This window comes from Rhodococcus sp. IEGM 1406 (assembly GCF_030056745.1).
In the GTDB taxonomy this organism is placed as follows: domain Bacteria; phylum Actinomycetota; class Actinomycetes; order Mycobacteriales; family Mycobacteriaceae; genus Rhodococcus_F; species Rhodococcus_F erythropolis.
The window spans coordinates 57982-115652 of the sequence record NZ_JASHKO010000006.1 but is presented as its reverse complement, the minus strand read 5'-3'; the positions used below and the strand labels follow the sequence as shown (position 1 = coordinate 115652).

Below are 57671 nucleotides of genomic sequence, written 5' to 3'. Positions count from 1 at the left end.
CGTCCTCGGACAGCTGTGGCGGCTCGTCCGCCCGGTGAGCCAGTCCGGCGTAGCTGACCACCAGTGTCGCGACGTCGGCCTTGGCGGTCGCTTCCCGGAGCAGAGTCACGTGCTCACGCGGCGTGCTGGGATCGTCCTCGCCGTACAGCGCCAGCCACGGCGCCTGCAGGGAAGTGGCCGCGTCGACGAGTGCCTGAGCATCCACCGACAAGGCTTCGACGATTCCCCGGGCGGCGACGCTCACCGCGGCACCGACGGGACGGCTGGTGGCCACGAGCATCGCGGCGGTCCCGGCGTCGTCGAATCCGAGCACCCCGACGGTGTCCGCGAGAACTTCGCGTCCGACGAGCCAATCGAGGGTCGCGTCGAAGTCGGCGAAGAGGTTGTCACCGAACACCTCGCCCTGCATGTGTTCGGGTTCGCGGTGGAACAGGTGCGGTGCGACGCTCACCCACCCTTCGCCGGCGAGTGCGCACATCAGATTCAGCAGAGCCGGGCTGAACTGGCGGGCTTCATGCAGGACGACGATCCCGCCCCGCGTCGGGCCGTCCGGCTCCACCACCGTCAGCGGAACAGCCGTGGCGACCTCCCCTTCGGCTCCGCGCAGATACGCGGTGGCCCGGAAGATTTCCGACATCTTCTAACTCTGACACGCAGACGGCCGCTACGCACCAAATCGGTGCGCGCATAATCGACTCGTGACCGCACACATTCGCCCCGACCTCGCCTCCATCCCCGCCTACGTTCCCGGACGCAATTTTCCGGGTGCGATCAAGCTGGCGAGCAACGAAACGACCGTAGGGCCGTTGCCCGGTGTGCGTGACGCCGTCGCCGACGCGGTCGCCAATGCCAACCGCTACCCGGACAATGCCGCGGTCGCACTCATCGAGGCGCTGGCCAGCTTCCTGAAAGTCGAACCGGCCAACGTCGCCGCTGGTTGTGGCTCCGTGACGCTGTGCCAGGAACTCGTGCAGATCACCTGCGATCAGGGTGACGAGGTCATCTACGCGTGGCGTTCGTTCGAGGCGTACCCCGTGGTCACCCAGGTCGGCCATGCCGTCTCGGTCAAGGTTCCGCTGACCGAGGACTTCGGCCACGACCTCGACGCGATGCTGGCCGCGATCACGGATCGCACGCGGTTGATCTTCGTGTGCAACCCCAACAACCCGACCGGCAACGCGCTGTCGAAGGCAGAGCTCGAGAGCTTCCTCGACGCGGTCCCGGCGCACGTCGTCGTCGCACTCGACGAGGCGTACTTCGAATACTCACGCTCGGACGCCGACGGCATCGAACTGTTCCGCAGCCGCCCCAACGTGGTTGTTCTGCGCACCTTCTCGAAGGCGTATGGCCTCGCGGGAATTCGCGTGGGTTACGCGGTCGCGGATTCGGAGATCATCGTGGCCCTCGGCAAGGTGCACACCCCGTTCACCGTGAGCGCTGTCGCGCAGGCCGCCGCAATCGCTTCCCTGGCTGCAGCAGACGAACTGCTTGCCCGCACCGAAGGCGTCATCGCCGAGCGGACGCGAGTGCGCAGTGCACTGATCGAAGCCGGGTACACCGTCCCCGAGTCGTCGGCGAACTTCGTCTATCTCCCCCTCGGAGAGCTCTCCCCCGGTTTCGCCGAGGCGAGTACCGAGGCGGGCATTCTGATCCGTCAGTACGGCGTCGAGGGCGTCCGGATGACCATCGGCGATCCACACGAGAACGACGCGTTCCTCGCTTTCGCGAACACCGACGTCGCGAAGCAGGCTGCGGGCATCGGCGTCACCGCGTGACACTCGATACATAACTGTTACGCCGAGGACTGGAATTCGTTTCGGCGGACGGGCACACTCAGGGAGGTTCGAGGCCGGTCCGAGTGAGGGAGCACGACGCATGACGCGACGCATGACACGAACGTGTGCCGTGCTCGCAACGACCCTTCTCGCCACCTCCGCGACCTCCCTGAGTGCCGTCGCCACCGCCGAGTCCCAGGACACGGTGTCGGTACGTCTGTTGGCCTTCAACGATCTGCACGGCAGCCTCCGCCCGCCGGAAGGCATTCGCAGCGAGATCAGGCAGGCCGACGGCTCGCTCACCCCCGCAGGTGGCGCGGCGTATCTCGCGGCATACGTGACGCAACTTCGCAGCCAAGCCACCAACTCGCTGCTGTATTCGGTCGGTGACAACTGGGGATCGTCGGCATTGGAATCGGCGATGTTCAACGACGAACCGACGGTCGAACTGCTGAATCGGATGAAGATCGACGCTTCCGCGATCGGCAACCACGAACTGGACAAAGGGCTCGCCGAGTTCCGTCGTATGCAGTCCGGCGGTTGCTCCGCCGTCGACGCGTGCACGTTCAGTCCGTCCTTCGGCGGCGCCAACTTCCCACTGATGGCCGCGAACATGACGTACACCAACGGCACTCCGGCCACGCTGCCCTTCACCGTGAACATGGTCGACGGCATTCCGCTCGGAGTCATCGCGATTTCCCCCGCCAACACGTCGCAGATCGTGACACCGGGTGGGATCGCCGATCTGCAGTTCGGCGACGAGGTCGAAGCGATCAACCGCACCGCCGATGTCCTCGACTTCTTCGGCGTCAAAGCCATCACCGTTCTCCTGCACCGTGGGGACGAACCGGCCGTCGAAGGTGGGCCCAACGACTGCAACGTCGAGTCCGGCCCGGCCCGCGACATCGCTCTTCGTGCCTCACCGAAGGTGGACGTCATCTTCACCGCCGACAGCCACCAGCAGTACAACTGCGAATTCCCTGATCCCGCAGGCAATCCCAGAGTCGTCATGCAGGGCGCTTCGCACGGCCGGATCGTGTCCGTCGCCGACGTCACCATCGACCGCAACACACGCGAGGTGGTTCGCGATCAGACGTCCGCTTTCAATCAGATAGTGACACACGATATTTCGCCGGATCCCGATATTCAGGCTCTCGCCGACCGGGCCTGGTCGGAGGCGTCGGAAAGCGCTCAGCGACCGGTGGGGACCATCACCGCCGATCTGACACGGGATCGCGTCCCCAGCGGTGAATCGACACTCGGCAACCTGGTCGCCGACGCTCAACTCGCGGCCGGATCGACACGAGGCGCTCAACTCGCGTTGACGAACCCGGGCGGTATGCGCGAGGACTTGGACTTCGGCACTTCCGGCCAGGTCACCTACCGCCAGGCCTACGGTGTTCAACCGTTCGGCAACAGCCTCGAAGTGCTCTCCGTCACAGGAGCGGTGTTGAAGGACGCTCTCGAACAGCAATTCCAGATCGACCTCGACGGCACCGCTACCGAGCGCATCCTCTCCCCGTCCGCGGGCTTCACCTACGCCATGGACCGGCGAGCAGCGCCGGGCTCGCGAATCTCGGAAATGCGCTTGAACGGGCAGGACATCGCCCCCGACGGCGTCTACAGCGTCGTGGTGAACAAGTTCCTCGCCGAGGGCGGGGACGGTTTCACCGCACTGAAGAACTCCACCCAGATGACCGGCGCGGGCAACGACCTCGACGCCTTGACTGCCCTGTTCGCAGCCGGGTCCCCGGTCTCGCCGCCTGCCACCGATCGCATCCGCACCGTCGGCTGAATAGGCATCCCCCCGCTCGATTGCCTAGTCTCGACGGGTGATCATCGCGACCCATAACGGCAAGTTCCATGCAGACGACGTCTTCGGCGTATCGCTGCTCAAGCAGCTGTACCCCGACGCCACCGTCGTTCGCAGCCGTGACGAGTCCGTCCTCGACAGTGCGGACATCGTGCTCGACGTCGGCGGTCGCTACAACCCGGCCGAGGGTCGCTTCGACCATCACCAGCGCGATGCCGGCGAGCGCAGCAACGGCATCCTGTACTCCGCTTTCGGTCTGCTCTGGCAGGAATACGGCCTGCAGTTCTGCGAAGGCGACGCCTCCGTTTTCCGCCGAATCGACAGTCGTCTGGTCGAGGGCATCGACGCCGTCGACAACGGCCAGGAGATCTACACCCTCAACGACTACGGCACCAAGCCTTTTGATCTGTCGTCGGTGCTGGACCTGTTCAATCCGATCTCGTCCACCGACGAAGAGTTCGACACCCAGTTCGAGCTGGCCGTGGTTCTCGCAACTCAGGTCTTGATTCGCCTGCGCGCCAAGTACGCCGGCGACGCTGCAGCCGAGCGCGAGTTCACCGAGACCTACGAGAAAGCAACGGATCCGCGCTTCGTCGTGCTGGAACGCTTCGTTCCCCACGGCCGCGCCGCGTCGGCCCAGCCAGAACTTCTGTTCACCATCTTCCCGAACACCAACGGCGGCTGGTCGATTCAGACGGTCAAGCCCGCTGACTCCAAGTTCGGTTCACGAAAGCTGTTGCCGGAGCCGTGGCGCGGCCTGAACGGCTCGGACCTTGCCGCCGAGACGGGCGTCGACAGTTCGGTCTTCTGCCACAAAGCTGGGTTCATCGCGGCTGCGCAGACCCGTGACGGCGCCCTCCAGTTGCTCGAACTGGCACTGGCCGAGTAGTTCTCAGCTCACAGCCCAGTTCACATTCCCAGGGCGGTCTTCACTGTCGGCCAGGAATCTTGAAGCGCGTCTTGCCAGTACGGCCATGAATGGGTGCCGACGTTTCGATACGCGAACACTGCGGGAATCGACAACTCCCCTAACCTCGCCTCGAACAGTTGCGTGCACGTGTTTGCCAGTGCCTCGAGCGGCCCGCCTTCGATGGCCGTCTGCAGGCCGCCCGGGGTGAAAATGTTGTCGTATTCTCCGGGTGCGCCCGTGCCCGAGGAAACGTAGATCGTCTTTCCTCGCAGCGTTTCAGCATTGGTGGACGGGTCGTGCTTTTGCCAGTCGGGGTCCGATGACGGGCCCCACATGTTGGTGGCGTCGCCTGCCTTACTGGCCACGGTGAGCCGCACGGAATCCTGCGAAGACGACTCGGAGTTGTCGAGACAGCCACTGTACGAGGCTAATCCGGTATAGAGCTTCGGGTGATGTGTGATGAGGTTGGCCGCGCCGAGCGCACCCATGGACACCCCGCCGACCACATTCATCCCATTTCCGGAAAACGCAGAATCGATCAACGCCGGAAGCTCTTCAGCGAGAAACGATTCCCACTTGTTCACACCGAGGTTCGGATCGTCGTTCTTCCAGTTGGTGTAGAAACTGCCGGTACCGCCAACAGGGAGAACGACGTTGACGTTCTTGTCGGCGAAAAACGCTTCGATGTCGGTCTTTTGAGTCCAGGTGCTTTCGGAGTATCCGGATTCCGAACCGGCACTGACGCCGTCGAGTAGGTAGAAGGACGGACGCGAACCGGCGCTCGACGCTGGATGCAGAACCTGCACTTGCACCTCGCGCCGCATAGCCGGCGAATCGACGAACACGGCGCTACGAGTGGGCGACAATTGCTCGATGCGATTGATGTGAGCCCCGGTCTGACCTGTCAGATCTCCTGGTGGATTTTCGGGCGCCGGTTCGGCATACGCCACTCCGCCCACAACAAGCGCGAGCACGACCAACACAATCCCGACAAACCCAAATCTCCGCATCCGTCAAGCGCCCCCTGAGCATCGCACGACTATCGCTAACCCTCGATTGGACAGGACGAACGTCCCGAGGTCAACCCACTGGTTGGGATTTATTACTCGCGGGTATCCAATGGAGTTGGACAGTTTTCCACCGATGCACACACAGGTGTGGATAACTTCATTCACATCCACTTCCCAGTTGTGCATAACCTGTGGACAAAAGGATGAATTACAACAGAGTTATTCCTTCTACCTGCAACGACCCGTTTCCCCACAGTGTGCATAACTTTGACGAAAAGGCTGGGCAAGACAGCGGTTTCCGGGCGTGTCCACGCAGTTCACACCGTCGAGCCACTCTTTGTTCACAGGGACGACACCACCGACCGAGAACGCTCCCCACCCCGGCTTCATACTTGGTGCATGCTGACCGCTCTCCTCGCCGCCACAGCTGTGCTCGCCCTACTGACCCTGGTCCCGGGGCCCGACATGGCCGTCGTGACACAGGCTGCTCTCGGCGCCGGAAGATCCGCCGGATTCCGGGTAGCGGCCGGCATCGTCTCGGGCCTTCTGGTGTGGGGGCTGCTGACCGTCCTCGGGTTGTCGGCGATCCTGGCCGCGTCAGCCGAGGCGTACACCGTGGTCAAGCTCGCCGGTGCTGCATATCTGATCTATCTCGGTGTGCGAGCACTGTGGGAGAGCCGGACGTCGCGGATGCAACACAATGCCGACGCTCCACGGTCGCAGAAGGCCGGAACGTGGAAGACGGGCTTCACCACCAACCTGCTCAACCCCAAGATCGCCGTCTTCTACACCGGACTGCTGCCGCAGCTGGTTCCGGCCGGGTGGCCGACGGGACCATCGCTTGCGCTGCTGGTGCTCATCCACGCAGCGATCACCATCGTGTGGCTCAGTGGCTACGTGGTCCTTCTCTCGCGAGCGCGTAGCACCTTCGAGAAGCCCCGAGTGCGACAGGCACTCGAGCGCATAACCGGAACAGTTCTTCTAGGATTCGGAGCGAAGATCGCGCTCGAAGCGCGCTGACACGGCAATCGGAAAAGAGTAGACAGTGGGCGCGTGGGGATCGGGACCGTTCGATAACGACGGTGCAGGGGATTTGATCGCGTCCATCGGACACGGTGACTTCACCTTCGAATCGGTGGAGTGGGCATTCGAGGACGACTACCTCGAGGTGGACGGCGGCCAAATCGCCGTCGCCTTGCTCGAATTGGTGTTGATCGTGCGCGCCGATCGCAAACGCGACCCCGCCGCCCAGGACCTCGATCTCGATTCCTTCACCTCAGCCCTGACCAGCGAACGGCTCACCTGGCTGATCGAGATGGTGGAGCGCACCATCTCCTCGACCGATTCGGAACTGTTCGAACTGTGGGACGAGCAGGGACCGGAAGAGCTTGCCTCGTGGCGCGTTCCCGTCGTGGACGGTCTCGAGGATTTGCGTGTTCTGTCGGTTCAGTAGCCCGCCGACGGATCGATTACCGCAGCAAGGTCCTCACCCGCAGCGAATCGAGCGACGTTGGCGGCCACGTGATCTGCCAGCACACGCGTGAGCGTCATAGCCGGGTTGGCGACGTGCGGAGTGATGATCGCGTTGGGCAGCTTCCACAACCGGTGCCCGTCCGGCAGCGGCTCGGGGTCGGTGACGTCCAGTGCCGCCCCGCCGATCGAACCAGCTTCGAGAGCATCGACCAGCGCGTCCGTGTCGACCAGGTTGCCGCGTGCAATGTTCACGATCCAGCTCGACTCCGACATCTGGTCCAATTCAGCCTTGCCGACCAGATGCCGCGTCGCGGACGTCGACGGTGCTGCGATCACGAAGTGATCCGCCTGGGACCAGATTTCACCGGTTCGATCGGCCGAGAGCGTTTCGGAGGCACCTTCGACGGGGGTTCCCGAGCGGGTGACGGCGATGACTCTGACCTTGGACGCGGCGAGGTACGGGATCAGCGCACGGCCGATTCCGCCGCAACCGATGATCGCCACTGTCGAGCCCTGCAAGGTGCCCACCCGTGGATCGAACTCTTCTTTTCGCCACGACTGCGCCGCCAATTGTTCGGGGAGAGAACGCACTCCGGCGAGGAGGAGCATCATCGTATGTTCGGCCACATTGCCCGCGTAAGCCCCGGCAGCGGACGTCCAGACCCGCTTGTCGTCGATCACATCGGCATCGAACCATGGCTCGATCCCGGCGAAGGGCAACTGCACCCAGCGAACCGAGTCAGGTAGCGACGACGGGAACGTGTCCGGACCATGTACCCAGACCACGCCCTCCGCCTCGGCGAGTGGAACGAGAACCCCACCGACTCCGCGAATTCCGTCGGCAATGTGCGGATCCTCGACGGGGCCGAGATGGATGCGAGGGGCGCTGGAGGCTGTCATGTAGGTGCGTTCCTTCGAGAGTGGCGGGGCGATCGGATCAACTCATCGGTGTGCCCCAGCGTACGGGCGCCTCGCCAATTCGGCCCGTCTAGCCGTTCGCCTTTGCGATCGAATCCTTGCCTTCGGCCGCTCCGCCCTCGATGGTGTCGTGCTGGATGGGAACGAACTTCTTCTTCGGCAGCAGGAACAGCCACGTCGCGAAGACGAACGGGCCCGTTCCGGCCGGCAGGCTGATCGGAGCGAACGCAGACACCAGCGTGCCGTGGATGACAACAGTGACCAACACTCCGAAGACGGTGTAGACGAACACACGCCACGACGGGTTGTAGAACACCGATCCGAGAGCAATTGCCGTCAGCACCGAACTGAGCCCGTAGAGACCATTCCCGATGTCGACGGTGTTGGCGCCCAGCGCCAGTACCGAACCCATCGCTATCGCGGAACCGATGAGCGCGAACAACGCCGCCCAACGCGACGCGACCAGCAGCGCGATCACGAAGATAATGCCGGTGACAGTGTTGTTGATCAGAAAGATCTGGGAGACGTTGCGAAACAGCGTGTCCCACAGGAAGCTGAAAGTGATGTCGGCATGAACCGACGCGTCCCCGATGTGCTGGGGAAACTGGCCGGCGCTGAGGTCCGACGTTTCGATCCGCAGGAACTGGAACGCCGCGAGGAGGAAAAACCAGTTGACGAGGTTGAACGGAAAGGTCAGCGCCGGTACGCCCCAGGTCTTGAAGACATTGGCGACAGCCAGGAACGCGATGGTCGACGCGGCAGCTCCCACCACGAGGTAGATCCACAGCATCACGCCCCCGGCAAGGAACGTCGGAAATGCAGCTCCCACAAGAATTCCGTTGTATCCGTACAGGCCGATACGCATCGAATCGTCGTCGGAGTGCAGCATCATGCCGGTGACGGTGGATACCACCAGACCCACCACGGCACCGATCGCGACGGTGATCGTGTCCGCGGCTATCGCGCCCCAGAAGATACCGACCAGAAACAGCAGGCCCGTCAGCGCATTGCCCTGGAACATCACCTGCCCGGAGCCTTTGAGATTGGTGTCGATGAATCTGAGCACGACGTTCTTGTCCGCGACGTCGTCCCAGGGTTTGGTGATGGTGGTCATCGCACGTCCCTCGATCCATATCCGACGATCCGCGTCATCCCCAGAGCGGGACGGGCGGAATGGTGGTGTCCAGAACTGCCTTTCGCACCAGAGCCCAGAAATCACGAACCTTCGCCTTGACGGGTTCGCTCTCCGGACCGAGGACTTTGAAGATGAGACCGGCGTCGTTCGGTAGCCGACTCGCTCCGGAAACGACCTTGCCGTCACGGCCCGGAACTACCTCTTCGAGAATCGCGTCGGCGTGCTCCTTCGGTGTCAGCAAGATGACATTGCCGAACACGTCGTGGTCACCCATGATTCCGCCGTATCGCACAGGGAAGCGTGCCGGTTCGATCACCAACTTCTCGGTGAAGAGGTTCTTCCCGTCCGGACGCTCCGCCTTGATCATTGTGGAGTACAGGTCGTAGACGAACATCTCTCCGCCGTCGTGGTACTTGCGACCCGACATCACGATCTCCGAGAACAACAGCGTTGCAGTCGGATCCACCGTGATGTCGGTGCGCGCGTAGTACCTCGCGTTGCGGTGTGGGATCGTCACCCCCGGCATCAGTTCGAGATACGAATTCTCCGCGAGCACCACTTTCTGGAGTTGCGACGCGTGATTGGCATCCATCCGGTGAACCTTGGTGGCCGACTGAGTGGTCACGTGCGCGAGAGAACCCGGCTCCATCTCGATGGTCAGGAACAGTCGATCACCTTGCAACACACTGCCGGACGTCGAGATCATGTAGACGCACGGCATGGTCGGCAACGCTTCGTCCCAGTACAGCGCCTGCTGAACGAGCAACGGTGTCTTGCGGTACATGTCCCGCAGAATCGTCTTGTCGCCACGGTCGACAAATCGCATCTCGAGAACGCCGGTCTTCCCGACCTTGCCGGCCGGAGCCTGCTTCGGCTGGTCCTGGTACTGGTCGAGTTCCGGGATGGTCGGGATCGGACCCGGGAGCGCCCGCGATGCTCCCGGGGCGAGCGGTGCGCTCACGGTGCGCTCGCTCCCACTTCCTCTTCGTCGAAGAGGACTCCGTGCACGATGAGGTCCACCACTTCCTTGATGCCTTCCCCGGTCATGCAATTGGTGAAGACAAACGGCTTGTCTCCCCGCATTCCCTTGGAGTCGCGATCCATGACTCCGAGATCGGCGTTGACGTACGGTGCGAGATCGGTCTTGTTGATGACCAGGATGTCGGACTGCGAGATTCCCGGACCGTTCTTACGCGGAATCTTGTCGCCTGCGGCTACGTCGATGACGTAGATGAAGAAGTCGACGAGAGCCGGGCTGAACGTCAGTGTGAGGTTGTCGCCACCACTTTCGATGAAGACCACGTCGGTGTCTGGGAACGTCTTCTCCATGTCCTCGACGGCCGCGAGGTTCATACTCGGGTCTTCGCGAACGGCGGTGTGCGGACAGGCCCCCGTCTCGACGCCGACGATGCGTTCCTCCACGAGAACACCTTTGAGAGCCTTACGCACGTGCTTGGCATCTTCGGTGGTGACCACGTCATTGGTGATGATCAGAACGCTGGTGCCCCGCTTGATGAACTCCGGCGTGATCGCCTCGATGAGTGCGGTCTTACCCGAACCCACGGGTCCGCCGATTCCGATGCGCGTTGTCTTCTTCATCGTTCTCCTTCTAGTTCATGAACATTCGGACGTGCGCCTTGACGTGAACCGCAGCCAGAATGTCGATCATCGGGGCGAAATTGGACATGTCGTCGAGTCCGTAGTCACGCACTGCGGCGTACTCACGGCCGGCGCTCTGATTGACCTCGAACAGAATCTCCTGTGTCGCAAGGTGATCTACTCGGACGATGCGAAGCGCAGCGCCGAGCAACGTCATCGCGACACCGTACTGATTGACCGTGAAAGCGTCCTCCTCCGGAGAACCCATCTCCGCGAAAGCAATTCCGAGGCCGACGGGGTAGGTACCCGGCGTCTCCCCCGATGCGATCGCGGCCAACCACTTGTTGAACAGGGTCTCACCGGCCAAGCGCCCGCCGAGTTCGGCCAACTTCTTACCCATCCGGGTACTCATCGTGCGTGCTTCTTCGTTGAGCTTGCGTTCGATCACTGCATGATCAGCGGCGAGGATCGCCGAGAAGTCACCGGCGGTCGCGCCCCGGTGCGCTGCGAGTACGGCGATACCGTCGCACGTCGCGCCCTGATGGGCGGCCGAGAGCACAAACTCCCGCAGCGACGGACCGCCCGTGACAATTCCTTGCGCCACGGCCGATTCCAAACCGTTGGAGAACGAGAAGGAACCGACCGGGAACATGGAATCGGAAAACTGCATCATCCGCATCGCGCGGTTGATGCTGAGCCCGGATCCCTCAGACGAGAGGGTCATGGGTATGCCCCTCGCCCTCACGCGCGGCCGCACCGAACAAACGGCGTGCCTCGTGTGGAGCGATGTAGGGAATGACCTCGGCGCCCGGGATGAAGGTGTACTCGATGCCCTCGAAAGCATGTGTCCGCATCACCGAGCCCATGACCGCCTTGTCGACTGTCAACGGAACGTAGACCTTCATTCCCTTCACCACCGCAGGCCAGTGCTGGTTACCCACGGCATGTCCCAACTCCAGGCACGTCTGAATCATCTTCTCGGGCGTGACGTCGACCAGCGCGCTCAGGTCGATCTCCAACACGTCCTTGAGGTTGATCCTCGCCACGACGACGGTGTTCGCCGGCTCGTCCCACAGCAGAATGTCGCCGTCCTGCAACTGAATACCCCGATCGAGCGAGACGGCCAATTCACGGCCACCGATCGTGGTGCGTCGTAACCGACTCTTCTGCGCTTCCCACTGATCGAGCGACAAGACGTCGACTACCGCATTGTCGAGTCGACCGGCCCACTCCTCGTCGGTCTCCTTCCCGAGCAGCGCGTCGACTCGCGTCGGCTTTCCGCTCGGCGCGGTCATCTCGCCGTGCGTGTGTGGCGTCGCATCGGCGCCGTGCGTGTGTGTGATTGTTCCCGACACTGGAGACCCCTAACTGAAGAAGTAAAGTTGGTTCAAGCGAATGGTTTCGGCAGGTTCGACGTATGCGTGGACGCCGTCCGCAGTCACCGCGAAGGTCTCCGGGTCCACCTTGATTTCCGGAGTGGCCGAGTTGCGAACCAGATCACGCTTGGTGACTGTTCTGGTCCCCTCGACAGCAACAACCTGACGTTCGAGACCGAGCCGGTCCTTGATGCCGTCGTCGAGTGCCGCTCGCGAGACGAACGAGACCGAACTCTGCGGCAACGCCTTGCCGAATCCACCGAACATCGGCCGGTAGATCACCGGTTGTGGTGTCGGGAGTGAAGCATTCGGATCTCCCATGGCATGCCAACTGATCAGACCGTTCTTGATGATCGTCTTCGGCTTCGCACCGAAGAATGCGGGCTCCCAGAGAACAAGATCCGCCATCTTCCCGACACCGATCGACCCGACCACATGCGAAAGACCGAACGTCAACGCGGGATTGATCGTGACCTTCGCGACGTAGCGCAACACGCGGAAGTTGTCGTGCGTCGGTGAATCCTCTGGCAGCTTTCCGCGGGACCGCTTCATACAGTCCGCTGTTTGGATCGCGCGTAGCCAGTTTTCTCCAACGCGGCCCATCGCCTGTGAGTCACTCGAGAACATCGAGATGACGCCCATGTCCTGCAGTACGTTCTCCGCACCGATCGTCTCGGCGCGAACGCGGGACTCGGCAAACGAAACATCGGAGGGCACTTTGGGATTGAGGTTGTGACAGACCATGATCATGTCGAAGAGTTCGGCCTGAGTATTGATGCCGTACGGCAACGTCGGATTGGTCGACGCCGGAAGTACGTTGTCCTCTCCCGTCACCCGCAGAATGTCGGGTGCGTGACCGCCGCCCGCGCCCTCGCTGTGATAGGTGTGAATGGTACGGCCTTCGAAGGCCGCGATGGTGTCCTCGACGTATCCGGCCTCGTTGAGTGTGTCCGTGTGAATGGCGACCTGAACGTCCATTTCGTCTGCCACCCGCAGAGACTCACGAATTGTGGCCGGGGTTGCGCCCCAGTCCTCGTGGACCTTCAGTCCGGCCGCACCGGCCTTGATCTGTTCGACCAACGACTGATGCCCGGACGAGTTGCCCTTGCCCAGCATGCATACGTTGACCGGCAAACCCTCGTTGGCCTTGAGCATCATCTCCATGTTCCAGATACCGGAAGTGATGGTGGTGCCGTTGGTTCCGTCGGTCGGGCCGATACCACCACCGATCAGCGTCGTCACTCCCCCACTGAGTGCGTGGTACGCCTGTTGTGGTGACACGAGGTGCACGTGCGGATCGATGCCGGCGGCAGTGAGAATCATCTGCTCACCGGAGATCGCGTCGGTCGCCGGACCGGTGGTCAGCCCCGGAGTGACGCCTTCCATCGTGCTGGAGTTTCCCGCCTTGCCCCAGCCGACGATCTTGCCGTCCTTGATTCCCACGTCCGCTTTGACGACCCCGATGGTCGCATCGACGATGACCACGTTGGTGATCACGAGGTCGAGCGCACCGTCGATGCTGCACGACTCCGGATCCTGGCCCATGCCGTCGCGCAGCGTCTTGCCGCCGCCGTAGATCGACTCGTCGCCGATGGTTCGAAGATCTTCCTCGACCTCGATGTACAGGTCGGTGTTGCCGAGCCTGATCTGGTCACCCGTGGTGACCCCGAAAAGGCCCGAATACTCTTGTCTCGAAATGCTTGTCATGGGTGTCGCTCTCCTTCGTCCGCCGTGAACGAGAATCAGTCGGTTTGAGGTTCGGACAGGAAGCCGAGTTCTTCGGCACGCTGGACGGCTCCGGGAAGCCGAGGGCGGTAGGCGGCGTGGGTCGGCGCCCAACCGTCGACAAGTCCGTTGAAGCCTTGAACCCGTTGCTTGCCGCCGAACGGCACCAACGTCACTTCCTTTTCGTCGCCCGGCTCGAATCTGACCGCCGTGCCCGCTGGAATGTCGAGGCGCCAGCCGAAGGACTGTTCACGATCGAAGGACAACGCGCGATTGACTTCCATGAAGTGATAGTGCGAACCCACCTGGATGGGACGGTCACCGGTGTTTCGGACTCGCAACTTCAAACGGGGACGGCCCTCGTTCAGTTCGATCGGCTCGTCCCGCAACACGTATCCGCCGACCGGCACTTTCTTCTCGCCGCCGGAATCCTTCTTCGTCGATTTGCTTGCCATCTTGGAGTGCTCCTGACATCTCGGTCGGGCTACTGGATCGGAGAGTGCACGGTGACGAGCCGGCTACCGTCGAGGAACACCGCCTCGACCTGCACACGCGGAATCATCTCCGCGACACCTTCCATCACGTCGTCGACCGTCAAGGCGTGCGATGCGTCGGCCATGACCTCCTCGAGAGTCTTGCCCTCCCGAGCTCCCTCCAGAGCGGCTGCAGTGATGACTGCGACGGACTCCGGATGGTTGAGTCTGAGCCCCTTTGCCTTTCGCCTCAGTGCGACATCCGCCAACATGAGAATTGTCAGCTTGTCGAGTTCTCGCGGTGTCAGATGCATTCCGAACGCTCCTTGTCGATCATGCGGTAACTCCCTGTCGTCGAATACATGTCAGCTCCCCTGTTCCGTCGCTTCGGTGAGTGGTTCGGCCGCTTGCTGGACAAAACCGCTCCTCCTGCCGCCCGAGTACTCGTTGATCGCGTCCAGTACCGCCTGGGCATGTTCCGAGGCGACCAACACCTCGACACGCAACCGCTCGGTGAACACGACGTCGTTGCGTTGTCCGCGGAACTTGAGCGAGGCCGAGTCACTCGCGGAGACATGCGCTTCCGATACGACTATCGACTCCGCTCCGGCAGCCAGCAGCGCCTCCCGAAGCTTCTCGGACTCGATGGTCTGCAATACCGCGGTGATGAGTTCGTGCTTCGGGGCGGCGAGGTTCGGAACAAGTTTTGTCCCCTGGACCAGGACCCCCGAGTCGAACCCGCTGGTCTGCGGCGCACCACCGGCGTCGACGAACGCGGCGTTGTAGCGGTATGCGTCCATGCCTTGCTGACGACGGTCGATGTCCACCTGGTCTTTCGGGGCCAGCTTGAGACCGATGGTCTTCTCGATGCCCGTGGCGATCAGCCAGGTCACCACGAACGAGAAAGCGATGACGACGATCAACGCCAACGCCTGCTCGCCGAGTAGTCCGGCGCCGCCGCCGAAGAAGAGTCCGTCGCGGCCGATCGAATTGATCGCCTTTTCGCCGAACAAACCGAGAAGGAGTGAACCGAGGATGCCGCCGATGAAGTGGACCGCGATGACGTCGAGCGCGTCGTCGAACTTGAAGATCGACTTGAGCGCGAGCGCGAAGTGGCAGACCAGTCCGGCAAGCGCGCCGATCGCCAACGCGGAGAAGGTGCTGACGAAGCCGGCGCAGGGGGTGACGGTCGCGAGACCGGCTACCGCGCCGGTGATTCCACCGATCGCCGTGGCCTTGCCCTCGGTATACCTTTCGATGACGAGCCAGACGACCATGCCGCCCGCTGCGGCGATGTGAGTGTTCATCAAGGCTTGTGCCGCAACACCATCGGCGGCCAATCCGTCGCCTGCGTTGAATCCGAACCAGCCGAACCACAGGATGCCTGCGCCGATCAACGCCAGAGGCACCGAGTGCGGGACTGCCTCGGCGTTGGGCCATCCCGGACGTTTACCTACCACCAGCAAGATTGCCAGGGCGGCGGCGCCGGCGGATGCGTGGACGACAATTCCGCCGGCCCAGTCCTGAGCTCCGCGGAGCGCCAACCAGCCTTCGGGATTGAAGAGCCAGTGCGCAATCGGGGGGTAGACGATGATCGACCACAGCACGAGCAGAACGGCCCAGCCCAAGGGCTTGAGCCGGTTTGCGGTCGCACCGGTGATCAGCGCGGGCGTGATGATCGCGAACATCATCTGATAGACCACGAACGCCAGAGTCGGTACCGCGACTGCACCTTCGATCAGGTGGAAGCCCGGGGCGGCGGCAGTGTGTATGTCCTGCAAGCCGAACAATTTGAGGTCACCGAGGAAGCCGGAACCCCAGTCTCCACTGAACGCGAAGCTGTATCCGAACACGACCCAGGTAATCGAGACGAGTCCGAGTGGGACGAGGTTCTGCTGCAACATGACGAGCGCACTGCTACCACGCACCAGACCGGCGTAGAAGAAGGCGAGTCCGGGAACCATGAAGAGAACCAGGCCAGCGGAGATCAGCACCCACGCCGTGTCCCCACTGTCTATCACTGCTTCGGCTAACACCATTTCCATCGACATCGACGACCTCCGAGCATTATTCGGACCTGAACAAAGTCATTGGTTAGAGCAGCAATTCGCGATGTTCCAATTCACTGCGACAGTTACGCTACGCCCCATAGTTGCACCTTCTCAGCAAAATCGGGGGAACATCCGGTTTTCACGTTTAGTAGAGCATTGTTCTGGGAAAAGATGGGACTTTGCCTAAACATTGCGGACGCTCCACAACCTACAATTGCGGGACCAATTCTCACCGAAAGTGGTTTAAGTCTTGCAAAATGGGGAACGTAGCCGCAGGTGAGCGACACTTTCGAAGCAGAAATGCCGTTTCCAGCTCGGGACTTAGCTCCCTAACCAAGACAGCCGCGAGCGCCCTGTTTGATTACCAACGTCGGTGACCCGCCTATCCAATCGGGTAGGTAATTTCACCGAACATCTTCTCACCTGTTCAGATGACTAACCTTCACTGCACTGAGGGCAATCCTGTCGTTAATATGTTCTTCATCCGTACTGGATATTTCGACCGGAAAGTCGAAGATCACCTTTCGATAACCTTTGAAGGTGAAAAAACTCTCGCTGTAACTCTTTTGTTATGCAGAACCTAGAAGGGAGGATTGATCCCACCAGGCGAGCACTCGGATGCCGGACACAGTCAGCCACTTCGACGGCTCTCCCGCCTTTGTGTCGACCTCGAACCACACCCGCCCCGGTTGGCGACCGGCCTGGAGCCACGTCCCATCCGAGGCTCGAGCGACCCGGATCATCTCGATCGCGTCCGCCATTCGCGGATCAGGCTCATTTCCATACGACAACGACGCTTCGCGGAAGTAGTCGGCTGCGTTGAGCACGTTGTAACGCCACCGGAACGGGTACGCAAACCGGCCGACCCAGGGCCCCACCGGTTCGCAGGTCGAGAGTCGCCGGAACAGACCGCGCTGCAACAAGTACTCCTCACCGGATCGCCGAGCCGCGCGCGTCTCATCCGTTCCCCCGGTCGCGATCTCGTACGCGAGAAGCCCTTTGAGTGAATTGAGCGTCGAATGAAACGACGATCGCGTCGAACCTTCGGTCCACTCGCAGTTCCACCCACCATCCGGAAGTTGATGCCGCACAAACCAATTAGCGAGTTCATCAACGCAAACATCGAGCCACACACCGTTTGCCACCGTCCAGGCGTTGATGCAGCAATCGACCTCACCGTCCCAGTACGGCCGGCCCTCGTACTCCCAGCGACAGTTTTCCGCGAGCAGTTCTGCGGTTCGACGCTCCCGCAGAACACCGGCGTCGAGGCCCCACTCACGCAAGGAGTTGAGCGTCCAGGTTGTTGCCGTCCAGGGTTGCGAACTTTGTTCTGCTGCTTCGGGTCCCGCGAAGTCGAATTCTGCCGGGAAGAACGCCCCACCCGCCCATTGGCCGTCTCGGTCCTGCAATGAAAGCAGGCGTGCACCAAATCCTTTGGTAGCGATCGACCCGCGCGTCGCCGCCCACACAGTGGGCGCTTCGTTCAACAGATCGCGCTCCACCTGCCACCGAATCGCTGGATCCGAGTCGAGGAGCCACGCGAGCAAGTCGGTTCGGGGTGCCATCTGGCAATACTATCGAAAGGCGAAGCAGGCCATCCGGTTAACGCATTTCTCGACGTCTGATGCAATGGTGAACTCCGGACCCATTGCGTGGCCTACACCGGGTAATCCAACGCCGCCCGCACCGCCACGATGTCGGCGGCAGCGACCTCCATTGGCTTGTCCCCCAACCGAATCAACGTGCCAGTGGACAACTCCTCTACCACCGCAGATTGGGGCAGCGCGCTGCGATCGAACCTAACTCCGGAATGGAAGTATGTTTCCCATCCCACCTCGACCTCACCTTTCGACCGATTCTGAAGATCTATGTAGTCGCCGATGCTCCACCGAGCTCGATCCGGTTTCCAATGCTTGACGATAACTTTCATGATCGCGTCTCCGATGTCAGGGCCGAGCAGCTGCCGGGTGCTGTCGGTGAGCTGCGTCTCCGTCGGCAACGACACCCGGACACTGTTGGGGGCGCTGGTTTCTAAGCCGCCGACCCTGGAGATGATCCGCCGCGCGGTCCCGTCCTCGGGCGACAAACCGATGCTGTACCCCGGTCCGGGGGTGTCCGAGTATCCCACCTCCTTCGAGCGGGAATGCTCGAAGATTTTCACCAACCCGTCCACACTGAGATCCGCGGGGCCTTTGTCCAGTTTTTTTGGTGTACACCCACGGCAACGCCAACTCCGGGTCGATCGTTTCCAGGTCGTCGAGGAAAGCGCGCATCGTCTGCGCCACCTCCTGACTCGACTGCACCCGCGTGCCCCAATATCCGGCTACCGTCGGCCATCGCCCGAAAAAGCTCATCGCCCCGTCCTTTCCAACCACTGCGTAATAGTCTCCGTCCGACTACGTGTCGCGACATGAGCAAGGGTCGGCGGTCACGCGGCGTCTTAGACCGGGTAACCCAGTGCTTCCCGCACCGCCAGGATGTCGTCGAAGTTGACGTCTAACGGTTTCTCGCCCAACCGAATCAGCGTTCCGTTGGGGAGTTCCTCCAGTACGGCGACGACGGGCAGTTTGCTGTGATCGAGATCGATCCCGGACTGGATGTATGTCTCCCACCCGACTTCGATTTCGCTGACCTCATTTCCCTGCGCATTGCGGTACTCCCGCGTCCCCCACCGCGCAGACTCCGGCGACCAATGCTCGATGATCGCTTTCATGATCGCGTCCCCGACGCGTGCAGTCAGCAACTGCGACGCCTCCCCGATTGCTTGTTTCTCCGGGGGGAGGGTGACGTTGACGAGATTCGGAACCCTCGGAACATTCCGGCCGAGAGAGAATTGGATTCTCAAGAACTGATATCTGTCCGGGTGCAACAAACTCACGATGTAGCCAAGGTCGAAGGCAGCAACGGATTGCCCTTCGATATCCTTCGCTGCCCGGAAGATTTTCGCTAGGACTTCCACGCTTAGATCGGTCGACTCGAAGGCAGTCTCGGGCGAAAACACCCAAGCTTCTCCAAGTGCTCGATCAATGTTCCTCAGACTATGAAGAAACGAGAACACCTCCGCTGCAATGCCTTCTACCGGTTGCGTCCGAGGGCCCCAATACCCGATCACTGTCGCGCCACGATCCGAATTCATCGACCTTTCCTTTCCAGCCACTCTGCGATCGTCATAGTCGTTCTCGGCAAATCATTGTCATTGAACAGTTGTGGTCCGGGTTGCTGCGGAGCGCCGGGGGCATCCGGATTCACCGGCACCTGACCGACATCAGGCAGAGTCGGCACACTTGGTTCCTCGGTGCGACCTGGCGAGGGAGCCTCCAGGGTGGAGTTCTCGGGTCTCGGGTTCGACCCCGGATCGCCAATCCCACCGGGCGAGAGTGATTCCCACTCGCCACGATCGGGATCGCCGGGAAAGTGGGTTGCGAGGGTTCCGGAATCGCGGGATCCGGGCGTGCAGGTTCATTCACGGACGGAACAGAGGGTTGATCATGCTCGGCAGGTGGAACTGTGCCGTCGATGGCGGGTATGCCGCGCGGTGGCACTCCACCCGGAGCGTCGATCAGCTGGTGCGTAGCCGGATCGGGACCGCGGCGCGGTAATTGCGGGCAGGCTGGTCGGTCCGCGCCATCCCTACCTGCAGGCAGCCCCGAGTGCGCCCAACGTAGGGCTCACAGCCGTCTGAAACCTTTGGGTAGAGGAATCTCCGGTCGTTCGGTCGGCAGTCCTGCTGCTGCGCGGATGCTTCGGATGTCCTCGACTGTTAACGGCGTGGACAGATTCTTCTGGATGACGATTGTGCCGTCCTGGTAGGGAAATGCCTCCACGCTGGGCGGGAGCTGCGTTTCCTCGATCGGCAACTCAGGACCGAAGTAGGTGCAACTGCCCACGATCGCGTCACCCGGTACGTTGAACTGAGGCGATGATTCGGTTCGGCGGTAGAGCACGGTGACACGCGAGTCCCAGATATCGGCTAGCCCCTGAACGAGCTTCAATGCCAGCGAAATCAGTGATTCGTCGGCAAAGGCACATGCGAATGCGCCGGACCCTGAGGTGCCCCCGAAACTAACAACGACTTTGACGTCTCCAGCGGGTGAATACAGGGTCATATGTCGTCCCAATGAGAGGGGATACATACCGCCGGTGGCATCAGGGGATCGTCTGCGCTCGATCAATGCGGCTTCGATCGATTTTTCCGTCGGAGGTACAAGGATCTGACGGATATTCGACGCCAAGGCTTGCTCGAGTCCGGCACCGTCGGGGAGGGCATCGCCTACTGTTTGGTACAAGTCGACGTCGAAGACAGGATCGATGTCGCGAAGCAATCGTAGCGAACGTGCAACGAGCGCGGCCGTGACGGCCTCGCTTTCAGGCGCACCCTTTCGTGGAATGACCTTCACTGTCAAGCCCACCGTAGGATTGCGGCGCAGTGATGACGTAGGCACTTTCACTCCCCTCCAAATGCGATGATGTTGATGTTCTCCATCCCGATGACCTCGTCGAACGCATCCTCCATTATCTGAGCAGCTTGTTCTTAAGAACACCATCACCTGCGGACGTGAGCTTGGCCGTAACTTCTGGTGTCACAGCCGGCGCGAGCCTTTCGGTAGGCGAACCTCCGGTCGTTCGGTCAGCAGGCCGACTGCTGCACGGATGCTTCGGATATCGTCGGCAACCAACGGGGCGCGTGGATCACGCTGGATGACGATCGCTCCTTCTCTTGTACGGAAAAGCTTCGACAGTGGGTGGGATCTGCGTTTCGTTGATCGGCATCTCAGGGCCGAAGTAGGTGCAACTGCCCACCGTTGCGTCGCCGGGCACGTTGTACTGAGGTGTGAGCTCCGCATCCCGGTAGAGCACGGCCGTGGGAGCGTCCCAGATATCGGCCATACCCTGGACGAGTTTCAATGACAGTGAGATCAGAGATTCATCGGCGAAGCCCCCTGGGTACGGCCAGATGAAGGTGCAAAGTAAGGAACCTGCTCCTGCCGTACTCCCGAATCCGATGAGAATTTCGATGTTTCCGTTGTCGGTGAACAACCTGAGTTGATGCCCGAATGAGAGTGGGTAAATCCCGCCTGCGGCATCAGGAGACTTTCTGCTCTCGATCATTGCGGCCTCGAGGAGGCTTTCTGCCTGAGGCGTGAGGATCCGCCCACCATTCAATGCCAGAGCCTGCTCGACCGTAACGCCGTCGGGAAGGTCATTCCTCACGGAGCGATACATGTCGACGTCAAAGACTGGGTCAAGCTTTCGAAGGAACTGCAGTGACCGCGCTGCCAGCACTGCGGTGACCGATTCGGCTTCCGGCGGCCCCTTCCGCGCCATGACTTTCACGGTCAACCCGGACGCCGGATCGCGACGTAAAGATGAAGCAGACAACGTCACTCCTGCTCGAAGACGATCGACCAATCGGAACAGTCTCTGGCGCTACACCGGGTAACCCAACGCCGCCCGCACCGCCACGATGTCGGCGGCATCGACCTCCATTGGCTTGTCCCCCAACCGAATCAACGTGCCAGTGGGCAGCTCCTCTACCGCCGCAGATTGGGGCAGCGCGCTGCGATCGAACGTAACTCCGGAATGGAAGTACGTTTCCCATCCCACCTGGATCTGACCTCTAACTCGCGGTTGCAGATCGAGGTAGTCGCCGATGCTCCACCGAGCCCGATCCGGTTCCCAATGCTTGACGATCACTTTCATGATCGCGTCCCCGACATCCGGTTCGAGCAACCGTCGCAATTCGGGGGGAACATCCTTCTCCGTCGGCAACGACACCCGGACACTGTTGGGGGCACTGGTTTCCAGCCCGCCGACCCTGGCGATGATCCGCCGCGCGGTCCCGTCTTCGGGTGACAAGTCGACGTCGTAGCCCGGTCCCGGGGTGTCCGAATACCCCATCTCCTTCGAGCGGGAATGCTCGAAGATTCGCACCAACCCGTCCACGCTGAGATCTGCTGGCACTTTGTCGAACTCGGCAGTCGAGACCCACGGCAACGCCAACCCCGGGTCGATCGCTTCCAGATCGTCGAGGAAGGCCCGCATCGTCTGCGCCACCTCCTGACTCGACTGCACCCGCGTGCCCCAATACCCGCCCACTGTCGGCCGCCGCCCGAAAAAGCTCATCGCCCCGTCCTTTCCAACCATTGCGCAATAGTTTCCACCGTGACACCGACGACGTTCTCGTCGTCGAAGCCTCTCAAGGCGAGTTCAGCATATTGTTCGTTGAGCATCACCCACACGAGCTCAGCGTCCATCCCGGCTTGTGCGAGGGCATCGAGCTGCGCCTGAGCGGTCTTGGGCCAATCTTTTTGCCAAACACGGCCCCGGAAGTCCGTTACGTAAGGTTCACCGTTCCGGTCGAAGATGAAGTCGTAGATGTGTTTCGCATCGACGATGACGTTCATGTCCGGGAACCAACCGTCGAACTTGAGCTCACCGTTCTTCCCGGCATCGAATGGCAAGATGAACGCGAACTGCCCGTCCACCAGCGTGACGAGTTCCTGAAATACCCGAGAAGGCCTCAACCTCCGAGCGGCGTCGTACCGGAGACCTTCGCCTGCATCACCCCATACCCCGACATCGGTGCCATCCCGATCACCGATGATCCGGGACTGCAACGTACGCAGATCCAACGGGCCGACTCCTTCGACCTCCACGATGTCCGGCGGTGTTTCGCCGGGTGCGAGTTGCGGTGGTTTTTCTCGTGCGAAAGGCATCCACCACAACGGATCCTGTTCAACCCCTGGTCCCTCCGGGCTGTCAGGCTGTGTGGGAGGCATCGTGACCGCGGGTCGCTGCGTCGGATCCTCGATGACGCCAGGGCTGGGAATGGTGCTCGGATCGGTGGCGAAGGGGTCGAATTCCGGTAGTCCGGGTTGCTGCGGAGCGCCGGGAGCGTCCGGATTCACCGGCACCTGCCCGACATCGGGCAGAGTCGGCGCACTCGGTTCCTCGACCTGACCTGGCGAGGGAACATTCGGGGTAGAAATTCCTGGTGTCAGGTTCGGCCCTGGATCACCGATCTCCCCCGGCGTGGATGGTTCCCACTGGCCGCGGTCGGGATCGCCGGGCGAAGTGGGTTGCGAGGGTTCCGGAATCGTGGGATCCGGGCGTGCAGGTTCATTCACGGAAGGGATCGTGGGGTGGTCATGTTCGGCAGGTGGAACTGTGCCGTCGATGACGGGTATGCCGCGCGGTGGCAGTGTGCCCGGCCGGGGAATGTTTTGAGCAGGGGTCGATGGTGAAGTAACCGGGGGCCGGGTGGGTGTTGTCCGGTTCGAGACGATCAGGTCTTCAGCCCGGATCGCGCCGACGGCCAGACGGGCCCCGCGCAGCGGTGGGACGACGAAGCTCATGATCTCGTCGGTGTAGGGCTGATCGAAAGCGACACCGGGGTCCAGATGCTGCGCGTCGCCTATCCGAACTGGTTCGCCGGTGCTCCAATCGTACAAGGACAGTTCCGAGTTGGAATGGTCGAAAACCTGGTAGGGGCGTCCCTGCTCGTCGTAGGTGACCTGCAGGTCGTGCTCTTCTCCCTGCGCGTCGGTGTACGTCCAGCTCCACACGTTCGGCACCTTCGAAGGTGTGCCGGACCAGTTGGTTCCGTTTTCGTCCGTGAACGAGACGTCGCTGACAGCGGGTTCGGTGGTGTAGTCCTGCCCGCCGATGTTCGAAGTGATCGGCTCCTGGGTTTGATCGGCGAGTATCGCGTCGCCGACAGGGTTTCCGGTTCCTGTTTCGGTGATCGGCGGTTCGGAGACCTCGGAGTTAGGGTCACCGGACATGAGCTGGCCGAGGTCTGAATCTGCCGGGTCCGCAGGTTCGGTGGTGTAGTCCCGCCCGCCGATGTTCGAAGTGATCGGCTCCTGGGTTTGATCGGCGAGTATCGCGTCGCCGACAGGGTTTCCGGTTCCTGTTTCGGTGATCGGCGGTTCGGAGGCCTCGGAGTTAGGGTCACCGAGCATGAGCTGCTCGAGGCCTGAATCTGCCGGCTCCGGGGGGTTGGCGGCGAGGACGTTTTGTGCGTCCCTGCGTGCTTGTTCGCCCTCCGGGGTCATCGGGCCGATGAAGTTCGCCTGCGCTTCGAGCGCAGCACGTTCTTCCGGTGTCAGCTCCGGGTCGGCGAGGATCGGGTAGAGCAGGTTCTCGATACCGGCGGTGTCGACGACCTGAACGAGTTGCCCGTCCCGGATCTCGTAATGCGTCGGAACAGGAGTGCCGTTGGCGTCGTACGCCCACGGGGCATCGATTGTCGAGACCGGATTCCCGTCGGCGTCGAAGACGGTGACCGTGCCATCGGGGTTGACACTCATGTGACCGCCGGGCGGCACCGTCACCGGAATCACGGATTCGTGCGACGACGTTTCGTCGTGGATCAGGAAGAAGAACCGGCTTCCGCCGGTGATCGGATCGAACACCCGCAACGAGGACTGCCCGCCAGGTGCGTACGCAGTCAACGGCGACGCGACAGTCCCGACCGCCTGGGAGAGCACTGATTCGGGCGTGCGGGGGCTGAAAGGTCCCGGCCGCCCGCGCACTCCGATACCCGCAGCGGTGAACGCCGCGGCCCCGACGAGGACCAGTTCGAGATACCTGTCACGGCCCGAGTCCTCCCCGGTTGTGGAAACATCTGCTGCCGGATCCGGAACCGTTTGGGCCGGTGCGATATTCGAATCCGAATCCGAATCCGCGGGGATCGGTCCTGGACCGCGATCGGTGGTGGTTCCCTCACCCGGGGTGGGTGTGGGTGAGGGAACCGCTGATGCCGATGCATTGGGGAATGCACCGACACCAGTTTCCGAGGCCGGGGACTCGGAAGTAATGGGCGGAACCTCGATCGTCGGCACAGGGACGATGGGGGTGCCGTTGTAGGTGGGAAAGTTCGTCGGAGCATTGGCCCCGACATTTGGGCCACCGCCTGGAGCCTGCGCACCGGGGAGCCCGACAGTGGTCGTCGGCGCAGCTGTCGACGTCGTGGACGGCGCACTCAGGCACGGGTTGATGATCTCTAGCGGGATGGGCGCACCAGGTGGCAGCGACGCAATGAGATTCAGGTAGATCTGATGATCACGTGCCCGCACCGCCGCGCAGTCTTCTTCCGGCGTCGCGTTCGCCGGAGCGGCGGAGAGTGCGATTCCCGCACCGATCACTCCGGCCGCTCCGGTCAACAGCGCCCCGGCGGCAAGCACTCCCGCGAGAGTCCGGCGAAGTCGTCTACCGGACTTCACCGGTGCGCACCACGATTGTCACTCTTCTTCGTTCGGAGTAGCGCGATGAGTTTGTCTGCGCCCCACCAGAACAACCGTCCGGAGATCGACATCCACAAGAAGAATGCCAGGTAAACCAGGATCGTCCCGTAGTCGTTCGCCCAGCCGGCGAGCTTCCCGATCACCGCGAATGCCGCGATCAGCAACCCCAGTCCAACTGCCGTAGCGATCACAGCCTTGGAAAGTGGACTGAGTTCGCTGTCCGGATCCCAGTCATCAACGTCTGCAACGTCTTTGCTGTCGACGGCAGCGGGTTCCGGTTGGACACTGCGACGTTCGGCGTTGTTGACGGTCATGGCTGAAACTCCAAATAGGAAGGGAGAGCGGGGACAACGAGTCGCCGGCGTTCGGCCTGGTATCAGTTCCAGTACTGCTCCGTCAGCACTATGTGCCCCTCACTGGCGGGGTGATTCGGTTCGGAGACAAAGACATTGGCATGCCCACCACGCGCGGCTGCTTCACCGAGCACAGCTCCTTCGAGGGCGTCGACCTTGCCATCGGTAACAGTTATCGCGGAACCAGGCGCCAACCAGACCCCCCTCAGCGAACCTGGAACGATGTTCGCAATCGCATCAGGAATCGGGCTCGCCGCCAGCGCCGCCGTTTCGGCGTTCGAAAGTGAAAGTCCGATCCGGCCATGTTCCGGTTGCACGATCGGAGTTGCAGCAGATGCCACGCCGGCGCCGAGAACACCGATCAGGGCGATACCTGCGGTGAGGGTTCCGGCAGTGGCCAAGGTACGAATCTTCATGATTTCTCCTTTGTGAGCGTGATGAGTAACCACCCCGGGACGGGACGGATCAGAAATTGCTCGCCAGCATCGCCGGCGAAGTCTGCGTGAGTTAGAGCCAGGTGGGATCGGAGTACACGAACAACGTGTTATCCGACGTTGCCGTCGACACCGAGAGTTGTGCGTAGGAGCGAATCGTCACCGGCCCCATGCACGCATCAACCTTCACGTGCACGTTCTCTGCCGTGATCGACGCCTTCGACGCCTCGAGATCCTTCTTCCCCAACGGAATCGTCGTGATCGTGCCCGGCGCAATCGTCGACTGAATACTCGGATTCACCGACGCATTCACACCCACGTTCGCCGACGGGACACCCGAAATACTCACACCGACAGACGGGCCGAGCGAAAAGCCAAGCCCCAAGCCAAGTCCGGAGGAGACATCGATCTGGCAGCCGATCTGCAATCCCTGCTCGACATAACCGGTCTTCACTGCCGAATCGCCCGCACCACCGATCGTGCCGGTCACCTTCGCCGACACGAACCCCTCACGGGTGAACGCCGTCGTCGCCAGATTCGGCACCGGGTTCGCCGACAGTTTCGTGGCGGCAAGATCCAACGACCAGCCGTCATCGGTGATCGTGCTCGCGAATTTGTCCGACAACGCCGTTGGCGTTGCCGATGCGCTCCCTGCGAAGACCACACCAGACGACAGCGCGGCAACCGCACACGCCGCGAGCCCTACCGCGGCCCTCGATCGACGATGGGATACGCCGTTTTGCGATTCGATCGACATGAACTGCTCCTCCACGTGACACAGCAACCAGAGCGGTAGCCGACAACTAACTGAATTAGTTACCGGACGGTACCAATCGTCCTGTTTGCCCGCCAGCGCGCCATCTCCCCCATCTTGGATTTAGGGTGAACTTTCGGTAACAGATATATATCGACAGGCTTATCAGCAGCGAAAAGGACCTAGGTCCCACTATGAGCAAGGTCACCGTTTACGGACGAGAAGATCACTCAGAAACAGTGCGGCAAATCGAATTGAATCCGCATTTCGCGGGCCTCAGAGCAGTTGAAGACCGAAAGTGCGGGCATCAAGCCAGTGCGCGTACTTGAATATGAAATTAACAGGCATTACTTGGCAATCAATCGTGAAGTACGGCGCCCGAGCGGGGCCTGGGAGCGCAACTCTGCACAGCTCACGCCGAGATACTCACTTCGTGGTCGGCGCGAACTCGTCGGACCCAACGGCATCGCATCGTTAGCTTGTCAATCACTGATTCGCGCAGGCGACGCACACAAGTAGTACGCAAGTACGAGAAAAGGCTCTGACCAAGACCGGAGTCCTTGATCAGAGCCTTACCAACTCGGGGTCGAAAGTTATGCCGGTTCTCTCATGATGCCGAGATGCCGTGCAGTCCCGGACACCCCAGGAACCTCTTGCACAGGAGACCAGGTGTTCAGCCCGTCCGTGCTGTCGGAGTAGAGATACTTTCCTTCGGTATAGGCGTCGAGATAGATCCGCCAGTCGCCGCTCGGCAACTGAACCACGGCCGGACCTTCGACAAGCGAACCCCAATTCCCGGGCGGGACAAACGAATAAGGTCCCGTCACCGAAGGAGCGACCGCATGCTCGACGACCTTCCTCGTCTCGTTCTTGGTGAACGCATGATAGGTCGATCCGACTTTGACCACGGTGGTGTCGATGTGGTCCGCACCGATCCCGGCGAGCGGAACAGGCGGGCTCCACAACCGGAGCGACGGTTCCAACGCCGTCATCAGATACGGCACAAATCCTCCACCTGTCGACATCGACAGGATGACGTTGACGCGATCGCCGTCCACAAACCATTCAGGCGCCCAGGCCTTGGTGACGAATGGTGACAGCGACGGTCCGTCGCTGAAACCGGCCGAACCCGAGAAGCCCGGCGGACTCGCAGAACCGGTGCCATCTCCCGTGCCAGGCATCAAGGCGCAGCAAAACGGAACCGGATAGTTCCCCAGCGGCGTCCAGTTGATGCGGTCGCTGCTGCGTGCGAACCCGATGTTCGCCCCACCACCCGTCGTGTAGGTGAGGTAGTACAACCCGTCCGTGTTCCGGAAGATGCTCGGATCACGCACGAGCCCAGACGGCGGCCTGTACGCCGACTGCTGGACGAGCTGAAAGCCGGTGCCGTCGACCGACTCGTAGACATCCATGTCACGGTCGCTGGCATTGCTGAACGCCACCATTGTGTATTTCCAGTCAGGCGGCGGCGCGGCGCTGCTGGCAGGGGCTGCGACCAGCAACCCCGCGACGACGAGGATCACCAGCGATACAACAGAAAGGCCGGTCCGTTTTGTCGGAATCACCGATGAAGTATGTATGACAGCAGGCCCACCATGGGTAACTTCGGTCGGAGGCAGAGCAGGATCGTTACCTAAGGCGATTCGTCTTGTAGTGACGGCGGGACGCCGGCAAGGTCGGCCGTTAGCATCACGCCATGGAACTTGGGGTGCATTTCGCGCTGTCAGACAGCGTGGCAGCGGAACTTCTGGACGCGCGCGGCGACGACGACAAACTCGGCGCTGTGGTCGAGGACATCGAGGAGACGGGCCGATCCGAGTTCTCGTGCGACACGGACAAGGCGTGGGATCCGATCCTGTGCGCCCTCTCCAGCACGGGGTACGAGCGCGTGTCCGAGAACTGGCCGGCCTACGGCGTGATCTTGGGGGACGAAGACCTCAACACCGACACCGACGACCAACTCGTCACCTACCTGGCACCCGATCGGGTCGCCGAAGTCTCCTCGTACCTGGCGGAAGTCACCGAATCCGAGTTCGGCGTGCGCTACGACGCGATGCCACTCGACGACCGCAACCCGGAGTACGGCTCCGACGAGCGCGGGTACGCCTGGGGCTGGCTTCAGGAAGTGGCGGACTTTTTCCAGCGCGCGGCCCGCGAGCGTCGCCACGTGGTATTCACCGTGCGGTTCTGACAGTCGAGAGCCCACTGCCGAAGCAGCGCGCCCTCGAAGAATGAAAGACCGCTTTGACAGTGGCGCTCAACTGCGGAGAACCCTCTGCGCGGGTTCTTGCTCTGACAATTCCTCTGCCGCAGCGTTTCTGGGTGACCGCGTACGTGCCCTTCTCGCAGCCAGACTGAGCAGTAACGGAACCGTAACGACAGCCCGCGCGCTTCTCCGGCATTCACGATCTTGACCAGCAGTTTCACTGAAACAGTTTATTCTTCAACGGATTTCCAGTAGTGAGCTGCATCTCAAACCAACCCAATGGATTGCTCATTGTTTGCGACATGTCGTTGACTGTTACCGGAAGAATCAGACAAAGTGGCCCGTGGAGGCGCCAACTCGAGTGGGCCACCGACGAGGGAGAAGCCGAATGACGCACCTACGCAAGATGATTACCGCGGCCGCATTGATACCTGCCGGTATCGCAGCCATCGCACTCAGCGGCGCGGGCGCCGCATCAGCTGTTACTCCGATCGCCGACAACGGGCGCATCGGCGTGCAACTGAACCAAGGTGAGACGGCATTGTTCGGCCAGCTCAATGCCGGCGCTGCGATCGAAAGCATCACTAACTCCAACCAGATCGGCGTGCGCCTCGCACCAGGATCGCGCTTCGAGAGCGGCCCCAACGTCGTCTGGGGACGTCTCGACCAGTTCGCCAACGAAGCAGCCTCCCGTGGTGGAGAAATTTCTCTCGGCGTACTCAACCCGGCGAGGGGTTCACAGCAGTTCTTCTTCATTCAGAACTGGTAATACGCTCCGCCGTCGAATTGATACTTCACTCTTCCTCCGGCGGGGCTGAGCATTTTTCGTTTCCCGTGGCAATGTTCGTCGCCGAATGTTGAACAGGCGACGTTATCCCGGACGACTTTTGCGAGGACTGCAAACGGGCACCGATGCGTGCGGGAAATTCCCTGTGCCGCTGCGTAATAACGCATCCACAACCGACCCCTGAGGCGAACGAATGAGCTGGACTCGAAAAGAGATAGCGATCATCGTGACCGCCACCGCGGTCGGGCTGGTCGTCGTCCTGGTGGTCGGGGTCAATCTCGCCGCCTCCGTGGTGAAACGGGTGCTGCCGTCATATGAAGCGGTCACCGAAACCAGCCAGCGATTGACCGACACGGATATGCAGTTCCCGGATATCGACTGCACGCCAGTCGAATGGCGCGGCGACATCACCCGTCAGAAGAGGTATGCGGAAGTGGTGGTGGCCTGCCTGGACGAGATGTGGAGCCCCGCTGTCGACAGAGAACTCAGAGGCGGCAACCTCCTGACACCTCACGTCGACATGCGCCTCGAAGGCGACGATGCACCCATCCTCTGCGGAGAAGGCGCAGACGTCTACGGGATCAGTTTCTACTGCCCCAGAAACCAGACCATCCGCATCTGGACGTACGACAGTTTCAACGAACTCGACCTCGTCAGAGTCGCCACCCACGAATACGGACATCACCTTCAGGAGGCGATGGGGATCGAATCGCAGCTGTCGTCATTGGCCGCGCAGGAAAACGATCACCGCGAGGTGATGTTGATGACCAAACGCCTGGAAGCTCAAGCTGAATGCCTGTCCGGCGTCAGCGCGAATCACATCCTGCCCTACCTCGCCGAACTGTCCGTACAAGAAGACGACATCAACATCCCTGGCGAAGACCCCGAAGACACCCACCCGAGTCAGGCCAACAACAGAATGTGGTTCAACCGAGGAATGCAGGAGGGACTCAGCTCCTGCGACGCGTGGAACACACCGGAATCAGAGATTCGATGAATGCGTAACGCCGCCTGAGTCCCTTTTTTGAGGGGCGTGGCTAGTCATTCATTGCGGAAGGAGCTGGGGCGGTGGAGTGGTTGCGAGATTGCGGGAAGTCCCCCACAAGAATGATCATGCCGCCGTCAAAGGCTGGATCCAGCTCTCGAAGGAACTGCAGCGACGTCGCTCGACGCCGACGCGGACCTCGTCGACGGCAATCTTGGCACGATCGGACACAAAAAGGCCCCTCACCTGTATGAACAAGTGAGGGGCATCTGCGGAAGCGGAGGGATTTGAACCCCCGGTGGGTTTAACGCCACGCTCGCTTTCAAGGCGAGTGCATTCGGCCGCTCTGCCACGCTTCCGTGGGCGATCCTATCGGGTGTTCCCACGGACCGCGAAAACGGCTCCGACGTCAGCGCTCGCCGATGGCTTTGTCGACCTTCTCGAAGACGTCTGCCAGCACGTCCAGTTCCTGGGGAGTCAGCAGATCGACCAGATTGTTCCGCACGCCTGCCACGTGAGTAGGCGCTGCCTCGGCGAGGCGGCGCCTACCCTCTTCCGTGATCCGAGCGAGCACGCCGCGACCATCCTCGACGCAAGTGTCTCGCACGACGATGCCCTGGGATTCCATCCGCCTGATCTGGTGTGTGAGGCGACTCCGCGAAGACAGCACGCCGTCTGCCAGGTCACTCATCCGCAACGACCCGTCAGCTGACTCCGAGAGCATGACCAAAATGCGGTAATCGGCCAACGACAGGTCGTGTGAATCCTGCAGTTCGCGGTTGAGAACCTCCATGAGGCGCTGATTACCGTCCATGTAACCGCGCCATGCACGCATCTCGCATGGCGTCAGCCACGGTGTCTCACCGTGCGCCGCCTGCGATGTCTCCTCGGTTGTCGCTTCAGCTGTCACAGGTTCCAAGTTTAGACCTGTGTCCGCCCGTCACAGTAAGACTCACCCTAAAGTCACGAATTGGACATCAGGATCGAACGGTCGATTTCGGCGACCGATGCCAACCCCGCCAGTCCCATGGTGAGATCCAGGTCGGCCATGAGACTGCGCAATGCATGACGCACTCCGTCCGCTCCGGCCAATCCCAACCCGTACACCCACGGCCGTCCATACAGCACTGCGTCGGCACCCAAAGCCAGAGCCTTGATTACGTCTGCGCCACAACGAATTCCGGAGTCCATCAGGATGTCCACCTCATGCCCCACCGCATCAGCGACAGGACCGAGAGCGTCGAGCGCCGAAATCGACCCGTCGACCTGACGCCCACCATGGTTGCTCACCACAATGCCGTTGGCGCCGGCCGCGACGGCCTCACGTGCGTCGTCGGGATGGACAATTCCCTTCACCGCGATCGGAAGTGTCGTCCACTGGCGAAGTTTCGCGATATCCGCGATCCGCACCGCGTGATTGCCGAACAACGACACCCACGTGAGAACCGCGATCTGCAGGGCTTCTGCACTCTCCTCGGGAGGCGTCGCCAATTTGGCGCGGAACACCGGATCCGACAGATAGTTGGCAATACCCTTCGCCTGCAGGAACGGCAGGTGACCGAGCTCGAGATCCCTTGGACGCCAACCCATACCGGGAGTGTCGGCAGTCAGGACGATAGCCTTCGCGCCCGCCGTCTCCGCCCGACGGACAAACGACTCGGCAAGCTCGTCGTCGGCCGGCCAGTACAGCTGGTACCACCAGTTATCGCCCGAGGCCGCCGCTACGTCTTCGATGGTCGAAGACGCCGCCGTCGAGAGAATCGATCCGATCCCCAACTCGGCAGTGACCGAACCGACCGCAACCTCGGCGTCGTCGTGGACCAAGCCGAGCACTCCCACCGGAGCCGTCAGAATCGGTGCGGCCAACCGCGTCCCCAACACCTCGACGCTCAGATCGCGCGCGTCGGGCGCCGCAGTCCCCCGCAACATCCGCGGCACGATCGCATGCTTGTCGAACGCCCGCAGATTCGACACCGCGGTCCGTTCGGTCGACGCGCTACCGGCGATGTACCCGAAAGCCTCTGGTGAGAGTTGCTCGCGCGCGGCATCTTCCAAGCCCGCCGCAGTCATCGGCAAAGCCGGCTTCGCGCCGCTCAGTCCCGTCAGATAGATCTCGTTCTGCATGTTCCCGAAGTAAGTCACGTCCGCGACGGTAGCGGCAAAACACCCGTCAGCGGGGAGATTCGCTAGCGTCGTATCCATGTACGCCATAACGATCGATCAGCCCGGCGGTCCCGAGGTCATGAAATGGGCGCAGCAGCCCGATCCTGAACTACCTCGCGGGCACGTACTCGTCGAGGTCGCCGCGACCGCCGTCAACCGCGCCGACCTGCTCCAACGTCAAGGCTTCTACCCGCCGCCGCCCGGCGCGAGTGACATCCTCGGCCTCGAATGCTCGGGCGTGATCGTCGAACTCGGCGAAGACGTCACCGGTTGGTCCGTCGGCGACGAAGTCTGCGCATTGCTGGCCGGCGGTGGCTATGCCGAGAAGGTTGCGGTCCCGGCAACACAACTTCTCCCCGTTCCCGCGGGCGTCGATCTCCGTGTCGCAGCGTCACTGCCGGAAGTTGCGTGCACAGTGTGGTCCAACGTCGTGATGCGCGGCGGCCTACGACGCGGACAGGTACTACTCGTCCATGGCGGTGGCGGCGGAATCGGCACCCACGCCATCCAGGTCGGCAAAGCCCTCGGCGCCCGCGTCGCAGTTACCGCGGGTTCGGAGGACAAATTGAACCGCTGCCGCGAATTGGGCGCGGATATTCTCATCAACTACCGCGACAGCGACTTCGTAGCATCACTCGCCGAAGCCACCGACAACCACGGCGCCGATGTGGTTCTGGACAACATGGGAGCGTCGTACCTCGGGCGCAACGTCGACGCACTCGCCATGGACGGCCACGTCGTGATCATCGGAATGCAGGGTGGCCGCAAGGGCGAAGTCGACATCGCCAAGCTGATGGGAAAGCGCGGAAACATCACGTCGACGGGCCTGCGCGGGCGTCCGCTCACCGGCCCCGGCGGTAAAGCGGACATCGTCGCCGACGTCCGTGCGAAGTTGTGGCCGTTGATCGCCGATGGATCGGTTCAACCGATCGTGTCGACCGAACTTCCGATCACCGAGGCGCCATTAGCCCATCAGTTGCTGGATTCGCCGGAAACCGTAGGCAAGGTCATCCTCACCGTGAAGTGAGCCGAGCGGGATCGATCAGCCCAGGGCGCCGAGTTCGGCGACCAGCTGATTGATCTCGTACCGAGTCGTGTACGGCGCAAGGCCGACGGTGACCGCGCCGCCTTCGTCGTTGACACCGAGGGCGTCGAGCAGCCTGGAACCACCATGCGTACCGCTGACCGTTGCGATGCGCTTGTCGGCCAGGTGCGCGGCGACCTTGTCTGCCGCCATCCCCTCGAGTGTGAAGCTGAGCGTAGGCACCCGCGTGGGTGCGCCGCCGATCACCATCACGTTGGGCAGGGCTGCGAGAGAACGCATGAGGTGATCGAACAGACCGTCCTGGTAGTCCTGCAGCGAGCTGATCGAGGTTTCGAGGCGCTCACGCCTGGTTCCCGTTGCCGATTCGTCCAAGCCCGCCAGGAAATCGATCGACGACGTTAGACCGGACAGCAGCGCGAACTGATGACCGCCCACCTCGAGTCGCTCGGCACCACGCGCGTACGGGTTGAGCGACACGGCCGGAATTCGGTCGAGCAGTCCGGGATCGCGGAAGACGAGTGCGCCCACCTGTGGACCGCCCCACGACGGCGCGCTGACGGCAACGATGTCCGCCCCGAGATCAGCCATGTCCACATGCGCATATGGCGCTGCACCGACGGCGTCGACCACCATCAGTCCGCCGAATTCGTGCAGACGATCAGCTGCGGCGCGGACGTTCGGAGCCGAACCGACGACCGGTGATGCGGCCGTCAAGGCCACCAAGCGAGTCGTCGAGGTGATGAGATCGTTGAACTGCCAACTCGGGAGCTCACACGTTTCGATTTCGACCTCGGCCCATCGAACCTGGGCGCCGTAGCGACTGGCCACACGAAGCCAGGGCGCGACGTTGGCCTCTTCGTCGAGGCGCGAGAGCACGAGACCGGTTCCGAGGCCCAACCGCGAACTCAGCGACTCGGCGAGCCAAGCCAACAACACCGCTCGGTCTGATCCGAGAACGACTCCCGCAGGATCTCCGCCGACCAGATCGGCGACCGCGGTGCGCGCACTCTCGAGAATGGCAGCACTACGACGGTTCGAGACGTGGCGACCGGAGGAAGAAGACGCAGAGGCACGGAACGCGGTGGAGACCGTCCGCGAGACGGCGTCCGGGATCTGCATTCCGGCCTGCGGATCGAGGTGGATCCAGCCGTCACCGAGTGAGGGAATCAACCCCCGTACGCGGGCAACGTCGTAAGCCATGCTCGACACTCTAGGTGCAGACGCCCGCTTAGTCGAAGGCAGTCACCCAATTACCCGTCAGTACAGTTATTCGATAGCTAACTTTTTGGGGGTTACGCGGCGTTTGTCGCCCACACACGACAAGATGGAAGCATGACGAACCCCGACAAAGAGCAGGTACTCGTTATCGGACCCGACGGTCGACCCGTCGCGATGCCGGCGGCCGAGGCAGAAGCCGCCACCTCCGGCACCACCGAAGGCGCGGAAACAGAAGCCGAGTCCGTCGCCGAGATGGTCGAGCAGCCGGCGAAGGTCATGCGAATCGGCACGATGATCAAACAACTCTTGGAAGAAGTTCGCGCCGCGCCGCTCGACGACGCCAGCCGTAAGCGCCTCAAGGACATCCACACCTCGTCCATCCGAGAACTGGAACAAGGCCTGGCACCCGAACTCCGTGAAGAACTCGAGCGACTGAGCCTCCCGTTCACCGACGACTCCATTCCCTCCGACGCCGAACTGCGAATCGCGCAGGCCCAACTCGTCGGCTGGCTCGAAGGACTGTTCCACGGAATTCAAACCGCACTGTTCGCCCAGCAGATGGCAGCGCGCGCTCAGCTCGAACAAATGCGTCAAGGCGCACTGCCTCCCGGCATGAGCATCGGGGCTCCGCATTCGCCTGCACATCCGGACCAACAGAGCCCGGGAACCGGCCAGTATCTGTAACCCGGACCACCACTAGGTCCGAGGGAAATCCGGCGCCGACGCCAGGCCGGTAGGCTCGACCTCCGTGTCAGCATCCGCAATCGAATCCGAGACGCCGGACGCACCTGCGCCCGTGTCCGACTCCCAGACGTTCCGTCGTGCGTTCAAAGACCTTCGCGACGGTCTGAATCAGCGTGAGTTGTGGCTCAGCCTCGGCTGGCAGGACATCAAACAGCGCTACCGCCGGTCGGTGATCGGTCCGTTCTGGATCACGATCGCCACCGGCGTCCAGGCCACCGCCATCGGCATTCTGTACGCGGCCCTGTTGGACATGCCACTCCAGGAGTTCCTGCCGTATGTGACGGTGGGCCTGATCGTCTGGAACCTCATCAATGCCTCGATCATCGAAGGCTCCGAAGTCTTTGTCGCCAACGAAGGCCTGATCAAACAGCTGCCATCAGCCTTGAGCGTGCACATCTATCGACTGGTGTGGCGGCAGATGTTGTTCTTCGCACACAACCTGCTGATCTACGTGATCATGGTGATCGCGTTCGGGGTCTGGCGGAACCTGAGTTGGGCGTCGTTGGCTGCGATCCCGGCGTTGGGACTGATCGTGCTCAACGCACTGTGGGTCTCGATCGTGTTCGGAATCTTCGCCACTCGATACCGTGACATCGCACCGATTCTGTCTTCGCTGACGCTGCTGCTTTTCGTGCTGACACCGATCATGTGGACAACACAAAGCCTCGAGGCTCAGGGCGGCGCGGTCCGAGATCGTGCAAAGATCGCCGAACTCAATCCGCTGTTCCACTACCTGGACATCGTCCGCGCGCCGATGATCGGGCAGCCGCAAGAGCTTTACCACTGGTACATCGTCATCACGATCACGGTGGTCGGCTGGGCCGTCGCATTGCTGGCGCTTCGCAAATACCGGGCCCGCGTGCCCTACTGGGTTTAGGGACATCGCAATGACCGAACATGTGAACATCTCAACGCACAACGCCTGCGTCGACTTCCCGATCTTCGACGCGAAGTCCCGGTCGATGAAGAAGGCATTCCTCGGTAAAGCGGGTGGCGCCATCGGCCGCAACAGTTCCGACGTTGTGGTCGTGGAAGCCCTGAAAGACATCACGATGACGCTCAAAGAGGGCGACCGTGTAGGGCTGGTCGGCCACAACGGCGCCGGAAAGTCCACCCTGCTGCGCTTGCTCTCCGGGATCTACGAACCCACCCGGGGATCCGCCACCATTCGCGGACGCGTCGCACCTGTTTTCGACCTCGGAGTCGGCATGGATCCCGAGATCTCCGGCTACGAGAACATCATCATCCGCGGCCTGTTCCTCGGTCAGACCCGCAAGCAGATGCTCGCGAAGATGGATGAAATCGCCGACTTCACCGAACTCGGCGACTATCTCGACATGCCATTGCGCACGTACTCCACCGGCATGCGCGTGCGCATCGCTATGGGCGTGGTCACCAGTATCGATCCCGAGATCCTGCTACTCGACGAAGGCATCGGTGCCGTCGACGCCGAATTCATGAAGAAGGCCAGAGTTCGGCTGCAAAAGCTGGTGGAACGCTCCGGCATCCTGGTATTCGCCAGCCACTCCAACGAATTCCTCGCTCAGCTGTGCAACAGCGCGATGTGGATCGACCACGGCCAGATCCGCATGCAGGGTGACATCGAGGATGTCGTGCGCGCCTACGAAGGCGACGACGCCGCCGAACACGTGCGCCACGTCATCAAGGAGATGGAACGGGAGAACACCCTGTGAGCGCACCCGAGAAAATCATCGGGGTTGTCGTCACGCACAAGCGTCGTGAACTGCTGGCCGAATCCTTGAAGGTCCTCAGCACCCAGTCGCGGCCGCTCGATCACCTGGTTGTCGTCGACAACGCCGACGAAGCCGATGTGAAAGAGCTCGTCGACAACGCTCCACTGCCGACGAGTTACATCGGTTCTCAGCACAACCTCGGCGGTGCCGGAGGATTTGCTCTGGGCATTCTCTACGCACTTTCGCTCGGCGCCGACCGCGTCTGGCTCGCCGACGACGACGGGCGTCCGGAGGGCCCCGAGGTCCTGGAAACCCTGCTCGACTGTGCAATTCGGAACGACCTGGCCGAGGTCTCCCCCGTCGTCTGCGACATCGACAACCCAGACCGCCTCGCGTTCCCCTTGCGCCGCGGCACGTCGTGGCGCCGGTTGCGTTCCGAACTCGGCGACGAGGATCTCCTGCCAGGCATCGCGTCCCTCTTCAACGGTGCACTGTTCACCGCCGATGCGATCGATGCTGTCGGAGTTCCGGATCTACGCCTGTTCGTCCGCGGCGACGAGGTCGAGGTACATCGTCGCCTCGTGCGCTCCGGCCTGAAGTTCGGTACCTGCCTGCAAACTGCTTACGTCCACCCCAACGGCGCGGACGAGTTCAAGCCGATTCTCGGCGGACGCATGCACACGCAGTACCCCGACAACGACACGAAGCGCTACTTCACGTACCGCAACCGTGGATACATCCTCGCCCAGCCGGGAATGCGGAAACTGCTTCCGCAGGAATGGGTTCGGTTCGGCTGGTACTTCCTGATCACCCGCCGCGATCCGGCAGGACTACGCGAGTGGATGCGACTGCGCAAACTCGGCCGGGAAGAAAAGTTCGAACGCCCGAGTTAAGTCAGTCGTCCTGAGTTGAATCAGTTGCCCTGAGTTGAAGCAGTTGCCCAAACATCTTTTAAATCAGTTGCACAGTCGCGTCTGCGGCTGAGACGATTCTGATCCGACGCATGGTGCGTCCTGAGAATTACGAGGAGTGAGTATTGATGACTGTCGTGTTCCGCAGTTTCAGCGCCGTCAACGTTCACACTTCTTCGTACTCGAGGACACAATCACCATGCCGGAAAACAACACGCTCCTGACCGAATACGGTTGGAACGCAACACTCTCGAACACATTCACTACCCTGGCCCCACCGGACTCCGCACCCGGGCGCGTTCTTCGCGTCGACCGCGGCCGGTGCGACGTGGCCGTCGCCGAAGGCACAGTTCGCGCACTCACCGGCAGTGATCCGCTCGCTACCAGCCAACTGTGCACGGGTGACTGGGTGGCCGTCGCCGAGGTACTGAACTCACGCGAACCCGAGATGCACACGGTCACTTCAATACTCCCCCGATCGAGCAGCATCGTTCGATCCTCGGCGTCCGGAAAATCGGAAGGCCAGATTCTGGCTGCGAACGTCGACACCGTCGTCATCGCCACGGCTTCGGACGGCGACGTCGATCTCGGGCGCATCGAGCGACTACTCGCACTCGCCTGGGAAAGTGGCGCAACACCTGTCGTCGCACTCACCAAATCGGATGCAGCTCAATATATCTCCGACACTCTAGGTGAGGTCTCTGCCATTGCGCCCGGCGCAACAGTGCTGGCCGTCAGTGCCGAGACCAACGAAGGAATGGATGTACTCGATGCAGTTCTGGACGGCACCGTGGCGATACTCGGTCCATCCGGCGCCGGTAAGTCGACGCTCGCGAACGCACTCCTCGCGGACACCACAGGCGCCGATCGACTCGAGACCGGCCGCGTTCGAACCGGCGACGGAAAGGGACGCCACACCACAGTCACGAGAGAACTGATCCCCTTCTCCGGCGCCCGGACGTTGATCGACACACCCGGCCTGCGAGGGGTTGGCATGTGGAATGCGGCGGAGGGGATCGACAAGACGTTCCCCGAGATCGAGGAACTGATTGCAGAGTGCCGGTTCTCGGATTGCGCACACAACTCCGAGCCTGGATGCGCAGTCCTGGGCGCACTCGGGCGTGGTGAGATCGATGAGCGGAGACTCGCGAGCTACCGGAAACTACAGCGAGAGAACGCGTGGAACGCCGCGCGAAGCGATGCTCGTCTGCAGGCAGAGAGGACGCGGGAGATCAAGGTGATCTCCCGACATCTCAAGAGTCACTACCGCGGTCGGAACCGGTAGCGAACAAAGCCTGGCAGCATGGAGGTGATCCCGACGAGAGGTTGCCATGTTCGAGCGGTTACGTTCCAGCGCCAGGACCAAGCTTCAGCGTGCGGTATCCGAGGTGGTCGAGACCGCCGACCGTCGCAACGCCGATTGCACGCAGCAGATCCTCGACGCGCTGGCACTCTCACGTGACGAACTGGCCGAGGCCCGCGGTGACATCGCGGGCCTCCGGTCCAGGATCGACGAGCTGGAATTTCGCCAGCGTCGGGATCTGGCCTACGCCGTGGATCTGGAAGCGACAGCGTCGACTGCCGAGTTCATCCTCGAACACCTTCGAGTCGCGGAGACATTCGGCCACCCGCACGACACGCTGCGCCACGCATTGGGCTTGATCGAAATACCCGGCATGGCACTCGAATTCGGCGTCGCCAGCGGAACCACACTCAGGATCGTCGCGGAGGCTTTCACCGAACGTGAGGGGACCGTCGCAGGTTTCGACGTGTTCTCCGGCCTTCCGGAGACCTGGCGCACCGGGTTCCCGGTCGGCGAGTTCGCACAGGAATCCATCCCCGAAGTGCCTGGAGCGCAACTTGTTCCGGGCCTCTTCGAGAACACCTTGCCCTCGTTCCTGAACGACGAATCCGGCCCCGTTGCGTTCCTGCACCTCGACGCCGACCTTTACTCGTCCACCAAGACCGTGCTCGATCTCCTCGGCGACCGACTGGTCCCCGGGTCGATCGTCGTCTTCGACGAGTTCTTCAACTATCCCGGATGGCAGCAGCACGAATACCGGGCGTGGACGGAGTTCGTCACACGCACCGGCATCTCGTTCGAATACCTCGGGTACACCGTCGACAACGAGCAGGTCATCGTCGAGATCACCAGCTGAGAATCACTTCTCGTACAGACGTGCCCAGTTCTCTCGACTCGTGAGTTCCGGCATCGCAGCACGGTACTTCGCCGACACGGCAGGTGCTTCCTTCTGGAATCGACGCAGTAGCTTCACCGTTCGGATCAAGAGAGCACGCGCCGTAGCCTTGTCTCGCTGCCGGATACGTACCCCCGACTGCGAAGCATCGGTGACGACTACATGGTCGAACTGCGAGATGTGCCACCAGTGCGCATCCTCGCGCGGAATATTGACCAAACCGCCACGGGTGCGCCCCAGCCACTGATTCAACCCACGTTTGGCCAGAATCACTCGCATCAGGCTCGGTTCACCACCGGCACGCTCGGTGTGGAGTTCGTTCGAGGCGATCGGGGCGGTAGCCGCATCGTGTTTGATCGTCTCGGCATACTGCGCTCGGCCGGCACGGATGCTTGCCATGGCCTCGATGCCGCCGTCCCGCAACGCTTCCGGACCGTCGAGATAATCCTCGATGCCCTTCAACGTCGTGAAGGCAAGGCCGTATTGCATTCCGACGAGGAATTCGGAGATCTGGCGGAAGAACTGACGTGAAAGTCCCTTGGTGTCGAGATCGCTGTGCAAAGACCCGACGACGAGGGAGTTACGCGTACTGAAGTAGCGGGCCCAGTCGTCGAAGTCCTTCCAATAGAAATCGGCATGCCACACAGCGGCGTTGGGCAACGTGACGGTGACAAACCCTGCTTTCCGGGCCCTGATTCCGTACTCGACGTCATCCCACTGAAAGAAGATCGGAACGGGTAACCCGATGGCTTCGACAACTTCGGCGGGGATCAGGCACGTCCACCAGGCGTTGTATCCCGCATCGACTCGACGCTCTTGACGCTTCTTGAGCATGCTCGTGTTGATGAGAGCCTTGGGCACTCGTTGCCCGTGATGGAGAGTCTTCAGATCTACGTCTTCGGCACCGACATTGAGGAAATCGGGATTGAGCAGATACATCATCTGCGCACCCACCAATGTCGGTTCCACCGTCATATTCGCAAAAGCGTTGAGGCGCAACACTGTTTCTGGTTCACAGAGAATATCGTCGTCCATCAGGATGACGTCGGCGAGATCTGCCCCCTCGGATGTAGCCTCGAAAAGCCCACGTGAAAAACCGCCCGCTCCGCCGAGATTCGGCTGCTGCAGATATTTCAGCTTCTCACCGAGCTTGTCTGCCGCCTCGACGAAGCGCGCCCGATCTTTCACCAGGTCGTTACCCTGATCGACGACGTACACGGAGCTGACGAGGTCACGCACAGTGGCATCGGAAGCCAGTGCAGCAACAGTCTCGGCACAATCGTCGGCCCGATTGAAGGTGCAGATCGCCACCGAGACCGGGCGAACCGTCTCCGGAGCGGCCACGGTCCATTCCAAGTGGTCGATCGTCATCGGAGCGTCGACAGAATCCACCTCGAGCCAGAGGGCGCCGCCGTCGACGAACTTGTCCAACGATGTGGTCAACGTGACCTCCGAGGACCCCGATCCGTCGCGGGTCTCGAGAATACGGCGATGCCCGGCGATATCCGAAGCAACCATCCGGACGCGGAACCGACCCTCGCTCTCGATCCGCAGCGAAGCCTCGACCTCAGTGACAGTCGTCCACCGCTGCCAGTAGCTGGCAGCGAAACGCCCGAAATAGGTGTTGGTGCTGATACGTGCGCCCTTGTCCAGAGCGACTCGGTGCCGGGTCCGCTCACCGGAGCCCTTCCGGAACTCGACGTACAGGTCGTCGTTGACTATCGGCGACATTCCGACGAACACGCCGCGCTGGACCACCAAACGGCGAGCCATGACCTGCCCGTTCTCCGGCGCCCCCACCTTTACCTGCTCGGGCATATGACTCCTACGTGAATCTTGAAAAAGCTGTACCTGTCACTCGCAGGGTATCCGAGGTGGAATTACCCCCGAAACTCGAAAACACAGCCTCGGCTACTGTCTCTGGTGCATCCACCCGTGCGACCTGGAGATCCCTTGACACTCGAACTACCCGCTCCCACCCGTCGGGAACGCTGGAGCTGGGGCGCTGTGATCCCAGCAGTCGTGTGCCTCGCATTCTTCGCGATCGTCACGGTGGACCCTCGCTACTTCTATGTCGACGACACCGAATCCGGTGCGGTCGGCAACTGGGTTCAGCTGGGCCATCTGATGCGAGAGGGACAATTCCCCTCGCTGGTTCTGGATCAGTGGATGGCTGGAAACTATCCGGTCGAGGGTCAGGGTGGGCTGTGGAACCCGGTCCAGATCTTCATCAACTACATCGCACCGTCCGTCGACAATCTCGCTTTGCTGGCCACGCTGGTGAAGTTGGCATTCGCGATCATCCTCGGATGGGGCGTCTATCGAGTCTGCCTCGAATACGGCGCGCGCCCCTACTGGGCGGCCGTCGCCGGAAGCGCAGTGCCCTTTGCCGGGTTCACTCTGTACTTCGAGTACCCGTCGTGGGTTACGTCGGTGATCGGAATGGCCTGGGTGGTGCAGGCGTGGGCCAGCGGAATTCGCTATGCCCGCGGCCGGTCGGGGCCGATACCCGTCTTCGTCTTCCTCTATCTCGCGATCAGCGTCGGATACGTCCATGCGGCATTGATGGCCGGAGTGACCGTCGGGGCACTGATGGTGGGCGAATACGTCCGCAGTCCGCAGTGGCGGACAACAGTGAAGCTCGGACTGGTCGGCGTCTCGGCCGCAGCCTGCGGCGCGATCACCTTTCTTCCCGGTCTGCTCTCCTCGGCCGTCACATGGCGCACCGGCGAAGAAGGTACGTTCAACGACAATTTCCTGACGGCACCGTGGTCGGAAACACTGACGGCGAGTATTCCGTCGTCCGTCTCGAGCATCGAGTCCTGGACGGGCGAAACCACCTACGCACCGATCACCTACATCGCCTGGTTCGCGATACCGGCACTGGCATTCATCGGCTGGCGGAAAGCACAGGGTTCGCTGCGAGAGTTGGTGACCCCGCTGCTGCTGTTGGCCTTCATTCTGCTGTTCACCGCGGGCCCCAGCGACATCGGCCAGATTCGGTGGCCGGCACGACTACTTCCCTTCGTCGCGGTGTTCTCCCTGGTACTACTCGGTGTGCTGCTGAGCCGATTCGGGACTTTGGACAAACTGCGATCACGCGTCATCGCTGCATCGTTGATCGTGTTCGTCTTGATGATTCGTGCCAGTTCTTCGGGTCCGCAGTACTTCATCCGGCATCTCACCTGGGCTGTCGTGATCATCGCCGTCGGAGCACTCGCCATCTACCTCGGTCGTAGATACGGCGCCCCGGCGATCGCAGGTCTACTGATTCTCACCATCGCTCCGGTGACTCTGTATCAAGTGATCGCGTATCCCCAGGCGCTGAACAAGTGGTACCTGCCGACCAGCCAATCCGAAGCCAAGGCGAACTTTCCGGATTTCCCGGGCACGACCCTTCAGCTCGGCAATCGCGCGCTGATCCGAATCGACGCCGAAACAACAGAACTCCCGTGGACTTCGCAGGTGTACGGAAACTACGCCAAGGTGCTCGATCTCGACTACGTCAACGCGTACACCCCGGTCGGCCACGCGGACTTCGCTTCGCTTCTGTGTATGGGATTCGACGGGTCGACGTGCGACGACGCCTACCGAAACGTGTTCAGGCCGGATGAATACACCGGTCGAACCAGCGCAGACCTGATGCTGCTCGACCGCGTCGTCCTTCAACGGAAGCAGTACCCGGGCGCTGACAACGAACCCGCCCCACCCGGGTGGCACTGGGCAGAAGTGCCCGAGGTCGCCCAGGACCAGATCTACGTCCTCGAACGCGACGCCGGCCCGATCTCCGGTCAACCGGGCCGTGTGTCGGCAACTGTCAATGCCGACGCACAGTCCGAGTACATGAGCGTCAAGAACGAGCGTGTGCGAGTCAGCTCACCGGGCGGTGGCAGCGTGGTATTCGCACGGTTGGCATGGCCGGGCTACACCGCGACCCTCGACGGCGAACCCATCCCGACCAAGGGCCTCGGCGGAACGTACCTCTACGTCGATCTGCCGCCTGGCACCGACAACGCGGAACTGGTGATCAACTTCCGTTCCCCAGGACAGAGGATCGGCTATGTCGGTATGGGCTTCGGGCTCGTTATCCTTGCCGGCCTCTCCGTGATCTACTACCGCGACAGGCGTCAGAGCCGGGACGGGACCTCCGCGATCACCACAGACTCGTTGTAGATGAACGGCTTTCCCATCCACCGCGGAAACGGGAACGACAGCGAGCGCCTGACTACAAGACCGTTGTCCGCACAGATCTTTTCGAGGTCGACGCCGTCGAGGAAGACGGTATGCGTGGGATCGCTGGCGAAGCCACGTTCCTGAGGGCAGATCAGCATGACGGTCGCACCCGGTTCCAGGAATGGAAGGTACTCGGCGACGATGCCGGAAGCTTCTCCCGCCGGCAGGTGCTCGAGGAGATGCGCCATCAGCATTCCGTCGAAGGTTCGCTGATCGCTTTCGGAGTGAAATTCCGCAGAAGAGTACGCCTCGAACCCGAGCGATCGACAGAACTCCACCGAATGTTCGTTGTGGTCCACCCCGACACTGCCAGGGGGAAGATTTCGCAGATTTCGGCCGATCCCGCAGCCGACGTCGAGCACCTTCCGGCCGCCGAGGAAACGTCGGATATTCCACTGATACGGCGCTTGCACGTTCAGAACGCGCTTCCATTTGGCGCCTTGAAGCTCACGCAACCGAGCCGTGTACTCGGTGTCGGTGGTATCACCGCTACCCGTATCGGCTCTCCCAGGAAGGCCTGTGTTCTCGCGATTGTTCTCGCGTCGATCGTTGGTGTGATCTTCGAACTCGGCCACTGGAGACTCACTTTCGTCGAGTGATCCGGATCATAACTTCACGATTCTCCGACATGTACGCCCCCACGCCGAGAAGCCGACCCTCGGCGACGTATACACTCCCCGCCTGTGAAGACCGATGGCACACCCGAGTCGGTGCAACCGCACCGAATTTCCGTCGTCGTGCCGGTTTACCAGGGCGAACACACTCTCAATGCACTCATCGACGAGATACTTCCCCTGACGAAAACCCAGACCACTCCCGGCGGGCGGCCGTTGGTCGTCGAAGAAGTCCTTCTCGTCTTCGACCACGGTCCGGACGGATCAGCTGCGGTCATCCGTGAACTCGCGAGACAACATGACTTCATCCGACCCATCTGGCTCTCGCGCAACTTCGGCCAACATCCGGCAACACTGGCGGGAATGGCGTCGAGTGGTGGCGAATGGGTTGTCACCATGGATGAAGACGGCCAGCACGACCCGGCCGACATCGGTGGACTCCTCGACACTGCACTGGATCAACAGGCCACCCTCGTCTACGCGCAGCCCGTGAACGCGGCACCCCACGGTGCGCTACGCAACGCGGCGTCGAAGTCGTCGAAATGGTTGACCACCAAAATTCTCTCGTCCGAGAACTCCGTGAAGTATCAGAGCTTCCGACTGGTCCTCGGAGAGGTCGGACGGTCGGTCGCCGCATACGCCGGATCCGAGGCTTACCTCGACGTGGCTCTGGGCTGGATCGCGGGAGAGGTCACCACCAGCCCGGTTCAACTGCGTGAGGAACGCGGACGCGCATCCGGATATCACCTCAGAAGCTTGCTGTCGCATTTCTGGCGAATGGTTCTCTCCAGCGGCACCAAGGGCCTGCGAATGGTCAGCTTGATCGGCTTCCTGTTCGCTGTCGGCGGTCTCGTCATCGTCCTCTACGTGTTGGCGTCGTACGCGTTCTTCGACGCCGGCGTCGAGGTACGAGGATGGGCGTCGACGATGATCGTGATGCTGTTCGGTTTCGGGGCAGTGCTCTTCTCGTTGGGTGTGATCGCCGAATACATCGGTGTCGCAGTCAAGACGGCAATGGGAAAGCCGCCGTACCTCATCGTCAGCGACCCCGCGTCAGGCCCGTTGGGGCGCCGGAACGCCACCGAGCCACCCGCGTAACAATGAATGTCCCCACGTGGGTAGTCGGCAGCGGCGGCCTCCTCGGCAGCTCCGTGGCCCGCGAACTCGAGCGCCGTGGGGCCGACATCCGCACCAGCCGCGTCCCGTGGGGCGAACCCGCTCTGGCCAGAGAAATCCTGTTCGCCGATGCCAGGAAACTGGTTACTGACGCCGCCGGCGGCCCGTGGCGAATGGCGTGGTGCGCCGGTGCAGGTGTGAACGGTACGAGCAGTGACGAATTCGCTCGCGAGAACCAACTCATGAAGGACGTTCTCGACGAGCTGGGGACGGCGGACGCAGGCGTCGGGACCGTCTTCCACGCTTCGTCTGCCGGCGGCGTCTACGCCGGAGCTCCCGGAGCACCGCACACCGAAACAAGCGCGACCAATCCACTGGCCGACTACGGGCGAGCAAAGCTCGATGCCGAATCGATTGTTCGCGAATTCGGCTCCAGGAGCGGAACCCGGACTGTCATAGGAAGATTCGCAAATCTCTACGGCCCGGGTCAGAATCTGGCGAAACCCCAAGGCCTGATTTCGCACCTCTGCCGAGGCTATCTGCTGTCGATGCCCATTTCGATCTACGTTCCCATGGACACGCTTCGGGACTACGTTTACGTCTCCGACGCGGCCGAAATGGTGGTCGACAGCTTCACCCGAGCGGAAGCGTCGCAGGAACCGACGGTCACCAAGATCTACGCGTCCGGACGCAGCGTCACCATCGGGGCGATCCTCGGCGCGTGCCACACCGTCTTCAGAAAACGCCCCAACGTTGTGCTCGCCAGTTCTCCACTCGCTTCGGCGCAAGCCCGAGACCTACGGCTGCGATCGATCGTGTGGACTGATCTGGACCAGCGCACACATCGCCCGTTGCCTGCCGGGATAGCGTCGACCCTCGACTCCATCCGCCGCAATCTGGCTGCTCGCTAGGAAGTGGTCTTCTCGCCGGCTGCCACGTATGCCTGCTCGGTCGCGTCCTTCTGCGGACGCCACCACTGTTCGTTGTCGCGGTACCAGTCGATCGTCGCTTCCAGACCACTGCGGAAGTCCTCGTAGCGCGGGGACCAGCCAAGTTCTTTCCGGAGCAGACTCGAGTCGATCGCGTACCTCACGTCGTGCCCCGGGCGGTCGGTGACAAAATCGAACTCGTCGGCGCCACGGCCCAATATCTGCAGAATCGACTCCATGACAGTTCGGTTGTTCACCTCACCGTCAGCGCCGATCAAGTAGGTCTGACCGATCCGGCCACCGTCGATGATCGCCCAGACCGCGCTGTTGTGGTCGTCGACATGAATCCAGTCACGGACGTTCAAACCGTCGCCGTACAACTTGGGACGCAATCCGGCGAGAACATTGGTGATCTGCCGCGGGATGAACTTCTCGACATGTTGATAAGGGCCGTAATTGTTCGAGCAGTTCGACAGGGTGGCCCGGACGCCGAACGAACGGGTCCACGCGCGCACCAACATGTCGCTCGATGCCTTCGTCGACGAGTAGGGGCTCGACGGGTTGTACGCGGTCGACTCCGTGAAACGGTCCGGATCGCCCAGTTCGAGGTCTCCGTACACCTCGTCGGTGGAAATGTGGTGATACCTGACGTCGTGCTTGCGCACAGCCTGCAGGAGCGTGAAGGTTCCCACGATGTTGGTCTGCACGAACGGCCACGGATCAGCGAGCGAATTGTCGTTGTGGGACTCGGCAGCAAAATGAACGACGACGTCGGCAGCGCCCACCAGTTCGTCGACGAGAACTGCGTCGGTGATGTCGCCGTGAACAAACGTGATGCGGTCGGCTATCGAATCGAGCGAAGACTTGTTGCCCGCGTAGGTCAGCGCATCGAGCACCGTGACCTCGGCGTCGGGGCGCTCTGCCACCGTCTGATGGACGAAATTGGCGCCGATGAAGCCTGCACCGCCAGTCACGAGAACTCTCACGTTTGCGCCTCCACGATCACCGAATCGAACCGATCTATCTACCGGCCACGCACGATACCGTGCGCCCGAGATTTGTTTCTCCAGCGAACACTGGAACACTTCGAGGCATGCGCGGAATCATTCTGGCGGGCGGCACGGGGTCGAGGTTGCACCCCATCACGCTCGGCGTGAGCAAACAGCTGGTCCCCGTCTACGACAAACCGATGATCTATTACCCACTCAGCACCCTGATGCTGGCCGGGATTCGCGACATCATGATCATCACCACAGAAGACGACGCACCGCAGTTCCAGCGGTTGCTCGGCGACGGCTCGCAGTTCGGCGTCGACCTGACCTACCAGATCCAGCACGAGCCGAATGGTCTCGCACAAGCCTTCGTACTCGGAGCCGGCCACATCGGTTCGGAATCCGCGGCCCTCGTCCTCGGCGACAACATCTTCTACGGCCCAGGTCTGGGCAGTAAGCTCACGCGTTTCGAGAACATCGACGGTGGCGCCGTATTCGCGTACTGGGTTTCGGACCCCACGGCTTACGGAGTCATCGAGTTCGACCGCGAAGGCAAAGCCGTCTCGCTCGAGGAGAAGCCGGCGAACCCGCGCTCCAACTATTCGGTGCCTGGCCTTTATTTCTACGACAACGACGTTGTCGCCATCGCCAAGGACCTCGAACCATCGGCACGCGGCGAGTACGAGATCACCGACGTCAACCGTGCGTACCTCGAAGCTGGCCGCCTCCAGGTCGAAGTACTTCCTCGCGGCACCGCGTGGCTCGACACCGGAACTTTCGATTCGCTTCTCGACGCATCGAACTACGTGCGCACGATCGAGGAGCGTCAGGGACTCAAGATCGGCGCGCCCGAAGAAGTTGCGTGGCGGCACGGATTCATCACCGACGACGAGCTACGCATTCGTGCTGAGAAGCTCCTCAAATCCGGATACGGAAAATACCTTCTCGAACTTCTCGACCGCGGCAAGGACTGGTGACATGGCAGATACTCACGTGATGAGCCAGTATCGCGAACTGAAAGTGCCAGGGGCCTGGGAATTCACACCCAAACAGTTCGGCGACGACCGTGGAGTCTTCCTCGAGTGGTTCCGTGAACCCGGATTCTCCGAGATCACCGGCCGCACCCTCGACCTTCAGCAGGCCAATTGCTCGGTCTCGGCTGCCGGCGTCCTACGAGGCATCCATTTTGCCGACGTCCCTCCCGGACAGGCCAAGTACGTCACGTGTGTCAAAGGCGCGATACTCGACATCGCCGTCGACCTCCGCGTGGGATCGCCGACCTTCGGCCAGTGGGATTCGGTCCTTCTCGACGACGTCGACCGCCGAGCGATCTTTCTGTCCGAAGGGCTCGGGCACGCCTTCCTGTCCCTCGAGGACAACTCGACAGTGGTTTACCTGTGCTCGACGGGATACGCCCCCGAACGTGAGCACGAAGTTCACCCCCTCGATCCCGACATAGCGATCGACTGGCCCACCGTGGGTCGCAGCGGTGAGCCCCTGAACATCACGCTCTCCGCGAAGGACACAGCGGCACCGTCGCTTCAAGATGCCGTGTCGGCAGGGCTGCTGCCCACGTTCGGCGAAGGCTGATGGCTTCACCGGATTCGACTGCAACACCCCCCGCCGGAATGACCGGCAGGCCGGGTCCGTTGATGCGCGTCGTCAAGAATCAGGCCCTTGCCTTTCTGCTCGTCGGTGGCGTCAACACGGCGCTCGGAACCGCCTGGTTCATTGCCTGGCAGATCGCGCTCGGCGATCAATTCGGCTACCACTTCGCGATCGTTGCCGGGTACGTCTGCAACCTGCTGTGCGCTTTTGCGATGTACCGCTACCTGGTCTTCGAGGTTCGCGGTCACTTCCTCCGTGACTTCTGGCGATTTGTCGTCGTCAATTTCGGCGCCTTCGTGATCAACCTCGCGCTGATGACCGTCGCGGTCTCGGTCCTGCACTTTCCTCCCATCCCGTCACAACTCGTCATCACAGCGGTAACCGCAACAGCAAGCTTCTTCGGTTACCGCGATTTCTCGTTCAGTCGAAACAAGAGAACAGGCAACTCATGACTCCGCGTGTTTCCGTCGTCGTCCCGGCTTACAACAATGCCGACTACATTGCCGAGACGATCGACTCGATCCTGAATCAGACCTACCAGGACTTCGAACTGATCATCTCGGATCATTCGTCAACCGACGACACCGTCAAGGTCCTGGCGCGATACGCCGACGATCCGCGGATCGAGATCCTGTCGACCGAGGCCGGCGGCGGAGCGAAGCGAAACTGGGACCGGGTCAGCGAAGCCGCGAACGGAGAGCTCCTGAAACTGGTGTGCGGTGACGACACCATCTACCCCGAGTGCCTGGCGGAACAGGTCGCGGCTTTCGACGAGCACCCCTCGGTGGTACTCGTGGCCTCGCAACGCAAACTGGTCGATGCAAACGGAAAGACCATCCTCTCCGCGCGCGGACTTGCAGGGCTGAAGGGACTGGTCACCGGGCGCGACGCGGCCCGAAAGACGGTAACGGCGGGAGCGAACATCTTCGGCGAGCCCGGATGTGTACTCATGAAGCGATCCGCCTTGAAGGCCATCGGATGGTGGGACGACACCAACCCGTACGTCATCGACGAAGCCACGTACACCGCCGTCGCACTCCAAGGCGACGTCTATACGATCGCCAAGCCCCTCGCGTCCTTCCGCGTCAACGCCGGACAGTGGAGTGTGCGTCTGGCCAAGGATCAGGCACGCCAGGCAGCGGCATTCCACAAAGATCTCCGGGAATCGGATCCGACTCTCGTCTCCGCAATGGACGTCCGAATCGGCGACGCACGCGCACTCGCCACCTCGTTCATGCGTCGCGGCGTCTACATGCTGTTGCGCCATCGCATGTCTTGATCGTTGCCGGTTGGGTAATCTTCACCTTTCACACTCGATGGGATGACGACCGGCGGGACGGACGGCTGGATGACCAAACGTGCGGGCAGACGCGGTCTGTGGACGGCCGCCGTTCTCGCAGCCGGACTCGGCGCCCTCGCACTGGTCGCACCGCCTCTGACGCCTGGCACGATCGAGTCCGCACCGGTCACGGTTATCACCACCACCCCACCGGCGCCGGTTGTTCCGCTCACCCCGGAGGAGCTCTCGGCCCAGGTGGTCCCCACCATCGTCACCATCACCGCGCCGGCCGGATTCACCACCACCGCCGGAACCGGGATCGTGCTCTCCCCTGACGGAGTTGTGCTCACGAATCACCACGTCATCAGCGGGGCCTCGGATGTCACTGCCGTCAGCATGTCCAACGGACTGATCTACGACGCCGAGATCCTCGGGTACGACAGCGTCAGCGACCTTGCCGTCCTTCGACTCGCGGGCGCCACGGATCTGCCGGTGGCTGTGGTCGGCAAATCAGCAGAAGCCACTCGTGGGGATGCCGTCACCGCAATCGGAAATGCGGAAGGCGGCGGAGTGCCCGTCCCAGCTCCCGGCGTCATCACCAACCTCGGTGTCACCGTCAACACCCGCAACGTGTCCGACGGATCGCGAAACCAGTTGAAGGGCCTCATCGAGGTCGACGCGGACATCCGGCCGGGCGATTCCGGTGGCCCCCTGGTCAATGCCGTTGGCGAGCTGATCGGCGTCAGCAGCGCGGGCAACGCCGTCACCGACCGCAGCGAAACCTCGCCGGCGCCTCAGTCCTACGCGATACCGATCGACACCGCACTACCGATCGTCGAGCAGGTACTCGGCGGCCGCTCCTCCGAGACCGTGCGTGTGGGACCGACACCCGTACTCGGTGTCGCGGTGAAGGATCACGCGGAGATGCCGGCCGGCGCGGAAGTTGTTGCCGTGAGCTTCGATTCGCCGGCCGAGCGGGTGGGGCTGACCAAAGGTGCGGTCATCACCGAGTTCGGTGGCAGCCGGATCGCGTCGTCCGCTGATCTCAACGCGGCGATGAGCTCGCGCCGCCCCGGCGACACCGTCGCGGTGACGTGGGTGGACGCAACCGGGCAACCCGGGACCGGTTCGCTGGTCCTCGACGAGGGGCCACCTCGCTAGTCGTACAAGGCGCCAGCCGTGAAAGCATCGTGGCATGACCACGGTTCTCCTGCTCACCTGTGACGGCGCCGCCCGCGAGGCGGATGTCGAAAGCAAACTCGTCATGGAAGCTCTCACCTCCTACGGCATCGCGTCGACGATGGCGCCGTGGTCGAGCCGGTCCCTCCTCGATATCGACGCCGACCTGGTTCTGATCCGGTCGACCTGGGACTACACCCAGCGCCTCGACGAATTTCTTGCCGTTCTCGATCAGCTGACCGCCCCGATCGCCAACCCGCTCCCGATCGTCGAGTGGAACGCCCACAAGGGATACCTCACCGAACTTGCCGCGGCCGGCGTACCTATCGTTCCAACCGCTGTGATCGCTGCCGGAAAGCGCGAAACACTCACCCTCCCTTCGTTCGAGGGTGCCGAGGTCATCGTCAAGCCTGCAGTGTCCGCCGGCGCTGTCGGAGTGGGAAAGTTTGCCGCCGGGTCCGAACAGGCCCACGCTCACCTCACCTCGATCCTCGAGAGTGGCAACGACGCGTTGGTCCAGCCCTTCATCTCGGACGTCGTCGACGGCGAGCGCTCGATCATCCACCTCGGCGGACGCTACTCCCATGCCGTCCGGAAGATCCCAGCCACCAACGACTTCCGTGTGCAGGAGTTCCACGGCGGAACCAACTACCTCCACGAGCCTTCCGCCGCCGAACTCGCGGTGGCCGACGCGGCACTGGCCGCGACCCCATGCGGCCCCGGCGAATTGCTTTACGCGCGTGTGGACGTCGTGGGTCCGGTGGATCAACCACTGCTCATGGAAGTGGAACTGATCGAGCCCGAACTCTTTCTGCCATTCGCCCCTGGATCTGCCGACGCCCTCGCACGGGCAGTTGTCGCGTCACTGCGCACGTGACTCCTGGGGCGGGACAGCATCTAGCCTGGCGCGAATGAACCTGGCAACGTCACGTAGCGCGGCCCTGCTCTCCGGCAAGCCAGGCCAGACGGCGGGAAACGCGTGAACCTGGCCGTTCCAGATCTGCAGCGAGCACGGCACCCCCGCGGCGGCGAGCCGTTGCGCCATCACCTCCGAATCGACTCTGAGCACCTCGGATTCGGCGGCGATCAGCAACGACGGCGGCAAAGCTGCAAGATCGCCGTCGACGGGCGAGTTCGTCTGTCCGCCAAGCTTTCCGATCGCCATCAATGCCGACACCGGGGCGATCACGTCGCGTCGAGCGTTGGCATGGACCGATTTGGTGGTGCAATCGAGATCGAGGAGCGGCGAGAGGCCGACAAGACCGGCCGGAACCTCGAGCCCCGCGGAAACTGCTGCAAGCGCCGTCGCGAAGACCAGGAAACCTCCGGCCGAATCACCAACGAAGACAACCTTTTCCGGCAAGGCTCCCTGTTCGAGGAGCCACCGGTACGCATCCAGACAGTCGTCGACGGACCCGCTGATGCTCGTGCTCGGCAACTGCCGATACGCGATGTGCAGGACCGGAAGGCCGGTTCGCTTGGCGATGCTGGCAACGACCGGCCGATGCGTGTTGAGCCCGCAGCACATGAACCCGCCGCCGTGCAGGTAGAGAACTACACCCTCGCGCAGATCAGCCGTCGATCCTGCCGTGCGCACGAGTTCGCCGTCGAAACCTGGAAAACGCATCGCTTCCCGATCGATCCCGGACGGAATGCGTACACCCGCGGCCGAGTCCAGAACTGCGGCGCGGCGCATTGCGCCAGGCGTCAGCGGCGCGATCCCGACCACGGGCCGAAGCATCCATCGACACGCGTTGTAGAGGACCTGCGATTCGATACTCGGCCTGCCGTATCGAGTTCCGGTCCTACGACTGACTGTCGGCAACAGAGACATCTGTCCAGATTAGAAGCGATCAGGCACCGAAGAGGTCGACTTCGTCGAGATCGTCGACGATCGTGACCTTTCGTTTCCGCCCGCCGATGACCTTGCCCAGACCACGCAGTCCACCGGACTGAGCTTTCGGGGCGGGCTCGATGCGCTGCGGCGCAACTCTCGTCCGCGCTGCACGCTGTACGGGCTTGGGTGCGGGAGCTGATGCCGGTGCCTCCGGAACGACGGGCGCCGCCGGAACCTCGGGTTCGGGAATCTCTGCTGGAACGACCGCTTCCGGCTCCACGAAGCCCTGAGCAACCGGCGCCTCGGGCGCGACCTCAGCGACCTCAGCCACCTGCTCCACCTGCACCGGTCCGTCGATCACCGGGATGTCCGACGCCCAGCGGACCCGATACTCGAGGCCGCGCGATGCCAGTTCACGCGCGAGATCCGCGTGCCAGACCCCGTCTTCGCCGTCGCCGTATGCCCGTGCGTCGGTACTGACCCAGATGACGTCGACCTCCGGGTTACGGTCGGCGAGATCGAGCACGGTCAGCCAGTTCAGCGTCGCCGGGTAGCCGTCTCGCTTCTTCTTGTCGGTATAGGGCCGACGCAGCGAGATCGCCCTCTCGGCCACCTCGAGATGCGACACGTCGACTGGATCGACCACTTCGACGCCGATCGCCACGAGGTCTTCGATCACGTCGTCGACGTAGCCGTCGGCCTTGTCGTGAGCCGCGTCGACGAACCTGGTGAGGTCGCGCCGCAACCCCAGTCGGTCGTACATGCGCGCCTGGACGCTCAGGGCCGCGATCATCTCCGCCGATTCCTCGCGGTAGCGGCTCGCAACTTCGAGCACGACCAATCGAGGCACGACGACGCGGTGTCCGAGTGCGCGAGCGTCGGCGATGGCGGCGTCGAACCGTGCGCCCCTGGTCAGGGCCGAAGAATCGAGAACGATGATCATGGGCTCGATTCTCTCTCGAGAAACCGGACGAATGCGCTAATCCACCCCGAACCGTTACTTGATCTTGAAGATCACTGCCCGCTGAACGATGAAGTTGATGACCGTCGCGGTGCCCTGCGCGATGACGAAGGCCAGCGGCATGCGCCACCACTCGTCGGCGAGCACATGCACCATCAGCGCGTTGAGCCCGACCTGAACCGCAAAAGTGACCGCGTACAGCACGACAACAGCGATGAAGCGGGCGCGAGAAGGCTCGGCCTTGAACGTCCACCGCCGGTTGATCAGATACGCCGTCGTAGTGCCGGCGATAAAGCTGATCGACTTGGCCACGCTCAGATCGAGGCCGACGACCTTGAACAGGAATGCGTACAGCCCGTAGTCCACGACCGCCGACAGCCCACCCGTCGCGACGAACCGGACGATCTGCGTTTTCAGGTCCATCGCGTCGTCGGCGATGTCCGTCGTGACAGGAATCTCGACGGGCAGCGGGACATGGGGTTCGTGCTGGTGACTTGCAGGTGTTTCGGGCACGACGACGAGAGTAACCACTCGAGTCGGAGCCGTCGGCACTACTCCCAGGTAACCTCTACCTTGATGTCCACGACAGCAGAAGAGACGCCGCAGCCGGCTCTCCACACCCAAGCCCGCACCCTCACCGGTTGGGGACGCACCGCCGCCACCACCGCACAGGTGCTGTCCACCCCCGACGTGGAAGTGATCGCCAACGCGGTCGCCCAGGTTGCGGAACAGAACGATTCCAAGCCATCGCATCTGCGACGCGGTGTCATCGCGCGCGGCCTCGGCCGCTCGTACGGCGACCCGGCGCAGAATGCCGGTGGGCTGGTCATCGACATGAATGCACTCAGCCGCATTCATCGCATCGATCGCGACACCGCCCTGGTGGACGTCGACGCCGGTGTGAATCTGGATCAGCTGATGAAGGCTGCTCTGCCGTTCGGCCTGTGGGTTCCGGTCCTGCCGGGTACTCGCCAGGTCACGATCGGCGGCGCCATCGGCTCGGACATCCACGGCAAGAACCACCACAGCGCAGGTAGCTTCGGCAACCACGTCGTGTCGTTGGATCTACTGACGGCCGACGGCAAGGTTCGCACGCTCACCCCCAAGGGCGGGCGCAACGACCCGAAGGCCGCACTGTTCTGGGCCACAATCGGCGGCATGGGCCTGACGGGCATCATCTTGCGGGCAACCATCAAGATGACACCGACCGAGACGGCGTACTTCATCGCCGACGGCGACGTCACCAACAGCCTCGACGAGACCATCGCGCTGCACAGCGACGGCAGCGAGGCCAACTACGAGTACTCGAGCGCCTGGTTCGACGCGATTTCCGCGCCCCCGAAGCTCGGCCGTGCGGCAGTCTCGCGCGGATCTCTGGCGAAGCTCGACCAGCTTCCGGCCAAGCTGCAGAAGAACCCGCTCGCCTTCGATGCGCCGCAGTTGCTGACGTTCCCCGACGTCTTCCCCAACGGGCTGGCCAACAAGTTCAACTTCACCGCGATCGGTGAGGTCTGGTTCCGCAAGTCCGGCAAGTACCGCGGCAAGGTCCAAAATCTGACGCAGTTCTACCACCCGCTCGACATGTTCGGTGAGTGGAACCGGGCGTACGGATCCAACGGATTCCTGCAGTACCAGTTCGTGGTTCCGCCGGAGGCCGTCGACGAATTCAAGAAGATCATCGTCGACATCCAGCGCAGCGGGCACTACTCGTTCCTCAACGTGTTCAAGCTGTTCGGCGAGGGCAACCAGGCGCCGCTGAGCTTCCCGATCCCGGGCTGGAACATCTGCGTCGACTTCCGCATCAAGCCGGGCCTGAACGAGTTCGTCACCGAACTCGACAAGCGTGTCCTCGAATTCGGTGGGCGCCTGTACACGGCCAAGGATTCGCGGACGTCCGCGGAAACTTTCCACGCCATGTACCCGCG

General features: G+C 62.0%; 57 protein-coding genes and 1 tRNA gene (2 of these 58 only partly in view). 25 read left to right on the top strand and 33 right to left on the bottom strand.

Annotation, left to right across the window (positions count from 1 at the left end; all coding sequences use genetic code 11):
- Positions 1-637 carry the 5' portion of a dienelactone hydrolase family protein gene (locus QM596_RS25680; RefSeq protein WP_113683463.1) on the bottom strand. 83 nt of this gene lie to the left of the window's left edge, so the window shows 637 of its 720 coding nt (coding positions 1-637); its start codon is at positions 635-637; the stop codon falls past the left edge of the window.
- A gap of 61 nt (positions 638-698) precedes the next feature.
- Here QM596_RS25680 and hisC point away from each other — a divergent pair, with 61 nt between their 5' ends.
- From hisC to QM596_RS25665, 3 genes are all read left to right on the top strand, one after another.
- Positions 699-1775: a histidinol-phosphate transaminase gene (hisC, locus tag QM596_RS25675; RefSeq protein WP_166501654.1), complete on the top strand. Its 1077-nt coding sequence runs from the start codon at positions 699-701 to the stop codon at positions 1773-1775.
- 100 nt (positions 1776-1875) lie between these two features.
- On the top strand, positions 1876-3570 hold the full coding sequence (locus QM596_RS25670; RefSeq protein WP_166501653.1) for a bifunctional metallophosphatase/5'-nucleotidase: 1695 nt from the start codon (positions 1876-1878) through the stop codon (positions 3568-3570).
- Between the two features lie 37 nt (positions 3571-3607).
- Positions 3608-4477, top strand: a complete 870-nt coding sequence (locus QM596_RS25665) for an MYG1 family protein (RefSeq protein ID WP_019746470.1) — start codon at positions 3608-3610, stop codon at positions 4475-4477.
- A gap of 20 nt (positions 4478-4497) precedes the next feature.
- On the opposite strand, the gene QM596_RS25660 is transcribed toward QM596_RS25665, so the two are convergent.
- Positions 4498-5508, bottom strand: coding sequence for an alpha/beta hydrolase (locus tag QM596_RS25660; protein WP_435804243.1), 1011 nt, complete (start codon positions 5506-5508; stop codon positions 4498-4500).
- A 399-nt stretch (positions 5509-5907) separates the two neighbouring features.
- On the opposite strand from QM596_RS25660, the gene QM596_RS25655 reads away from it, so the two are divergent.
- Together QM596_RS25655 and QM596_RS25650 are read left to right on the top strand one after the other, a co-directional pair.
- Positions 5908-6528: a LysE family translocator gene (locus tag QM596_RS25655; RefSeq protein WP_007731691.1), complete on the top strand. Its 621-nt coding sequence runs from the start codon at positions 5908-5910 to the stop codon at positions 6526-6528.
- A gap of 25 nt (positions 6529-6553) precedes the next feature.
- Positions 6554-6961 (top strand): DUF4259 domain-containing protein, encoded by a 408-nt coding sequence (locus QM596_RS25650; protein ID WP_020968164.1) that lies wholly within the window; start codon positions 6554-6556, stop codon positions 6959-6961.
- On the opposite strand, the gene QM596_RS25645 is transcribed toward QM596_RS25650, so the two are convergent.
- The 21 genes from QM596_RS25645 to QM596_RS25545 form a co-directional block, all read right to left on the bottom strand.
- Complete coding sequence (locus tag QM596_RS25645) at positions 6955-7881, bottom strand: D-isomer specific 2-hydroxyacid dehydrogenase family protein (RefSeq protein WP_283310232.1); 927 nt, start codon at positions 7879-7881, stop codon at positions 6955-6957. The two genes, QM596_RS25650 and QM596_RS25645, sit on opposite strands and share 7 nt — an antisense overlap.
- Before the next feature lie 88 nt (positions 7882-7969).
- Positions 7970-9013 (bottom strand): urea transporter, encoded by a 1044-nt coding sequence (gene yut, locus QM596_RS25640; RefSeq protein WP_134998575.1) that lies wholly within the window; start codon positions 9011-9013, stop codon positions 7970-7972.
- Between the two features lie 34 nt (positions 9014-9047).
- Positions 9048-9995: an urease accessory protein UreD gene (locus QM596_RS25635; RefSeq protein WP_283310231.1), complete on the bottom strand. Its 948-nt coding sequence runs from the start codon at positions 9993-9995 to the stop codon at positions 9048-9050.
- On the bottom strand, positions 9992-10633 hold the full coding sequence (gene ureG, locus QM596_RS25630) for an urease accessory protein UreG (protein WP_007731713.1): 642 nt from the start codon (positions 10631-10633) through the stop codon (positions 9992-9994). Before ureG ends, QM596_RS25635 begins: the two co-directional genes overlap by 4 nt.
- Before the next feature lie 10 nt (positions 10634-10643).
- The gene (locus tag QM596_RS25625; RefSeq protein WP_029254252.1) at positions 10644-11357 is read right to left on the bottom strand and encodes an urease accessory protein UreF; all 714 of its coding nucleotides are present in this window, start codon (positions 11355-11357) and stop codon (positions 10644-10646) included.
- Positions 11341-11988 carry an urease accessory protein UreE gene (locus QM596_RS25620; protein ID WP_007731715.1) on the bottom strand — a complete coding sequence of 216 codons (648 nt, stop codon included), beginning with the start codon at positions 11986-11988 and terminating at the stop codon, positions 11341-11343. Before QM596_RS25620 ends, QM596_RS25625 begins: the two co-directional genes overlap by 17 nt.
- 9 nt (positions 11989-11997) lie before the next feature.
- Positions 11998-13716, bottom strand: a complete 1719-nt coding sequence (locus QM596_RS25615; RefSeq protein WP_134998576.1) for an urease subunit alpha — start codon at positions 13714-13716, stop codon at positions 11998-12000.
- Between the two features lie 35 nt (positions 13717-13751).
- Complete coding sequence (locus QM596_RS25610; protein ID WP_003943812.1) at positions 13752-14189, bottom strand: urease subunit beta; 438 nt, start codon at positions 14187-14189, stop codon at positions 13752-13754.
- A gap of 29 nt (positions 14190-14218) precedes the next feature.
- Positions 14219-14521, bottom strand: a complete 303-nt coding sequence (locus QM596_RS25605) for an urease subunit gamma (protein WP_020905830.1) — start codon at positions 14519-14521, stop codon at positions 14219-14221.
- A gap of 51 nt (positions 14522-14572) precedes the next feature.
- Positions 14573-16252, bottom strand: a complete 1680-nt coding sequence (gene amt, locus QM596_RS25600; protein WP_283310230.1) for an ammonium transporter — start codon at positions 16250-16252, stop codon at positions 14573-14575.
- A gap of 575 nt (positions 16253-16827) precedes the next feature.
- On the bottom strand, positions 16828-17823 hold the full coding sequence (locus QM596_RS25595) for a prenyltransferase/squalene oxidase repeat-containing protein (RefSeq protein ID WP_283310229.1): 996 nt from the start codon (positions 17821-17823) through the stop codon (positions 16828-16830).
- Between the two features lie 92 nt (positions 17824-17915).
- Positions 17916-18419: a hypothetical protein gene (locus QM596_RS25590; protein WP_223257877.1), complete on the bottom strand. Its 504-nt coding sequence runs from the start codon at positions 18417-18419 to the stop codon at positions 17916-17918.
- 279 nt (positions 18420-18698) lie between these two features.
- Positions 18699-19394, bottom strand: a complete 696-nt coding sequence (locus tag QM596_RS29740; RefSeq protein WP_326839284.1) for an Imm52 family immunity protein — start codon at positions 19392-19394, stop codon at positions 18699-18701.
- A gap of 532 nt (positions 19395-19926) precedes the next feature.
- A complete protein-coding gene (locus tag QM596_RS25580) occupies positions 19927-20700 on the bottom strand; it encodes a hypothetical protein (RefSeq protein ID WP_225989407.1) in 774 nt (257 codons plus the stop codon).
- 247 nt (positions 20701-20947) lie between these two features.
- A complete protein-coding gene (locus QM596_RS25575; protein ID WP_283310228.1) occupies positions 20948-21643 on the bottom strand; it encodes a hypothetical protein in 696 nt (231 codons plus the stop codon).
- A 42-nt stretch (positions 21644-21685) separates the two neighbouring features.
- A complete protein-coding gene (locus QM596_RS25570) occupies positions 21686-22402 on the bottom strand; it encodes an Imm52 family immunity protein (protein ID WP_223257874.1) in 717 nt (238 codons plus the stop codon).
- Complete coding sequence (locus QM596_RS25565) at positions 22378-25485, bottom strand: YML083C domain-containing protein (RefSeq protein WP_283310226.1); 3108 nt, start codon at positions 25483-25485, stop codon at positions 22378-22380. Before QM596_RS25565 ends, QM596_RS25570 begins: the two co-directional genes overlap by 25 nt.
- Entirely contained in the window at positions 25482-25820 is a 339-nt protein-coding gene (locus QM596_RS25560) for a hypothetical protein (protein WP_283310225.1), read from the bottom strand. Before QM596_RS25560 ends, QM596_RS25565 begins: the two co-directional genes overlap by 4 nt.
- Before the next feature lie 62 nt (positions 25821-25882).
- A complete protein-coding gene (locus tag QM596_RS25555) occupies positions 25883-26275 on the bottom strand; it encodes a hypothetical protein (RefSeq protein WP_046377755.1) in 393 nt (130 codons plus the stop codon).
- A 91-nt stretch (positions 26276-26366) separates the two neighbouring features.
- Complete coding sequence (locus QM596_RS25550) at positions 26367-27050, bottom strand: MspA family porin (protein ID WP_042950363.1); 684 nt, start codon at positions 27048-27050, stop codon at positions 26367-26369.
- 590 nt (positions 27051-27640) lie between these two features.
- A complete protein-coding gene (locus tag QM596_RS25545; RefSeq protein WP_241896030.1) occupies positions 27641-28492 on the bottom strand; it encodes a glycoside hydrolase family 43 protein in 852 nt (283 codons plus the stop codon).
- Positions 28493-28743: 251 nt separating this feature from the next.
- On the opposite strand from QM596_RS25545, the gene QM596_RS25540 reads away from it, so the two are divergent.
- From QM596_RS25540 to QM596_RS25530, 3 genes are all read left to right on the top strand, one after another.
- A complete protein-coding gene (locus QM596_RS25540) occupies positions 28744-29238 on the top strand; it encodes a DUF1877 family protein (RefSeq protein ID WP_030535796.1) in 495 nt (164 codons plus the stop codon).
- Between the two features lie 403 nt (positions 29239-29641).
- Positions 29642-30022: a hypothetical protein gene (locus QM596_RS25535; RefSeq protein ID WP_019746448.1), complete on the top strand. Its 381-nt coding sequence runs from the start codon at positions 29642-29644 to the stop codon at positions 30020-30022.
- A 211-nt stretch (positions 30023-30233) separates the two neighbouring features.
- The gene (locus QM596_RS25530) at positions 30234-31037 is read left to right on the top strand and encodes a neutral zinc metallopeptidase (protein ID WP_133728300.1); all 804 of its coding nucleotides are present in this window, start codon (positions 30234-30236) and stop codon (positions 31035-31037) included.
- A 260-nt stretch (positions 31038-31297) separates the two neighbouring features.
- Here the strand turns inward: QM596_RS25530 and QM596_RS25525 are convergent.
- The 3 genes from QM596_RS25525 to QM596_RS25515 form a co-directional block, all read right to left on the bottom strand.
- Positions 31298-31384 (bottom strand) — tRNA-Ser (locus tag QM596_RS25525).
- Between the two features lie 50 nt (positions 31385-31434).
- Positions 31435-31860: a MarR family winged helix-turn-helix transcriptional regulator gene (locus tag QM596_RS25520; RefSeq protein ID WP_020968140.1), complete on the bottom strand. Its 426-nt coding sequence runs from the start codon at positions 31858-31860 to the stop codon at positions 31435-31437.
- 128 nt (positions 31861-31988) lie between these two features.
- Positions 31989-33227, bottom strand: a complete 1239-nt coding sequence (locus QM596_RS25515) for a lactate 2-monooxygenase (protein ID WP_069146653.1) — start codon at positions 33225-33227, stop codon at positions 31989-31991.
- Between QM596_RS25515 and QM596_RS25510 the strand changes: the two genes are divergently transcribed.
- Complete coding sequence (locus tag QM596_RS25510; protein ID WP_020905806.1) at positions 33226-34215, top strand: NAD(P)H-quinone oxidoreductase; 990 nt, start codon at positions 33226-33228, stop codon at positions 34213-34215. The genes QM596_RS25515 and QM596_RS25510 overlap by 2 nt on opposite strands.
- 15 nt (positions 34216-34230) lie before the next feature.
- On the opposite strand, the gene QM596_RS25505 is transcribed toward QM596_RS25510, so the two are convergent.
- Positions 34231-35433 carry a cysteine desulfurase-like protein gene (locus tag QM596_RS25505; protein WP_007731767.1) on the bottom strand — a complete coding sequence of 401 codons (1203 nt, stop codon included), beginning with the start codon at positions 35431-35433 and terminating at the stop codon, positions 34231-34233.
- Positions 35434-35565: 132 nt separating this feature from the next.
- Here QM596_RS25505 and QM596_RS25500 point away from each other — a divergent pair, with 132 nt between their 5' ends.
- The 6 genes from QM596_RS25500 (at position 35566) to QM596_RS25475 (ending at position 40959) form a co-directional block, all read left to right on the top strand.
- Entirely contained in the window at positions 35566-36135 is a 570-nt protein-coding gene (locus QM596_RS25500) for a bacterial proteasome activator family protein (RefSeq protein ID WP_021342495.1), read from the top strand.
- 64 nt (positions 36136-36199) lie between these two features.
- Positions 36200-37072, top strand: a complete 873-nt coding sequence (gene wzm / locus QM596_RS25495; RefSeq protein ID WP_020905804.1) for a galactan export ABC transporter permease subunit Wzm/RfbD — start codon at positions 36200-36202, stop codon at positions 37070-37072.
- 10 nt (positions 37073-37082) lie between these two features.
- Complete coding sequence (wzt, locus tag QM596_RS25490) at positions 37083-37889, top strand: galactan export ABC transporter ATP-binding subunit Wzt/RfbE (protein WP_020905803.1); 807 nt, start codon at positions 37083-37085, stop codon at positions 37887-37889.
- Positions 37886-38782, top strand: coding sequence for a galactofuranosyltransferase GlfT1 (gene glfT1, locus QM596_RS25485; protein ID WP_019746444.1), 897 nt, complete (start codon positions 37886-37888; stop codon positions 38780-38782). The genes wzt and glfT1 overlap by 4 nt, the downstream gene beginning before the upstream one ends.
- Before the next feature lie 217 nt (positions 38783-38999).
- Positions 39000-40085 (top strand): ribosome small subunit-dependent GTPase A, encoded by a 1086-nt coding sequence (rsgA, locus tag QM596_RS25480; protein WP_283310221.1) that lies wholly within the window; start codon positions 39000-39002, stop codon positions 40083-40085.
- Positions 40086-40131: 46 nt separating this feature from the next.
- Complete coding sequence (locus QM596_RS25475; protein ID WP_283310219.1) at positions 40132-40959, top strand: TylF/MycF/NovP-related O-methyltransferase; 828 nt, start codon at positions 40132-40134, stop codon at positions 40957-40959.
- A 3-nt stretch (positions 40960-40962) separates the two neighbouring features.
- Here QM596_RS25475 and QM596_RS25470 read toward each other — a convergent pair whose 3' ends face one another.
- Entirely contained in the window at positions 40963-42816 is a 1854-nt protein-coding gene (locus QM596_RS25470) for a glycosyltransferase (protein WP_069146656.1), read from the bottom strand.
- A gap of 135 nt (positions 42817-42951) precedes the next feature.
- Here QM596_RS25470 and QM596_RS25465 point away from each other — a divergent pair, with 135 nt between their 5' ends.
- Entirely contained in the window at positions 42952-45171 is a 2220-nt protein-coding gene (locus QM596_RS25465; protein WP_054188737.1) for a hypothetical protein, read from the top strand.
- Here QM596_RS25465 and QM596_RS25460 read toward each other — a convergent pair.
- Entirely contained in the window at positions 45126-45806 is a 681-nt protein-coding gene (locus tag QM596_RS25460) for a class I SAM-dependent methyltransferase (protein ID WP_078377455.1), read from the bottom strand. The two genes, QM596_RS25465 and QM596_RS25460, sit on opposite strands and share 46 nt — an antisense overlap.
- A 108-nt stretch (positions 45807-45914) precedes the next feature.
- Here QM596_RS25460 and QM596_RS25455 point away from each other — a divergent pair, with 108 nt between their 5' ends.
- Positions 45915-46943, top strand: a complete 1029-nt coding sequence (locus QM596_RS25455) for a glycosyltransferase (protein WP_283310217.1) — start codon at positions 45915-45917, stop codon at positions 46941-46943.
- Positions 46944-46945: 2 nt separating this feature from the next.
- Positions 46946-47872 (top strand): NAD-dependent epimerase/dehydratase family protein, encoded by a 927-nt coding sequence (locus tag QM596_RS25450; RefSeq protein ID WP_020905795.1) that lies wholly within the window; start codon positions 46946-46948, stop codon positions 47870-47872.
- On the opposite strand, the gene rfbB is transcribed toward QM596_RS25450, so the two are convergent.
- Complete coding sequence (gene rfbB / locus QM596_RS25445; RefSeq protein ID WP_024488303.1) at positions 47869-48876, bottom strand: dTDP-glucose 4,6-dehydratase; 1008 nt, start codon at positions 48874-48876, stop codon at positions 47869-47871. The genes QM596_RS25450 and rfbB overlap by 4 nt on opposite strands.
- A 107-nt stretch (positions 48877-48983) precedes the next feature.
- On the opposite strand from rfbB, the gene rfbA reads away from it, so the two are divergent.
- The 6 genes from rfbA (at position 48984) to QM596_RS25415 (ending at position 53825) form a co-directional block, all read left to right on the top strand.
- On the top strand, positions 48984-49859 hold the full coding sequence (gene rfbA, locus QM596_RS25440) for a glucose-1-phosphate thymidylyltransferase RfbA (RefSeq protein WP_020905793.1): 876 nt from the start codon (positions 48984-48986) through the stop codon (positions 49857-49859).
- A gap of 1 nt (position 49860) precedes the next feature.
- A complete protein-coding gene (locus tag QM596_RS25435) occupies positions 49861-50472 on the top strand; it encodes a dTDP-4-dehydrorhamnose 3,5-epimerase family protein (RefSeq protein WP_223257871.1) in 612 nt (203 codons plus the stop codon).
- Complete coding sequence (locus QM596_RS25430; protein WP_020905791.1) at positions 50472-50942, top strand: GtrA family protein; 471 nt, start codon at positions 50472-50474, stop codon at positions 50940-50942. Before QM596_RS25435 ends, QM596_RS25430 begins: the two co-directional genes overlap by 1 nt.
- Positions 50939-51769: a glycosyltransferase family 2 protein gene (locus QM596_RS25425; RefSeq protein WP_283310216.1), complete on the top strand. Its 831-nt coding sequence runs from the start codon at positions 50939-50941 to the stop codon at positions 51767-51769. The genes QM596_RS25430 and QM596_RS25425 overlap by 4 nt, the downstream gene beginning before the upstream one ends.
- 69 nt (positions 51770-51838) lie before the next feature.
- Entirely contained in the window at positions 51839-52930 is a 1092-nt protein-coding gene (locus QM596_RS25420) for a S1C family serine protease (RefSeq protein WP_084325027.1), read from the top strand.
- Positions 52931-52964: 34 nt separating this feature from the next.
- Complete coding sequence (locus QM596_RS25415; protein ID WP_283310215.1) at positions 52965-53825, top strand: ATP-grasp domain-containing protein; 861 nt, start codon at positions 52965-52967, stop codon at positions 53823-53825.
- On the opposite strand, the gene QM596_RS25410 is transcribed toward QM596_RS25415, so the two are convergent.
- Genes QM596_RS25410 through QM596_RS25400 form a run of 3 tightly spaced genes read right to left on the bottom strand, consistent with a single transcriptional unit; the run spans position 53811 to position 56259 of the window.
- Positions 53811-54782, bottom strand: a complete 972-nt coding sequence (locus QM596_RS25410; RefSeq protein ID WP_031331132.1) for an alpha/beta hydrolase — start codon at positions 54780-54782, stop codon at positions 53811-53813. The two genes, QM596_RS25415 and QM596_RS25410, sit on opposite strands and share 15 nt — an antisense overlap.
- 19 nt (positions 54783-54801) lie before the next feature.
- Positions 54802-55728, bottom strand: coding sequence for a PIN domain-containing protein (locus QM596_RS25405; protein WP_021332825.1), 927 nt, complete (start codon positions 55726-55728; stop codon positions 54802-54804).
- 54 nt (positions 55729-55782) lie between these two features.
- Positions 55783-56259, bottom strand: a complete 477-nt coding sequence (locus QM596_RS25400; RefSeq protein ID WP_078377459.1) for a GtrA family protein — start codon at positions 56257-56259, stop codon at positions 55783-55785.
- A gap of 63 nt (positions 56260-56322) precedes the next feature.
- Between QM596_RS25400 and dprE1 the strand changes: the two genes are divergently transcribed.
- A protein-coding gene (gene dprE1 / locus QM596_RS25395) for a decaprenylphosphoryl-beta-D-ribose oxidase (protein WP_003943934.1) crosses the window boundary here: on the top strand, positions 56323-57671 show its 5' portion. The gene runs 85 nt beyond the window's last position; the window shows 1349 of its 1434 coding nt (coding positions 1-1349); the start codon lies at positions 56323-56325; its stop codon lies beyond the right edge, outside the window.

Coding starts and splice junctions, on each gene's coding strand:
- QM596_RS25670 (WP_166501653.1), top strand. CDS start 1,876: ATGACGCGACGCATGACACGAACGTGTGCCGTGCTCGCAACGACCCTT.
- QM596_RS25660 (WP_435804243.1), bottom strand. CDS start 5,508: ATGCGGAGATTTGGGTTTGTCGGGATTGTGTTGGTCGTGCTCGCGCTT.
- QM596_RS25655 (WP_007731691.1), top strand. CDS start 5,908: ATGCTGACCGCTCTCCTCGCCGCCACAGCTGTGCTCGCCCTACTGACC.
- QM596_RS25645 (WP_283310232.1), bottom strand. CDS start 7,881: ATGACAGCCTCCAGCGCCCCTCGCATCCATCTCGGCCCCGTCGAGGAT.
- yut (WP_134998575.1), bottom strand. CDS start 9,013: ATGACCACCATCACCAAACCCTGGGACGACGTCGCGGACAAGAACGTC.
- ureG (WP_007731713.1), bottom strand. CDS start 10,633: ATGAAGAAGACAACGCGCATCGGAATCGGCGGACCCGTGGGTTCGGGT.
- QM596_RS25625 (WP_029254252.1), bottom strand. CDS start 11,357: ATGACCCTCTCGTCTGAGGGATCCGGGCTCAGCATCAACCGCGCGATG.
- QM596_RS25615 (WP_134998576.1), bottom strand. CDS start 13,716: ATGACAAGCATTTCGAGACAAGAGTATTCGGGCCTTTTCGGGGTCACC.
- QM596_RS25610 (WP_003943812.1), bottom strand. CDS start 14,189: ATGGCAAGCAAATCGACGAAGAAGGATTCCGGCGGCGAGAAGAAAGTG.
- QM596_RS25605 (WP_020905830.1), bottom strand. CDS start 14,521: ATGCATCTGACACCGCGAGAACTCGACAAGCTGACAATTCTCATGTTG.
- amt (WP_283310230.1), bottom strand. CDS start 16,252: ATGGAAATGGTGTTAGCCGAAGCAGTGATAGACAGTGGGGACACGGCG.
- QM596_RS25595 (WP_283310229.1), bottom strand. CDS start 17,823: ATGGCACCCCGAACCGACTTGCTCGCGTGGCTCCTCGACTCGGATCCA.
- QM596_RS29740 (WP_326839284.1), bottom strand. CDS start 19,394: ATGAATTCGGATCGTGGCGCGACAGTGATCGGGTATTGGGGCCCTCGG.
- QM596_RS25570 (WP_223257874.1), bottom strand. CDS start 22,402: ATGGTTGGAAAGGACGGGGCGATGAGCTTTTTCGGGCGGCGGCCGACA.
- QM596_RS25560 (WP_283310225.1), bottom strand. CDS start 25,820: ATGACCGTCAACAACGCCGAACGTCGCAGTGTCCAACCGGAACCCGCT.
- QM596_RS25555 (WP_046377755.1), bottom strand. CDS start 26,275: ATGAAGATTCGTACCTTGGCCACTGCCGGAACCCTCACCGCAGGTATC.
- QM596_RS25550 (WP_042950363.1), bottom strand. CDS start 27,050: ATGTCGATCGAATCGCAAAACGGCGTATCCCATCGTCGATCGAGGGCC.
- QM596_RS25545 (WP_241896030.1), bottom strand. CDS start 28,492: ATGGTGGCGTTCAGCAATGCCAGCGACCGTGACATGGATGTCTACGAG.
- QM596_RS25540 (WP_030535796.1), top strand. CDS start 28,744: ATGGAACTTGGGGTGCATTTCGCGCTGTCAGACAGCGTGGCAGCGGAA.
- QM596_RS25535 (WP_019746448.1), top strand. CDS start 29,642: ATGACGCACCTACGCAAGATGATTACCGCGGCCGCATTGATACCTGCC.
- QM596_RS25530 (WP_133728300.1), top strand. CDS start 30,234: ATGAGCTGGACTCGAAAAGAGATAGCGATCATCGTGACCGCCACCGCG.
- QM596_RS25520 (WP_020968140.1), bottom strand. CDS start 31,860: ATGCGTGCATGGCGCGGTTACATGGACGGTAATCAGCGCCTCATGGAG.
- QM596_RS25510 (WP_020905806.1), top strand. CDS start 33,226: ATGTACGCCATAACGATCGATCAGCCCGGCGGTCCCGAGGTCATGAAA.
- QM596_RS25515 (WP_069146653.1), bottom strand. CDS start 33,227: ATGGATACGACGCTAGCGAATCTCCCCGCTGACGGGTGTTTTGCCGCT.
- QM596_RS25505 (WP_007731767.1), bottom strand. CDS start 35,433: ATGGCTTACGACGTTGCCCGCGTACGGGGGTTGATTCCCTCACTCGGT.
- QM596_RS25500 (WP_021342495.1), top strand. CDS start 35,566: ATGACGAACCCCGACAAAGAGCAGGTACTCGTTATCGGACCCGACGGT.
- wzt (WP_020905803.1), top strand. CDS start 37,083: ATGACCGAACATGTGAACATCTCAACGCACAACGCCTGCGTCGACTTC.
- rsgA (WP_283310221.1), top strand. CDS start 39,000: ATGCCGGAAAACAACACGCTCCTGACCGAATACGGTTGGAACGCAACA.
- QM596_RS25475 (WP_283310219.1), top strand. CDS start 40,132: ATGTTCGAGCGGTTACGTTCCAGCGCCAGGACCAAGCTTCAGCGTGCG.
- QM596_RS25470 (WP_069146656.1), bottom strand. CDS start 42,816: ATGCCCGAGCAGGTAAAGGTGGGGGCGCCGGAGAACGGGCAGGTCATG.
- QM596_RS25450 (WP_020905795.1), top strand. CDS start 46,946: ATGAATGTCCCCACGTGGGTAGTCGGCAGCGGCGGCCTCCTCGGCAGC.
- rfbA (WP_020905793.1), top strand. CDS start 48,984: ATGCGCGGAATCATTCTGGCGGGCGGCACGGGGTCGAGGTTGCACCCC.
- QM596_RS25435 (WP_223257871.1), top strand. CDS start 49,861: ATGGCAGATACTCACGTGATGAGCCAGTATCGCGAACTGAAAGTGCCA.
- QM596_RS25430 (WP_020905791.1), top strand. CDS start 50,472: ATGGCTTCACCGGATTCGACTGCAACACCCCCCGCCGGAATGACCGGC.
- QM596_RS25425 (WP_283310216.1), top strand. CDS start 50,939: ATGACTCCGCGTGTTTCCGTCGTCGTCCCGGCTTACAACAATGCCGAC.
- QM596_RS25420 (WP_084325027.1), top strand. CDS start 51,839: ATGACCAAACGTGCGGGCAGACGCGGTCTGTGGACGGCCGCCGTTCTC.
- QM596_RS25415 (WP_283310215.1), top strand. CDS start 52,965: ATGACCACGGTTCTCCTGCTCACCTGTGACGGCGCCGCCCGCGAGGCG.
- QM596_RS25410 (WP_031331132.1), bottom strand. CDS start 54,782: ATGTCTCTGTTGCCGACAGTCAGTCGTAGGACCGGAACTCGATACGGC.
- QM596_RS25405 (WP_021332825.1), bottom strand. CDS start 55,728: ATGATCATCGTTCTCGATTCTTCGGCCCTGACCAGGGGCGCACGGTTC.